Source organism: Streptomyces sp. NPDC037013, assembly GCF_055607265.1.
Genome location: NZ_JBVJRV010000011.1, coordinates 1 through 55,557, shown reverse-complemented (window position 1 = coordinate 55,557; position 55,557 = coordinate 1). Strand labels below are relative to the sequence as shown.

Below are 55,557 nucleotides of genomic sequence, written 5' to 3'. Positions count from 1 at the left end.
GTCCGTCGACGACGAGCTGCTGCACTTCGCGGACGGCAGCAGCGCCACGTACGAGCTGCTCGTCGGCGCGGATGGCGCCGATTCCCGGGTCCGGCCGCTGCTCACCGACGCCCGGCCGGCGCACACCGGTCAGAACGTCGTCGAACTCGGCATCCCCGACGTCGACCGCACCCACCCCGACATCGCGGCGATGGTCGGGCGCGGCAACTACTGGGTGCTCGGCGACGGACAGTCCCTGTCGGCGCAGCGCAACGGCGACGGCCGCGTACGCGTCTACCTCAGCTTCTACGACACCGCCGAGGACTGGCTCACGACGAGCGGGATCCCGTTCGGCGACCCGGTCGCGGCCAAGGTGCGGCTGGTCGAGCTGTTCCGGGGCTGGGACGCGCGGTTCACCGGCCTGATCGCCGCCTGCGACGACACGGTGCTGCCCCGCTCGATCTCCACGCTCCCGGTCGGCCTGACCTGGCCGTCGAGACCGGACGTCACCCTGCTCGGCGACGCCGCGCACCTGATGCCGCCGGTGGGGCAGGGCGCCAACATGGCGCTGCTGGACGGTGCCCTGCTCGGCCTCGCGCTGGCCGCGCACCCGGACGACTTCCCGGCCGCCGTGAAGGAGTACGAGACCGAGATGTTCGAACGCACCCGCGCGGCGGGCGAGCAGTCCGCGTACATCCAGGAAGTCCTGACGTCACCCGACGCCGGCCGGCGCATGCTTGCGTTCTTCCGTCCGGACTGAGCGGGCATGGCTTGCTCTGTTCCCACGGCGGGTTACGTCACTGCGGGCTATTTGCGCAGCAGCGCGCAGACGAAGTTCTCCTCCACTGTCCGGAGCCGGTCGAGCAGTTCGGGCTTGTTCGTCTTGTTGATCTGGGTGGTGAGGGAGACGGTCAGTGACCGGCTGCCGTCCGGGGTGGCCGCGACCAGCTGCGTGTAGCCGGGGAAGTTGCCGGTGTGGCCGTACACCACGCCGCAGCGCGTGGCGTACCGGAAGAGGGCCAGGCCTGCCTTGTTCCGTCCGGGGCCCGCGGGCTCGGATGCTCCCTTCACCCAGTGCCGTTGCTGACGGCGGGTCCGGTCGGAGAGCGACTTTCCGCTCGCGTGGCCGCGGATGAAGGCCGTCATGTCCTTGGGTGTCGAGATGATGCCGCCCGATGCCCAGACACCTGACGCGCTCAGCACCTCGCTGACGTCCTCGGGCGGGTTCGAGGGAGTCACGTCGTAGCCGTGCATGTACGGCTCGGGCACGCGGTAGCCCTGCGGCAGACTCGTGCTGCGCAGACCCCACGGGCGGTACACGAGCCGGGCGAGCAGATCCTCGTAACGGCGGTGTGTGACCGCCTCCGCCATCAGCGCCACAGCGATGTTGTCGGAGTTGGAGTAGCGATACCGGGTGCCCGGGCGGAACATCAACGGCTCCTCTGCCACGAAGTCAAGGAGACGGCGGGAGTCGAAGCGGCGGCGCGGGTTCTCCGTAAGGAGGGCGAGGAACCGAGGGTCCGTGCTGAAGTCGGGCAGGCCGCTGGTGTGGTGCAGGAGCTGACGCAGCGTGACCCGATGCCAGGCGCGCGGCAGCCGGGGAAGCACTTTGCCGATGGTGTCGTTCAGGCGCAGCTTCCCCTGGCCGACGAGCCGGAGGGAGACCGCCCCGCTGAACGCCTTCGCCGTACTGGCGACGCGCATGTGGTCGGTCGCCCTGATCGGGCGGCCGGTTTCGGTGTCGGCGACGCCGGCCCGGTAGATCTCGGCTTCGGCGCGAGGGTCGCGCTTGAGGACGGCGATGGCTCCGGGCGGCCCGCCGGGGGCCGTGGTCAGTTCGTGCAACTGCCGTCGCAGTGCGCGGGGGTCGTCGGCGGGGGCCTCCGCCGCGCGGACCGGGGCTTGCATCAGCCCGGCCATACAGGCGGCGGTCAGCAGGGTGACAAGGGGCAGGCGGAGCTGGTGGGGGCAGGTGGGGACCGGCACGGGAGGACTCCTGGAGGGTGAACGGGGTGGGACGCCCAGCTTCACCTGCCGGCCAGGAATCGGCGCGCGACTCTGCTCCAACCGGCTCAGGGGGGCGCGCGGGCGAGTACCGGGCCGTGTACCGCGCAGAACTTCTCGTCCCTGATGCCGGAGCACGCCTGTGGTGGGGAGACCTGGCCGGGAGCTGGGCCACCTGCAGGGTGCCGGCCGGTGTCAACCGGAGGCGTCGCGACGGCTGCTGCGGAGGAGAGGACACACCGGAACTGCTGGATGGTGCATCAGCAACACGAGCGGGGCGAGCGGGGCGAGCTGGGCGAGCTGGGCGAGGCCACCGCCCACGAAGTAGAGGCTGAACTCGCTGCACCATCGGTTACGGCGACGCGGCGCGACGGTGCCCGCGGTCAGCGCGGCGACCGCCGTCAGTGGCAGAGCCTGTCCCGGCACGCGGAAGACATCCGCGAGAGATCTCGCGGGAGAGACCGGCGACCGCCTCGGCTGTCCTGTTGCCCATGATGTACGCCGCTCCTGGTGTGGTGTACGTCGTCGTCGAACGGGCGGTCATTCGCCCCGCATCAGGACGACGGTGCCGAGGGGGTCGGCTCCCAATGGGACGAAGGGTGTCTCCAGCAGGCCGACGTTATCCAGGAGGTCGCTGATGCCGCCAGGTTCGACGGGGGCGGTCACCAAGGACGGTGCCGAGAGTTCGTGGTCAAGGTGGGCCGGGCGGGGCCGGCTCGGTTACCACCATCCGGCCGGATGCCGCCCGCGGCCGGGCCCAAGCCCTCACGCGTCCTCGACCTCCAGCGTCTTCGCCCGGTCCCACCCGCGCGCGTTCAGCCGCTCGCGCAGGCGAAGTTCGCTGGGTGCGCGTACGAGCAGGCGCTGGGGAGGGTTCAGGTATCCGGCGAAGGCGACCAGTGTTTCCAGGGCGCTGTTGGAGAGGTAGCGGACTCCGGTGAGTTCGAGGACGATCTGCTCTGTCTGTGAGCTCTGCTGTGTCAGGGCGAGGGCCAGCGGTCCGCGGTGCGTGCCGAGGACCTCGCCGCACAGACGCACGCCTTTGCTGTCGGGCGAGGGCAAAATGAGCAGGAGTTCGTCCGCGAAGTAGCTGTGCATGGCCAGTCCTGGAGTGCCGGCGCACCGCTCACAGGACGCCGTGGCAGGGAACGCCACGTGAGGCGTTTCGGTGGGGCGCTGCTGGGACGGGGCGCAGGGGCCCACCGGAGACAGCCGTTGGCGAAGGGGGCCCCGACCTGGGCCCGAGAGACCACCGAACGGCTCGTGCTGCGCTGACAGCCCGAGCCGAACACGGACTGTCAGTCAGCGTACTGCTACACGCCGTCCTTTGATAGAGCGAGAGCCGAGCCGGCCAGCCAGCCAGCCAGTACGTGCGCTGGTAAGCCCCCCCCCCGACTCTCCCATCAAGTCAGCGCGAGCCCGTGCGCCGGCAGCCGGTCGTCTCAGTGACCGGCTGCCGGGCCCGAGCGCTGCGTCAGAGTTTGCGCAGCTTGGTCGTGTAGACGTGATTGGCGATCTTGTCACCGAGGGTGAGTCCGTCCTCGGCGTCCCAGGGGAAGTGGACGCCCAGCCAGACCCGGCTCTGGGCGTCCTCCTTGGCGGCCTGGCTGAAGCTGGTGAACGAGCGGGACTTGACCGGCGACTGAGGTTCGTCGGTGGTCATGGTGAAGGCGATGTCGTCGCTGCCGAAGTAGCGCTTCATCACCCCCGCCCAGGAGGCGCCGAAGGTGGCATGGCCGGAGGCCCACGCCGGGAAGCAGGGCGTGACGTTCACCCCGGCCCGTGTCTTGAGCAGGGGCTTCCAGTCGGGGTCGAGACCGCCGTCGCGGATGGCGGAGACCGGCCGCCACAGGTCGATCGGGGTCAGGTACTTCACGTCCCGCACCGCGATGCCCGCGTCCGCCAGCGCGATCGAGACGAGGGCGAAGAGACGGGCGTTCTCGTACGTGGTGAGTTTGCGCTGCGTCGCGATCTCCCGGGTGGCCTGCAGCAGTTGGCCCGGCGGCTTGTACGTGCCGTCCTCGTCGTTCGCCCAGAACCAGGCCGCCGCCTCCTGCGCCGGAGTGCGGTTGACGTCGGGGGTCGCGGCGGTCGGCTTGTCGGCCCCGGCCTTGCGCGCCGCGTCGACCTGAGGCTTGTACTCGTCGCTGGCCAGCAGCTTCTCGTACGTCCCGTACAGGCCGGGAGTGGGCGGCCGGAACTGCGAGCCCGACGTCATGGCGAAGGGTTTGACCTGGCCCCAGAACGGGGTCACGGCCTGGCTGGCCTGGGTACAGCTCGGGTCGACCATGTCGGGGTAGCTGGTGGGCCGCCAGGCGCCGGGCTTGTTGTCCGCGACGTACACCTGGTCATTGTCGGACCCGTCGCCGTCGCGGGCGTCCCGCATCTGCTTGACCATCGGTCCGACGACCGTGGTGTCGAGCAGGTCGAAGCCGGTCGGCTCGGTGCCGAAGCGCTGCCGGAACCGGGCGTCCAGGTAGTTGGTCTGCCCCGGGTAGAGGCCTAGCAGGATGTTGTACGCCGTGCGTCCGACGACCCGCTCTTCCTCGTCTGGTCCCTCGACCCAGCCCGAGTATTTCGTGGCGCGGATGTACGGCTCGGAAGTGATCTTGCCCTTCCACTTGAGCTGGTACGAGGATTCCGCGTCGTAGATGGCGGCGTTCAGCATCGCGGCGGATCTGGCCATCGGGCCTGGGCCGCCGCTCTCTCTTCGGATGACCTCCATGAGCACGTCGTTCCAGTAGTGCACCGGGTCGGCGATGGTCTGCGGCGGAAGCGCCGCGTGGGCGGGCTGCGGCACCGCGGTCAGCGCCGTGCTCGCGGCGGTCAGGACCACCGCGGCCGCCAAGGCGCGGCGCCAGCGCGCCGTTCGCCTGCCGTCGGTGGTCCGGGTGTTCATGGTCATGCGTACCCCCCTGATCACAATCCTGATCGAGCGAGCTACCAGCGGTAACGGCGAGATCCTCGCCGCCGCACGCAACCGGCAGAAACCGCTTCCGGCGGAATGACCGGCCCCGGCCAGATGCTTGGCCGAAACCCGGCCACGGCAGGTCGGCGACAGTCCGCTGAGCGGCCACCTGTGTCCGACATGCCCCCGTCTGGGATCCGTCATCGAGGCAGGATGGGGACCACGTTCCGCTGGAGGATGATGGCGAGCATGGTCGTGGGTGTGCAGCGGGTGTTGACGTTCCCGAAGGAGGCGACGGCTCGCCAAGTCGCCCGGGAACTGGCGGATGAGGGATGCCGATCGGTGGTGGTCCGGAAACCCGGCGGCGAGGGCCGGGGATGGGACGTCGTCTCCTCAGCTAGCTATCCCGTGCCCGAGGACGACCCCGAGTTGCTGAGGCCGCTTCTTCGGCAGGAGAGGCGCCGTCTCGCGGCGCTGGCCCGGAGCCGGGGCGGAGCACTGCTCACCTACGTGTCGTACGCCTCGCACATGTCGTACGCGTCGTACGCGCGGGATGGCGTGCCCGCCTCCGCCGCCGACGACCTGGTCCACGAGGACGCCGCGAGCCTCATGGCGCTGCCCGTCCCCCTTCCGGTCGGGCCGGCGCAGCCCGACAAGGCACCGGCGTGGGAAGGGCTGCACTTCGGCGATCCGCTGACGGAGATTGCCGAGGCAGTGGCCGTCGCGCGCCGGATGTACGGCACTTCTGCCGCGCCGCCCCCGGCCCTGGCGCACCTCACGGATGACGACCAGGTCCAGGAACTTGTCGAGGAATTCGTCGAGAAGTCCGATGAGGGTCTCGATGGGCCCGACGGCACCCGGCTGTTCCTCGCGGACCTCGTGACCACGGCCCTCCACCTGCCGGCCCAGGAGGACGGCATGGCGTCGATCGTCCCGTTCGTCGCCGAACTGGCCCGATCCCGGGCCCTGTCGCCGGCCGCACGCGCGAGTCTGCTGCTCCTGCTCCTCGGTCTCGCCGCCGAGCCCGACACCACCGCTGCCGGCACCGCCGACCTGGCCGCCATGCGCGGGGACCATGTCACCGTCGCCCCTTTCACTCCGGGGAGAGATGCGGTCGTCGCCCAGCTCCCGGACCTCCTCCAGCAGTGGGATCTGGAGACCGATGCCGCACGCTGTGTGCTCGCCGCGCTGGCCGTCTTCTGCCCCGCGCGGACTACCGAGTTCGTACGTCCCCGGCTGCCGGGCATCCCCGCCCCGCCGGGCACCGGCCGTGCCGACCTCCTGGCTCTGGCGGACGCGCTCCTTGCCGAGGAACCGGCCGCACTCCATGCGGCGCTTCACCGGATGGCGGCCTGGGACGAAGACCTCGCGGAGCAGCTCGACAGCCCCGGCGTTCCCCTGCCGCTGACCGCCCGCGCCGCGTTGGCCGCAGCGGTCGCACGCGAGTTGCCCGCGGCCCTGCACCTGCCCTGACGGCACCGGCATCCCCCTCATACGTCTCCCCCGGCAAGCGTTTCGCCCCGATTCGTGCGCAGCGCGGCCCCATACACGAGCACCCGTGATCCAAGACCCCGCAATCGCCGTACGTCATACGGTCCGGAGTAGTTAAGGTGACTTCGCGCCAGGGCCGCACGGAGGTGCGCGTGGAGAGGGGTAGATGGTGAGTGGGAGACAGCACCCGTCGGATGTGTCGGGCAGGCTGAACACGGGGATCGCACACAACGCACGGGTGTGGAACTACTGGATCGGCGGGAAGGACAACTACGAGGTCGACCAGCAGGTCGGTGACCAGGTCGCCTCGATGTTCCCGGTGATCCGGGACGTCGCCCGCGCCGACCGCGAATTCCTCGGCCGCGCGGTCGGGACCCTGACCGCCGAGTGCGGAGTACGGCAGTTCCTGGACATCGGCACCGGACTGCCGACCCTGGACAACACCCACGAGATCGCCCAGCGGATCGCTCCCGAGTCCCGCATCGTCTACGTCGACAACGATCCCATCGTGCTCGTCCACGCCCGCAGCCTCCTGGTCGGCACCACGCAGGGAGCCACCGACTACATCGACGCCGACGTGCACGACCCGGACAGCGTGATCGAGGGTGCTTCGGAGACCCTCGACTTCGAGCGGCCCGTCGCGGTCATGATGCTGGGCATCCTCAACTTCATCCTCGACACGGAACGAGCTCTGGACATCGTGCGCCGCATCATGGCCGCGGTGCCCTCCGGCAGCTATCTCGCCGTGACCCACCCGACCACCGACACCGACCTCGGTGGTGAGGGCAACATCGAGGCCATGAAGTTCTGGAACGAGAACGCCACGCCGCCGATCACCGCCCGGAGCCGCGCGGAGATCAGCGCCTTCTTTGACGGACTGGACCTGCTCTCCCCCGGCCTCGTGTCGTGCTCGCACTGGCTCGCCGCATCGGAATCCGCGCCCGTACTCCCCCAGTTCGGAGCGGTGGCCGTCAAACCCTGAGCACCGCTCCGTCGTGACCTCCGCGTCGGATTCCGCGGGACGCACTCGCAGTTCTCTCGCGGAATCCGGCCCAACGGCGTGACAATGAAGGGTGTCGGCGGGCCGGCCCTGGGTCCGGTCGCGGCACGGCGGAGGGGGACGATGAACGGTAACGAGACGCTCGGGGACGAGTTCTACGCCGCGCTGCGTGATGTCGTGAGCCCTGATGAGGCGTTCCTGCTCCTGAGCGGGCTCGGTCTCCCCGATGAGCTGCTTCCCGTCCCGTCGGCCTTGCAGTCGCCCCGCTTGTGGTGGCAGCGAGCGCGGCGGTTCATCGAAGGTCTCGCGGAGCGGGAGGACGTGGAACTCGCCTTGGTGCGAGCGGTCGCGCGGCGGTATCCCCACCACGGTGTATTCGGGGCGGCCTTGAGCGCCCTGGAACACGAGGCGGCCGAGCGGTACGAAGGGGCCGGGCCGCGGCACGCATCCACGGACGACCCTCTGGTGACGCTTCCGACGCTGACCCTCACCTCGGACACCGAAGCCCCTGAGCAAGCTTTCCTGGAGGCCGTCCATCGGGAGGACCCCGAGGCACGACTGAACTACATCTTCGCCGCTGCGGATTCCTCGTACACCCAGATCTCGTTCACCTTGACGGAGCGGATGGCCGACTCCGCCATCGAGCGGATCATGGGGACACTCGGCGCACGGGGTCTGAGCGGCGTTGCCGTCCTTCAGCAGGACTGGCGTCACCGCCCCCGATTACTGGAACGTCTCCGCGTGACCGGTCCGGACCGAGTCCCGTACGAGATACGAGGAGTGCCGTCCACGACGGGCGTGAGAGAAATCGCCGAGCTGGTCCTGCGGTCCGGCTCCCACTGGGCCGGGGATCGCCTGCTCCCCGTGGTCGTCATCGACCGCATCGACCGGCGCCAGGGCCCGGTACGACTCGACCCTGAAGCGGCTCTCTACGAGGCGGGGGTCCGAGAGGGTGATGAAATCAGCATCGCCACCGCGTCACGTGCGGGCGGCGGCGAACAGGTGCTGAGCGATCTCCGGCGGCCGGCGGTACAGGATCGCGAGTACGTCGGTCTCGGAAGCGGGCCGGGGGTCGCCGCGGCCTTCCGCCGTGAGTCCAAGCGCCGGCGGAGCCCGCAGCAGGACATGGGAGAGCACCCGCCCAGCGTGTCGGAGGACACGCACCGCTACTTCCAACGCCAATCCCAGGCCCTCCTTCGCATGGCGCAGGACGAGCGGACACCGGCAGCCGTGGAGGGACTCCTCTCCGGGCTGACCGACCTCTTCCTCGCCCTCGGCCCTCCACCGAGTGCCGCGCCGGAACCTGTTCTTCAGCCGCAGGGCAGTGACGGAGACGCCCACCGCGGAGACGGAGGCGCCCCGTGAGCGACCCGGATGGCGCGGAACGGCAGGTGAACGCACTGGACTTGGCGAGTCAGTGGGCGACTCTTCCTCCCGAGCATCTCCGCCTCGCCCTGAAGGCACTCGAACCCCAGCTCGTACGAGATCACGAACTCAGGCTCCGCAAGACGATGGCGGAGGAGCGGCTCCAGATCGCCCGGGCCGAGAGCTTGGCGCGCGAAGCAGCCGATCGCCGTGCTCACATCCGCTACATGTCGGGCCTCGCGGCCGGCCTGGTGATCGCCCTCGCCATGTTGACCGGTGCCGTATACGTCGGGCTGGAGGGGCAGGTGTGGCTCGCGGTCGCGCTGTCCGGCCCCAGCGTGCTCGCTCTGGCCAAGCTCTTCGTGCTCCACCGCTCCGATCCGGGTGATCTGCGGCAGATGGGCCGGTCGGTCTCACAGGCCCTCGCCGTGGCACCGCCCGCCGACCCCGCCGCACCGACTTCCCGGACCGGCGGCCCCGCCGTTTAGGGCGCGCCCAGGACACGCCTGGGACACGTCTTCACGACAGGGCCGTGATCATGCGTCAGGACGTCTTCCAGGTGAGGGGCTCGGCGCCCTTGGCGGTGGGCGTGAAGGTCACCGTGACGGGCTTGTCGCCCTTGTCGACGAGGTAGACACCGCACTGCCGGACGCTCTTGCCGGCCTGGACCATGCCGTCGGGGACGGAGGACTCGCACCCCTCGGGGCCGTTGCTGCCGATGGCGATCAGGGTCATCTTCCGCACGGTCTGGCCGGCTTCGGTGCGCAGGACCACGGCCTCGTCCATGCCCGGGTACAGCTTCTTCGTCCCGTCGTTGCGGTACTCGAGGGTGACGAAGTACGGGTCGGCCTTCTTCTGCTCCTCGCCGAGGTCGTAGCCGGCGAGTGCGTCGGGGCCGGCCTTGCGCACGCTCTTCGGCGTGACGGTGAGCGGGAAGTCCTTGTCGTACGAGTCCCTCCACGTCGTCTTGGCGCGCCGGTCGGCGGGCAGGACGCCGCTGTCCCCGCTGTCGCCGCCCTCGACCTTCCAGGTCCGGGTGCCGGAGTCGTCCTGGTAGGAGACGGTGGAGGGCTTGGCGCCCTTGGGGAGCATGACGACCTGGCACGCGGTGGCGGTCTGGCCCGCCGACAGCTCGCCCGGCGCCTTCGTACCGTTGCACTGCTCCAGAGGGCCCGTGCCCGGTGAGGCCAGCGGGTTGCTGTTGTAGAACGCCATGCTCCGGCCGCGCGTGCCGTCGGCGAGCGAGAGGGCGAAGCGGTCGGCGGCCTGGCCCCCATCGGCGCCGGGGGCACCGGTGTTGGTGACGGACACCGTCAGGTAGTACGGCACCATGCCCTTCACGTCGCCGTCGAGGCGGACGTTCGCGACGTCCGCGGTGGTGCCACGCTTGAGGGAGGTGGGCGCGACCTTCAGGTCGAACGCCTCCTTGCTGCTGTCGGTGTACTTCACCTGACGCGTGGCGGTGTCGAGCTTCAGCGGCGTGGCGGCGGACGCGGATCTGTCCGTCTTCGGCTTGTCGCCGCTCTTGTCACTGCTGGTGGTGTCCGAATCTCCGCAGCCGGCCAGCAGCAGGGCGATGATCCCCGCTCCGGCGATGGACATGATCCGGCGTTCGGCGCGCTGCACTGCGACCCCCGTGGTTCCTGTGATTCCTGGCAACTCTCGTTGCGTCAGGTCATTCTCGCAGCGGCCAGCACCGGGATCACACTCACCCGGGCCCCCTCGCCGTCTCGCCGCCCTCGCCGTCTCCGACACCCGGTCATGGACCCCGCGAAAACCATTTGGGGGACCACGGCGACCGCTGCTACGTTCCCGGAGGCCGTGCGAGAGATCGAGGAGGTGGTACCCGTGGACACAGTTTCGACGTGGGTGCTCTCCTCCGGAGTCACGGTCGGGCGGTAGGTCGTCCGGGAGCGCCGTCCAGTGCACTCCCGAAAGGCACGACCATGCGTTTCACTTCTGAGCGGCGTCTCGACGACGGGGTCGTCGAGCGCGCATTCACCCTCGGCGAGATCCCCGGCATCCTGTGGACGCCGGCATCCGCATCCGCGTCCGCACCGGTGCCGCTGATCCTGCTCGGCCACCCCACGCTCGGACTGGGCACGATGTATCCCCGACTGGTGGGACGGGCCCGGCACGCGGCGGCCGACGGTTTCGCCTCGGCCACCATCGAGCTCCCGGGCTGCGGCGACCGGCCCCGCTGGGACGCCGCCGAGCAGGCCCGCGCCGACCTGCGCCGCGCCATGGAGGCCGGTGGACCGCTCGACGACGAGATCGTCGACGCCGTCGTCCTCCCGCTCGTCGACAAGTCGGTCCCGGAATGGCGGTCCGCGCTGGATGCCCTCCTGTCGCTGCCCGAGGTCGGCGGTCCTGTCGGGTACTCGGGTGGGGTGATCTCCATCGGCGTACGCCTGGCGGTGGCCGAGCCGCGCATCGTGGCCGCCACCCTGTTCGCCGGGAGCCTCGTGCCGCGCGCCACGTTCGAGGAGGCCCGCCGGGTCACCATCCCGCTCCACGTCCTGTTGCAGTGGGACGACGAAGGCAACGACCGTCAGGCGGCCCTGGATCTGTTCGACGCCTTCGGCTCCGAGGAGAAGACCCTGCACGCCAACATGGGCGGGCACCGGGGTGTCCCGCGGTTCGCGGGGGACGCCGCGGCTCAGTTCTTCACCCGCCACCTGAAGTGACGCCGGGCAGGCGAAGGGCCGCCGGTCGGCGGTAGCCCGCAGAGGAAGGCAGGCACGCAGACAGGTAGAGAGAGGTCCGAAAGACTCAGGAGTCCGCCCGGGCCGGGTTCGTCCCCGGCCCGGGCGGCTGCTCCGGTTCGAGTACGAAGACCGGGATCACGCGGCGGGCCTTCTCCTTGTACTCGGCGTACGGCGGGTACGCGGCGACCGCGCGCCGCCACCACTGGTCCTTCTCGTCCCCGGTGACCTCACGGGCCACCATGCTCCGGCGCTCGGCGCCGTCCTGGAGTTCCACCTGCGGGTTGGCCTTGAGGTTGAAGTACCAGACGGGGTGGCGCGGGAAGCCGCCCTTCGAGGCCACCGCCGCGTACCGGCCCTCGTGCTCCACGCGCATCAGTGGAACCTTGCGGATCCTGCCGCTCTTCGCGCCGCGCATCGTGACGATGACGACCGGCAGGCCCGTGTCCCAGAGCGTGTTGCCCCGGGCGCCACCCGAACTCTCGTACAGCTCGACCTGTTCACGTACCCACTGCGCCGGACTCGGGTCGTACTCGCCCTCAAGAGGCACCGCATTCACCCCTGTTGTCGCGGACGGACTGTGTCGGGCCAGTCCAGCACAAGCCTCACGTGAAGGGGAGAGCCTCGTTCCCGCGATGCGGAGCACGAGCCCGCGCATCAGCCTCCGTGCGCCGTCAGCACGTAACCCTCCGGGCCCTCGAAGGAGAACTTCGGGCCGAAAGGGCTGTCCGTCACGGGTTCGACGATCTTGACTCCGGCGGCGACCAACTGGTCGTGGAGGCGACGTGCGTCCGAGGTCGGGAACCAGAGCACCACCCCGAGGCCCGGGCGTGAGGTCTCGGAGAGGTCGACTCCGGGGAGGAGCGCGCGGATGGCGAACGCCGTCGGCTTCGTGTCGAACACGACGGCGTGCGGGGGCGAGACGGCAGCTCGTCGCAGACCCAGGTGCTGCTCGCAGAAGGCCGCCGCGGCTTCCACGTCGTGGACCTGCAGGGCGACGAAGTCGGGACCGTCGATGGCAACAGACATGGGGGCTTCCCTCGCTCTGGATGTCAGTACTTTGACATGTGAGAGATTAGGGCGCCGCTCTTCCCCATGTCAAAATGTTGACATGGAGAAGAGCGCAGAGACGGGGCCGGTCCGGCCCGCGGACGACGTCACCCACCACGTGGGGTACCTGCTCAAACGCGCCCAGGCCGCCCTGCGCGGCGCGATGGACAAGGCGCTGCGGGAGCACGGGCTGACCGTGCCGCAGTACGCGACCCTCGAACTCCTCGCCCAGCAACCCGGCATGTCGAACGCCGAGCTCGCCCGCGCCACGTTCGTCACCCGGCAGTCCGCGAACGTCGTCCTCCGCGGCTTGCAGGAAGCAGGCCTGATCGCCCGCCCCACCACCGTCGATCACGGCCGCGCCCGGCCCGCCCGCCTCACCGAGGAGGGCCGGAGCCGTCTCGCCGCGGTCCAGGCCGCCGTGTACGCCGTCGAAGAGCGCATGGTCGAGGCGGTCCCGCCGCAGCGCCTCTCGGCGCTCCTCACCGACCTGGAGCACATGGCGGCGGCTCTGGAGGACTGAACCCCTCAGGGTGACCTGCGGGATGGGGTCAGCCCCCGTATCGGCCGGGTGTCAGCAGGATGGGCGGCCGGTGTGGCGGCCCGGCACGCTGAGGAGGGAACAGCGCAGGCCAAAGGAGCAGGAGCAACCGGTGAAGGCACGTGTTCGGACCGCCGCACTGTGGGCGGGTGTGTGTGCGGTGGCGATATCAGCCGTATCAGGGGTATCAGGGGTGGGTCCGGCAACTGCCGCTGGGCGAACGGCGGCCCCACGGCCCGCTCCCCCTGCCCTTCGGGAGGCCGTCGAGCAGACAGTCGCGGACGGCTTTCCGGGGGTCGTGGTGTACGCCAGGCACGGGGAGCGGGAGTCACGGCTGGCGGCCGGGCTCGCGGACACGGCGAGCGGCGAAGGGGCCCGGCCTGACCAGCGCTTCCGGATCGCCAGCAACACCAAGGCCTTTGTGTCGACCGTCCTTCTCCAGCTGGAAGGCGAAGGGCGGCTCTCGCTCGACGACAGCGTGGAGAAATGGCTGCCCGGCGTGGTCCGGGGAAACGGAAACGTCGGAAGCGCCATCACGATCCGGCAATTGCTCAACCACACCTCGGGCATCTACGACCCCACCAATGAACCGGAGTTCTTCGCCCCGTACCTGGAGCGCCACGACTGGGGTTACGTCTACACCCCCCGCGAGGTGATCGCCCGCGCCGTCCGACACGAGCCGGACTTCGCGCCCGGCAGCGGCTGGAAGTACTCGAACACCAATTACCTCCTCGCCGGTCTGGTGATCGAGGCGGTCACCCACCGCAGCGCGCCCTCCGAGATCCATCGGCGGATCCTCGCCCCGCTCGGTCTGCGGCACACTTCCTTCCCGCTGACCGACCCCGCCATTCACGGTCCTCATCTGCACGGTTACGACCTCGCGGGGCGTGACGTGACCCGGTTCAGCCCGTCGTACGACTGGACCGCAGGCGCCATGATCTCCACCGTCGACGACCTGGCCCGTTTCCACCGGGCCCTGTTCGGCGGCACGTTGCTGCGCCCCGCGCAGCAGCGCGAACTCCTGACCACGGTGCGGTTCCCCGACGCACCGGCGTACGGACTCGGCGTGCAGCGCATGGACGTGCGGTGCGGCACGGGACGGGAGACCGAGCCGATCGGTGTCTGGGAGACCGACGGCAGCGGGCCCGGCTTCACCAGCGTCTCCTTCACCACCACCGACGGTGGGCGACAGCTGGTCCTCGTCGGCAATGTCTACGACCTCGGCGCGGAACTGAAGGACGAGCCGCCCATGCCGGTCAGCGCGGGGATGAGGAAGGTGCAGATGGCAGCGCTGTGCGACTGACGTCACCTCTTGGTGGTGTCGTGCCTTGGTGGTGTCGTGTCTTGGTGGTGGCGCCGTTGTCAGCCGGTGAGGGCCTGGGTGATCTGCCTCGTGGTCTGCGCGGCGACCCGGGGGTTGACGGCGGCGTACGTCGTGTAGGCGTTGAGGCCGGTCGCCAGGGCCCAGCCCCGTCCGCGCAGCCAGGTGGCGTCGTCCACACCGAGGGCATCGCGGAACGCGGTGCGGCTGTCCGGCGTCATCAGGGTGAAGGCGATCATCAGGTCGCGGGCCGGGTCGCCGATGCCGAGTTCGCCGAAGTCGATGACCGCGCTGAGGTGACCGTCGACGGTCAGCAGGTTGCCGGTGTGGAAGTCGCCGTGGAACCAGACCGGCGGGCGGTCCCATGCGGGAGCGTTCAGCGCCGCCTCCCACAAGTCGGTCATCGCCCTGACGTCGAACATCCCGTCGACTTCGGTGATGGCGAGCCGCGTCGCACGGTCCCGGTCGGACAGCGGCCGGCCGGTGAGGCCTTCCCCGGCCCTCTCGTCGGAGAGGTCCTCGGGGGTGGCGGGGAACCGCTGCAAGGCCGACAGGAACCCGGCCAGCTCCACGGCGGCCTCAGCCGAGTCGGCCAGCGCCTCGACGGTCGCCGTCTCACCCACGAGCCAGCGGGACACCGCCCACGGCCACGGGTAGCCGAAGGCGGGTTCCCCCACCGCCACCGGCGCGGGGATCGCGAGGGGAAGGTGCGGGGCGAGCCGGGGCAGCCAGGTCGACTCCTTGCCGGCCTGCCCGACGGCGTCGCCGTGCCGGGGCAGCCGGACGGACAGCTCGTCGCCCAGCCGGTAGATCACGTGGTCGGAACCGGCCGGGTCGAGCAGCTTCAAGGGGAGCCCCGACCAGTGCGGGAACTGCGTGTCGACCAGACGTCTCACCAGTGCGTCATCGATCCGGGTACCGGTGTCCGCGATGCGCGCGGTCGTCACGAGTGGCTCCTGTGGTCGGTCTGGTGTTTACGGCGGTCGGACGGGAGCCATCACAGCGGTTCGCGGCACTGCCTGTCGACCAGATTTCCCGCTTCGCGGGAGGGAGATCCCCAGACGCACCGATCCGCGGACGCCCCGGTCCGCGGACGCGCCGATCCGCGGACGCGCCGGTCCACGAGCGATCAGTCCCTCGTAACGCCGTTCCGCCAGACGAAGACCTCCGTGCTCGGCACCCGTTCGGAGAAGCGGCCGGACGGGGAGGTCTCGTGCAGCAGTTCGCGCAGCTCTGCCTCGAAGCGGGCTCTGCGGGGTCCGAAGAGGTGCGGGGCCGAGCTCGACAGGGAGAAGACGGCCGCGACGACGTCGTCGGCGGAGCGTTCCAGCACCTGCCCTCCGGGGACCACATGGCGCTGCCGGCCGGTGAAACCCGCCCGCGCGTAGACCGCTGCCTCGCCGCCCGCCGTGCCCTGCGGCAGTACGCCCCGGCCGGCGCGGCGCACCGGGCCCAGGTACCGCCGGATCAGCTCTCGCATCGCCGCCTGGGGCGGCGCGGGATGCGGGAGTTCTGCGGCGGGAAGGGACTCCTCCGTCTTGAGGTCCGAGATGTGCAGCAGAGCCCCGCCCGGGCTGAGCATGTCCTTGATGGTCGCCGCCACCAGATCGCGGTCCATCCAGTGGAAGGACTGGGCGAAGACCGCGACAGTGAACGTGCCGAGTCCCGTGGGCAGGTCCTCCGCCCGCGCCCGCACCCACCGCGCGCGTTCGGCCACGCCCCGCTCGACGGCCGCACGGCGGGCCTCCGCGATCATCTCGCCGTCGGGGTCCACACCCACCACTTCACGGAACAGGTGGGCCAGGCTCAGCGCGAGAGTTCCCGGGCCGCAGCCCACGTCGATGAGCCGTCCCCGCCCGTCCAGGTGCAGGGCCTCGGCGAGTACGTCCGCCAGCCCGGGCGCGTAAGGCAGCCTGCCGCGCGTGTAGTAGGGCGCGGCCCCCGCGAACAACGTGTCGTCCCACTCCCAGTCGGCCGCCATGTCCGCTCGCCGTCCCTCTCTCCCTCGTCCTGCGGGGCGTCCGGCCTGCCCTGCCCCCGGGACCCTGGTCACCGCCAGACCGTACTCGGTCACACCGTCCCCCTCCGGTAATCTGGATCTTTTCCCGCAGGAGGAGTTGCATCAGTGGAGTTCCGGCTGCTTGGAGCGGTGTCCGTCGCCACTGAGGTGGGTGTGCTGCCGCTCGGCCCCGCCAAGCGGCGCAGCCTGCTCGCCGCCCTGCTGCTCAGGCCCAACCACCCGGTCACCGTCGACCAGTTGACCGGCGCGCTCTGGGACGACGAGCCTCCGGCGCGGGCCCGCGGCGTCATCCAGGGCCATGTGTCGCAGCTGCGGGTCCTGCTCAACAGCGCGGAAGCCGAGATGTTCGGCGTCGAACTCATCACCCAGGGCACGGCGTACGTCCTGCGCATGCCGGAATCACTGCTCGACGCCCACCGCTTCGAGGAGCTGGTGACGCTGGCCCGCAGTCAGCGCACCCCCTCCGACGCCGTGGCGATGTATCTGGAGGCGCTCTCCCTGTGGCAGGGACCCGCGCTGACCGGGGCCCATCCGAGTCAGCCCCTCCAGGCGGCGGCGCAGGCCCTCGAAGAGCTCCGCCTCGCCTCCGTGGAGTCGCTGGCCACCGCGTACTCACGGATGGGCGAGCATGCCCGGGCCGCGGCGGTGCTGCGCGCGGAGGCCAGCGTTCACCCGCTGCGCGAATCGCTGTCCGCAGCCCTCATACGTGAGCTCCAGCGGGCCGGGCGGCGCTCGGAGGCGCTCGACTGGTTCCACCGCACGCGGCGGCTGCTCGCGGACGAGCTGGGCGTCGACCCGGGCCGGGAGCTCGCCGACGCGTACACGGTCGTGCTGCGCGGGGAGTACGACGGGGGTGACGCGGCGGAGGGGCGCGGTTCGGCTACCACCTCGGGGACGGGACCGGGCACGGGATCGCTCTCCGGCTCAGCTGCACCGGCGCGCTCCGCCTCCCCCTCCCCGTCGACGTCGGCTCCGCGGTCGGCTTCAGCCGCTCCTACGGCCTCGGCAAGCCCCACCCCCGCCCCGCTTCCCGCCACTCTCCCCTCCCCCGCTCCCGTCGCCGCCGCCGCTCCCCCGCCGGTGCACGGGCTGCCCGCCTCACCCCCGCCCGGCATGATCGACCTCCTGCCGCGCATGCCGCGCGGCTTCCACGGGCGGGCCGGGGAACTCACCGCACTGTCCCGGGCCGCCGCCGGTGAGGCGCCCGTCTGTCTGGTCACCGGGCCCGCGGGCGTCGGCAAGACCGCCCTCGTGACGCACTGGGCCCACCGCAACCGCGACCAGTTCCCCGGCGGACTCCTCTACGCCGACCTCCGCGGGTTCAGCGACACGGGCGAGCCGACCCTCCTAGAGGTGCTCAGGGAGTTCCTGCTGGCGCTCGGGGTGGCCCCGCGCCGGATCCCGGAGTCGGGCAGTGCCGCGTCCGCGCTGTTCCGCTCGCTGTGCGCCGAGCGCCAGCTTCTCGTCGTACTCGACAACGCGCGCGCGTCCGAGCAGGTCAGAGAGTTGCTGCCGGGCGGCGCGCAGTGCGTCACCGTGGTCACGAGCCGGTACCGGCTGCGCGGCCTCATCGCGTCCGACGCCGCGCGGCCCGTACCCCTGGACGTACTCGAACCGGAGGACAGCACCGCCCTGCTCGCCGCGGTGCTCGGCAAGGAGCGTGTCCTCGCCGAGGAAGTGGCCGCCCGGCGGCTCGCCTCGCTCTGCGGTGGGCTGCCGCTCGCGCTGCGCGTGGCCGCCGCGCGCCTCGCGGACCAGCCCGACTGGTCCCTGAGCTCCATGAATGCCGAACTGTCCGACGAGTCACGCCGGTTGAGCCTCCTGGACGTGGAGGACACAGGCGTCCGGGCGGCGCTGCGACTGACGGTTCGGCGACTGCCCGAAGGCGCCGCGCGGCACTTCGCGCACCTCGGCCGGCATCCGGGCACGCACGTCGACCGGTACACCGCCGCGGCCCTCGCCGGCACCGCGGCGGAGGCCGCCGAGGCCGCGCTGGACAAGCTGGCGGCGGCACACCTGGTGATCCGGACCGGGCCGGACCGCTGGACGCTGCACGATCTCGTACGGCTGTACGCGCGCGGGCTGGACGCAGCGCCCGACACCCTGGTGCGGGGGCTCGACCACAGCGTCGCCACGGCGCTGGCCGCCGCGGACGCGGCCGAGCCCGGCGACGAGTCCTGCTTCGGCCTGCCCGCCGACTTCCATCAGCCGCAGGCGGTACGGGAGTTCACCGACCGCGAGCAGGCGATGGACTGGTACGCGGCCGAGCGCGACGATCTGGCGCTGGCCGCGGCCGCCGCACACGCGGCAGGACTGCACGCCAGGACGTGGCGGCTCGTGCTCGCGCAGTGGCCGCAGATCGTGTGGCGGGTGCGGGACGGCTGGACTCCCCTCCTGCAGACGGCACTTGAGGCGGCCCGCGCCGACGGTGACGCCCGCGCCGAGTCACGGGTGCTCGCCCTGCTCGGGTGGGTGCTGACGGAGGAGGGCCGTATCGGTGAGGCGCTTGTCCATCTGGAAGCCGCGCCCGTGCTTGCCGCCCGCGCCGGCGATCCGCGCGGTGAGGCGACGGCACTGATCAACCTCTCGCTGGCGCAGTCCGAGCTCGGCAGCCCCGAGGAGGCCGCCGAGGGGTGCGCGCTCGCGGCGGAGCTCGCGCACAGCGTGGGCGACCGCACCACCGAACGCCTCGCGCTCTACCACCTCGCCCGGCACCGCCTCGACGCGGGCGAGTGGCGGCCGGCCTTCGAGACGGCGGTCGCCGCGCTCGACCTCGACAGCCCGTCGGAGGCCTCCGCCGCGGCCCGGGTGCTGCTGCGCACGGTGATCGGGGAGGCACTGCTGGGCATGGGCGACGAGGCCGAGGGCATCCGCCGGCTCGAGGCCGCGGCGCGCGACGCGGAGTCGTGCGGCTACGACGACGGCGCGGTGCGTGCGCTCGGCGCGCTGCTGCGGGTGTCGTCGGACGCGGGGCTCCAGGCACGCCACGACATGGCGATGGTGCGGCTGATGGCGCGTACGTGAGGGCGGCCGGCCGGGCCCGTGTCTGCCGAGGTGCTGTGGCCCGTGCCCGTCGAGGTGCCGTCGGCCGTGTCTGCCGTGGTGCTCTGGCCGGTGCGCGCGGAGGTGCTTACGGCCCGTGCCGGCTGAGGTGACGTACGGCCGTATCTGGCCCGTGGTCGCGCCCGCTCCGTGCCGGTGGTGATTCTCACGTCATTCGGGCGCCTCGGGTCACCTCACGGCGTGGTGCCGCCGGGTGTCGGCTCATCCGATGCGCGGGTGGCGTGCTCGGTGAGCTGCTGGTTCACCTCGCGGGCCTGCTCCGCCAGCCGGCGGGCCCGTGCCTCGGCGCGGTCGGCCCGGGCGTTGATGCGGGCGATGTCGTCCTCGATGACCTTCAGGGCCAGCTCGGTCGCGGCTTCCGCGTCCTTGGCCGGGAGGTCACCGGGAAGGTCCTCCAGCGCGCTCTTGACCGCGGGGATGCCTCCGCGGGCGTGGATCTCTTTCCAGAACTCGTAATCCATTGCGCCATCCTGGCCGATCGGGCCCCCGCGATGCGAGGCGGTGCGGACGGGACCGGGCAGCGAGGCGGGTCGGCTGGGCCGGGGCGGGCCGGGTTCCCCGGGCTGTGCGCCGTCCGGGGAACCCGGTGACGATCTCGCCGTCGTCCCGGATCGCTGCGACACCCATGCCGCGCCGCGGCCGCTAGGACGCGGGGCCCGCGGGCGCGCTCGCGCCGCCCGGCGAGCTGAAGTCGAGGAGGTCCTCGGCCGTCTGCTGGGTCTCCTCCGCGGCCTTGCGGGCCGTGGCGACGACATCGCCGTGCTCCTGGACGAGGGTGTGATAGATCGGCGCCTGGGTGGCGTCATTGGCCGACATGACCTGCGGCTCCTTGTTCGGTGACTGCGTTTCTCGGGCGGCCGTGTGCGGCCGACCCGCGACCTTACGCGAACTCGGTGCCCCCGTGGCACCCGACCCCGATCATGAGACGGCCGCTTGTGACGACCTTCACACGCGGCCGCCGTCTCAGGAGCAGTACGTGTCGTGGGCGGGCCGCTTCCCCGTGGCGAGGAAGCGCGAGACCGTCCGGTCCCCGCATGCGTTTCCGTTGGCGAGGTAGGCGTCGTGGCCGGTGGCGTCGACCGTCACCATGGTGGCGCGCTGGCCGAGGGCCTTGCGCAGCTTCAGCGCGCCGCTCAGCGGAGAGCCGGGGTCCCGCTCGTTCTGGACGAGCAGGATGTTGGACGGGCCGCGGTCGGTGACGCGTACCGGCTTCTCCTTCGGCTCGAAGGGCCAGGCGGCGCACGGCATCGCGTTCCTGGGCATGCCCGCGGTCAGCGGGAACGCGGTACGGCTCTGGGTGACATCCCGCTGGTACACGGCGGTGGACGTGGGCCACGCGATGTCGTTGCAGAGGGTGGCGGAGCCGACGGCGATGACGTTCTGGAGGGCCTCGTCGGGCGGTGACTGGGGTGCGGGCGGGAGAGTGCCCTTCTCCGCCGCCCGGATCAGCCGGGCAAGGTCCGGGAAGTCGTCGGGGTCGTACATCGTGTCCAGCATGGTCTGGCGCAGTACGTTGCCGTTCAGTTCCCCGGGGTTGGCGCCGGGCCAGGGGATCGGCTCCCGGTCGAGGCGGGCGGCGAGGCGCAGGAAGAGCGGGCGCACCTCGGCGGCGGTGTCGGCCAGGCGGTCCGGATTGCCGGGCGCCGAGGCCCACTTGGCGAACTCGGGGAAGGTGTCCTCCACGCCGGCCTCGTGCGCGGCGACCCAGCCCCGGCCGACCCGGGTGGGGTCCGGGTTGTCGTTGCTGTCCAGTACGACGCGGTCGGTGCGGTGCGGGAACAGCTGGCTGTAGACGGCGCCGACGTACGTGCCGTAGGAGACGGCCCAGGCCGACACCTTCCGCTCCCCCAGCGCGGCACGGATGCGGTCGATGTCCCGAGCGTTGTTTGCGGTGCTGATGTTGCCGATGAGGTCGCCGCCGTTGCGGGCGCACGCCTGCGCCATGCGTGCGGCGGCGGTCATGTTCTCGGTGACGGAGCCGTCCGGGGCGGGCCAGGGGCGCAGTCTGGTGGTGGCGAGGTCGGCGTGTTCGAAGCCGCAGGTCACGGGGGTCGAGCGGCCGAGTCCCCGGGGCTCGAAACCGATGAGGTCGTATTTGTCCCGGATATCCCGGGGCAGTCTCTGTCCCTTGCCGGAGGGGTCGTCGATGCTGGAGCCCCCGGGGCCGCCGGGGATGAGCAGGAGGGCGCCGCGGCGGGCGGCCGGCTTCTCGCTCGGTATGCGGGAGACGGCGATCTGGATCTTCTTGCCCTCGGGGTGGGCGTAGTCCATCGGCACGTCGAGGGTCGCGCACCGCTGCCGCGACTCGGGGCCGTGGCCCTCGCACGTGGTCCAGTCGAGCGGCTGGGGCGCCGTCTTCGTCGTGGCCGTCGCCGGCGAGGCCGACGCGGTCGCGGCCAGTGGCGCGGTGAGGGTGAGTACGGCGGCGGAGGCGGCCAGCAGTGTGGCGTTGCGCCTGGTCTTCGGCATGGCGCTGTGCCTGATCTTCGTCATGGGGAGAGCTTCGCGGAGCCGACCGGGTAGCCACATCATCCCAACTGGCCGCCGTGGGTGAGGGTTTCCCCCTATCGATCACCCTCGATCACCTAGGGGACGCCGGTGCGGGCGTGCGCACGTGACGGACGGCCCTGCCCGGGTACTCGCGGAAGGACGCTAGGAGGAGTCCATGCCACTCACGTTCCGCAAGAGTTTCCGGATACTTCCCGGGGTGCGGTTGAACATCAACAAGCGCTCGTGGTCCCTCACGACGGGCGGCCGTCACGGACCCCGGCGCACGCACAGCAGCACCGGCCGGCGTACGACGTCGATGGATCTGCCGGGTCCCTTCGGCTGGCGCCGCACGACGAAGCGACGCTAGGAGCCGCGCCTTTCCCCGCTGCCGCCACGGCCGGAAAAGGCGGAGCCGGGACAGGTCGCGTCCTGTTACCGTCGCGGCATGCAGAAGCGCGCCGCAGTGACGACGACGCCGGAGAGTGTCCCGGCGCGCTGACCGATGTCCGAGTCCGAAGCCCCGGGGCGAGTGCCCCGGGGCTTCGGCTTGTGGTCACTCGCCCGATGTCCGCGAGGAGACCCCATGAACGACGTGATGCGCATGCGTTCGCACGACGACGACGCCGACCGCCGGCACGAACACCGTGAAGCCCGGTACGAACAACGCGAGGCCCGGCACGATCACCGCGGACTCGGCCGCGAGCTGGGCCTGTTCGGCACCGACCCGCTGATCGGCGCGGGTCTGCCGTACTGGCTGCCGGACGGGGCGGCCGTGCGGCACGCCCTGGAGGAGTACATCCGCGACGCCGAGCGGCGGGCGGGCTACCGGCACGTGTACTCGCCGGTGCTCGGCAAGCGTGAGCTGTACGAGATCTCCGGGCACTGGTCGCATTACGGCGACGACATGTTCCCGCCGATGGACGTGGGCGGCGAGCAGGTCGTGCTGCGGCCGAGCCTGTGTCCGCACCACGCGGTGATCTACCGCTCCCGGTCCCACAGCTACCGCGAACTTCCGCTGCGCATGACCGAGCTCGGCGGCATGTACCGCGCCGAACTCTCCGGCGTGCTCGGCGGGTTGAGCAGGGTCCGGGCCATCCATCTCAACGACGCGCACATCTTCTGCACCCTGGACCAGGTCGCCGACGAGGCAGCCGCGGCGCTGGCGATGATCCGCTCGGCGTACGACGCCCTCGGCATCCGCGCGGCCAGGTTCCGGCTCTCCCTGCCGGGGCCCGGCGGCAAGTACGTCGCCGACCCCGAGAAGTGGCGGCGGTCCACCGCGCTCCTGACCGAGGTGCTCGACCGTTCCGGGCTGCCCTATGAAGCGGAGGAGGGCGAGGCCGCGTTCTACGGCCCGAAGATCGACGTGCAGGTGGCCGACGCGGCCGGCCGCGAGTCGACCCTCTCCACCGTCCAGGTCGACTTCCACCAGCCCGAGCGGTTCGATCTGCACTACATCGGCGCGGACGGCGCCAAGCACCGTCCGGTGATGGTCCACCGCAGTGTCGTCGGCAGTGTGGAGAGAGCCGTGGCCCATCTCATCGAGCGGCACGGCGGGGCCTTTCCGGCCTGGCTCTCCCCCACCCAGCTGGTGATCCTGCCGGTTTCCGGGGCCCAGATGCCCGGCGCCGAGCGTCTGCTGCGCCGGAGCGCCGAGCTCGGGCTGCGGGCCGAGCTCGCCGGGCCGGAGCGCGCAAGTCTGGGCGCGCGGATCCGTGCCGCCCGTCTCGTGCCGTACCAGGCCGTCATCGGCGCGCGGGAGCACGACGACGAGCTGGTCGCCCTGCGGCTGCGCGACGGCCGGCGCCCCGCTCCGCTGCCCGCCGCCGAGGCGGTGGCCCGCATCGCCGCGCTGGTCGGCGCGTACCGCGCCGAGCTGTGGGAGGACGCTCGCGCGTGACAGTGCGGTTCAGAGCACCCCGAGGACGAGCGTCGCACCCATGAAGGCCATCGTCGCCGCGATCAGGGCGTCCAGGGCCCGCCAGGAAGCGGGCCGTTCGAAGAAGCCGCTGAGCAGGCGGGCGCCGTAGCCGAGCGCGGTGAACCAGCAGACGCTGCCGAGCATCGCGCCGATCCCGAAGGCCCACCGCAGCCCGTCGTGGCCCGCGGCGACCGAGCCGAGCAGGAGGACCGTGTCAAGGTAGACGTGCGGATTGAGCCAGGTCATGGCGAGGCAGGCGAGCAGTGCGCCGCGCCGTGACCCGGCCGCCGCGCCGGTGGCCGTCATCGACGTGGGGCGCAGCGCCCTGCGTGCGGCGAGCACGGCGTACGACAGGAGGAAGCCTCCTCCTATGAGGCCGACGAGGGTGAGGGCCGGGGGCCAGGCCGTGACCAGGGTGCCGACCCCGGCGACGCCCGCGGCGATGAGCACCATGTCGGAGACGGCGCAGATGGCAACCACACTGAGCACCGCGTGACGCCGGATTCCCTGGCGCAGGACGAAGGCGTTCTGTGAGCCGATGGCGACGATGAGCGAGAGTCCGGTGCCGAACCCGGCGGCTGTCGCGGTGAGTGCTGTTCCCATGGGCATCGACGTTAAGGATCATCGGGCCTATAAGTACAGGTACAGATTCTCAGGTAGCTTAAGCAATCCTCATGATTCCTCGTTTACGGGAGTACGCCGGGTGTCCGATGTGGGAGAAGCAGCGGGTCTCTGGTCGGGAGCGGTATCGGAGCTGCCGCTCGAACACGTGCGGACGCTGCTCGCCGTCGTCGACGAGGGCACGTTCGACGCCGCGGCGGCCGTGCTGCACGTCACGCCGTCCGCGGTGAGCCAGCGCGTCAAGACCCTGGAGCGCCGGACCGGCCGGGTCCTCTTGATGCGGACGAAGCCGGTGCGGCCCACCGGGTCGGGGCAGGTCGTGGTGCGGTTCGCCCGGCAGCTGGCGCGCCTGGAGCGGGACGCGCGCGCCGAGCTCGGCATCAGCGGGACGGGCGAGTCCGCCGTCCTGCCGGTCGCGGTCAACGCCGACTCGCTCGCGACGTGGTTCCTGTCCGCGCTGGCACGCATCCCCGACGAGATGCGGATCTGTTTCGAGCTGCGCCGCGAGGACGAGGAGCACACGACGTCGCTGCTGCGCGAGGGTTCGGTGATGGCCGCGGTGACGTCGTCGCCGGACGCGGTGGCGGGGTGCACGGTGCGCAGGCTCGGCCGGATGCGGTATCTGCCGGTCGCCTCGCCGGAGTTCGCGGCGCGGCGGCTGGGCGACTGGCCGCGGGTGCCGCTGGGAGAGGTCCTCGCGGACGCGCCCGTGCTGTTCTTCGACCGCCGCGACTGCCTGCAGGACGACTTCGCGCGCAAGGTGACGGGCGGCCGCGGGGCAGCCCGGCTGCGCCACTACGTTCCCTCCTCGCGGGGCTTCGTCGAGGCGATCGAGGCGGGTCTCGGCTGGGGTGTGGTGCCGCAGGCACAGGCCGAGCCGTTGTTGCGCGCCGGCACGCTGACCCTGCTCGACCCCGAACGGGTCGTGGACGTACCGCTGTTCTGGCAGCAGTGGAAGCTGGACTCCCCCGCGCTCGCGGCACTGGCGGACGCGGTGGTGGCGGCGGCCGCCCGCGCTCTGGACCGGTGAGCGGCCCCGCCGCGGGCGGTGCCGTTCGGAGCATCGGCGGAGTGCACGCGGCGCGTGGGCGTGCGGCGCGGGCGACTCCTGTCTAGCGTCACCGGCATGAAGACTGATCCGCAGAGTTACGAGCTGCTGCTGGTGCCCGAGTTCACCGAGAGCGGCGAGAGCACGAGCGGCGGGGCCGGCGCCCTGCGTTCGGCGGTGGTGGTGGCCACCGGGGACACGGGCGCCTCCGGCTATCCGCGGTACGTGGGGGACGGCATGGAGGCCGACATCGACCCGGCGACCCGGTCCGTGGAGGCGCTGCTCGTCGACGGGGCCGAACTCGACTACGGGCTGTCGGTGCGGGTCGCCGACCGGGGGGACGGCTAAGCGCCTGAAACCGCCGCGCCACGCGTGACAGAAAGAAGCGATCCGTCAAAAACAATTTCGCAACATTTCCGCTGGCTTGAATGCGTCGCTTTCCTTGGTGCCCACAGGGTGACCGGGTAGGCTTCCGTCTTCAATAAAGGCCGAAGACCGAAGTGAGCAAACCTCCTGCCGACGACGTTGGGAGCTGGTCATGCGACCGGACGAGCGGATCGGGGGCCTCGTTCAGTCCCTCTCGGAACACCTGGTCAGGAATGTCGACGAACACCTGCTGGAGAGCGCACGCCGTGATTTCCTCCAGCGGGGATTCACCACATTGCCGTTCCTGGCCCCGGACGACGTGAAATCTGCGGTTGCCGACGAAATCGAAAGACTCGTCGAGGAACACGGTGTCCGCCGCGGAATGACTTTCAAGGAGACCGGGGACACTCCCCGGCAGATGCGCAATGTGCGCCACAGGGAAATCAGCGATCACGGATCCGTCATACCGGCGGTGTACGCGTCGGCGGATCTCCTGGACGCTCTGGGGAAGGTCGCGGGCGAGCCGGTGCTCACCTGCCCCTACGAGCCGGAGCGGTATGTGATCACCGAACTCGAACAGTCCGGTGACACCCACGGATGGCACTGGGACGACTACAGCTTCGCGCTGGTCTGGGTGGTCGCCTGCCCGCCCGCCGAGCACGGCGGATTCGTGCAGTGCGTGCCCCGCACGTACTGGAACAAGCAGGATCCGCAGCTGCACCGCCAGTTCATCGCACAGCCCATCCACTCCTTCGAACTGCGGCCCGGCGACCTCTATTTGATGCGCACCGACACCACCCTGCACCGGGTCTATCCGCTGAGCCGCGGCCGCCGCCTCATCATCAATATGGGTTACGCGTCCCGTGCCGACCTGCACAAGCGGATCAGTCACGAGACGATGGACGGGCTCTGGCAGGGTTCGCGCGAAGAACAGGCGGGTCAGACCGTATGACGTCCCTCGAGGGGGCTCCCACCCAAGCGTCCGGGTCCCCTCAACTGCCGCGGCAGCTGGGCACCTCGGGACTGGTCGCACACTACGTCACCTCCGTGATGGGCGCGGGCGTGCTGCTCATCCCCTCGCTCGCCTGGGCCGAGGCCGGGCCGTTGTCCCTGCTCGCATGGGGGCTGCTGATCGTCTACAGCTATCCCTTCGCCCTGATCTTCGCGAAGATGTCCGTACGGCACCCCACGAGCAAGGGCGTCGCCCAGTTCGTGGAGGCGGCCTTCGGCGCCCGGGCGGGCCGTGTCGCCGCCGTCTTCCTCCTCCTCACGCTGCTCGCCGGCAATCCGGTGCTGGGGCTCGCGGCCGGCCGCTATCTGCTCTCCGCGGTCGACCCCACGGCATCGAACCGGGCGGCGCTCCTCGCGGGCGCCGCCGTCATCGTCTTCTGCGTGGCGCTCAACCTCTGGGGCATCAAGGTGAGTACGCGCGCCCAGATGGTGGTCCTCGGCGCCGTGGTGCTGCTCCTGGCCGTCGTGATCTGCCTGGCGCTGCCCGAGGGTCAGTACGACCGCCTCACGCCGTTCGCGCCGCACGGCTGGGGCGCGCTCGGCAGTACGCTGCTCATCTGCTTCTTCGGATTCATCGGCTGGGAGAACGCGGCGCCGGTGGCCGAAGAGGTGCGGGATCCCGGGCACACCTTTCCCAAGGGGATTCTCTACGCGGTCAGTTGTGTGGGGCTGCTCTACTTCGCCATGGCGTTCACCGTCGCCGTGGCGCTGCCCGAGACGAGCGCCGGGCAGTCGGACCTCACGGCCTTCGTGCGCCTCCTTCAGGTGGCCACCGGGACCGGGCTGCAGAGCAGCGGGTTCCTGGTGGCCGGGATCCTGCTGCTGCTCACCACCAACGCCTGGTGCCTGGGTACTTCGCGCGTCGTCTTCGCGCTCGCCCGCGACGGCATCCTGCCGACCGGGCTCAGCAGGCTCTCCTCTCGCGGCCGTGTCCCGGCACGGGCGGTCCTCGCCCTCCTGCCCGGCTACGCGGTGTCGGTCGTCCTCCTGCTGATCACCGATTCCAGCGAGACGACCCTGATCAAGGCGTCATCGGCGACGTACCTGCTCATCTTCCTGATGGCCTTCCTGTCCGCCGCCCGGCTCCTCCCCCGGGGCGCCACCGCCCGCCTGAACCTGGCCGTCATCGCGGCCACCGTCGCCATGCTGCCGTTCTTCGGCATCAGCCTCGTCATCGCGCTCGCGATGCTGCTCCTCTCCGTCATCGCCGAGCGGTGGCTGCGCAAGCGCGTCACCCCACCCACCGAGACAGGAGTCCTCACGTGACGGCGCGACACATCCTGCGAATACAGGACCTATCGGCCAAGGAAATGTGCGCCCTGCTCGACCTCGCCGAAGCGATGAAGCGCGGCGACGACACGCGGGCCCATCTGGCGGGCCGCTGCATCGGCCTGCTCTTCAACGTGCCCTCCACCAGGACCCGGGTCTCCTTCCAGGTCGCCGCCTCCCAGCTCGGCGCCGACAGCTACCCGTACGGCGTCGACGAACTGCGGCTCGCCAACCGCGAGTCGATCGAGGACACCATCGGCGTGCTCAACCGCTACCTCGACGCGCTCGTGGTGCGCTGGTACGACATGAACGAGTACGGTGCCGGGCACCGCCGCCTGCGGACGATGGCGGAGCGGGCGACGATCCCCGTCATCAACGCGCTCGACGACGAGGAGCACCCCTGTCAGGTGCTCGCCGACCTCATGACGCTGCGTGAGCTGTTCGGTGCGCGGGTGCCGAACGAACGGGTCGTGTACGTCTGGTCGTACTCGCCGCGGCAGAAGACCCCCGGGGTGCTGCACTCCTCGATGATGGCCGCCGCCGCGCTCGGCCACCGCATCACCGTCGCGCATCCGCCCGGTTTCGCGCCGGAGGAGCGGGTGACCCGCGCCGCCCGGGCCGTCGCCGCGCGCACCGGCGCGAGCGTCGAGCTGACCCACGACCTCGAGGACGCCGTCGCGGAGTGCGCCGCGGTGTACACGCTGAGCTGGAAGTCCCCCACCCTCGACGGGCAGGAGGAGATCCAGGCGCGGACGCGGCTCGCGGACCGGTGGCGGGTCACCGCGCCGCTGATGCGGCGGGCCGGTGACGGCGCGGTGTACCTCGACTGCATGCCCACCAACCGGGGCGAGGAGGTCGACGCCGAGGTGAAGGACGGGCCGTGGTCGAAGATCTTCCAGCAGGCCGAGAACCGGCTGCACACCCAGAAGGCCCTGCTCACCCAGTTGTTCGACGGAACCCTCTCGGGCGGCCAGCGGTGACGGGGCCCCGGCACGACCCACGGGTGGCGCTGGTGACCGGCGGCGGCGGTGGGATCGGCGGTGCCGTCGCGCGGCAGCTCGCGGACGAGGGCGCCGCCGTGGCGGTGGTCGACCGGGACGACGCGGCGCGGACCGTGGCGGGACGCATCCGCGACGCCGGCGGGCGGGCCGAGCCGTTCCTCTGCGACGTGTCCGACGAGAACGACGTGGCGGCCATGGTCAAGGAGGTCGTCGGCAGATTCGGCGTCATCACGGACGTGTGCTGTGTCGCGGGCAGCATCCGGCGCGGCACGGTCCCGGAGCTGTCGCTCGAGGACTGGCACAGGTCGTTCGCGGACAACGTGGACTCCGTCTTCCTCGTCTGCCGGGCGGTGCTGCCCATGATGGAACGGGCGGGGCACGGCCGCATCGTCACCGTGGCCTCCGGGTGGGGCCTGCGCGCGGGAGAGAAGGCCGTCGCGTACTGCACGGCCAAGGCCGGCGTGGTGATGCTGACCCGGGCCCTGGCGCTGGACCACGGCCCGGCGGGCATCCGGGTCAACTGCGTCGCGCCGGGCGACACGCGCACCCCCATGCTCGCGCACGAGGCGCGCCAACTCGGCCAGTCCGAGGCGGAGTTCCTCGCCGAGGCCGCCGACCGGCCGCTGGGCAGGATCGGCACGCCCGAGAACATCGCGGCCGCGGTGGCGTTCCTCGCCGGTCCAGACGCCGACTACATCACCGGCACCGTGCTCAGCGTCGACGGCGGCGGCAGCATCTGAACGCGGGGGCGTGAACCGCGCCGGCCAGGTCAGCCGGAGAGGGGCAGCGGCGACACCGGACGCTCGAAGAACGTCTCCAGGGAGACGGTGGCGTGGGTGCCGCTGACCCCTTCGATCGCGTACAACCGGCGCAGCACGTCCTGGAGTTGCGTGGTCGTCGCCGTGCGGACCTTGACCAGGACCGAGGCGCTGCCCGCGATGACGTGCGCCTCCTGTATCTCGGGGATCGCCGCGAACTCCGCGGCGGAATCGCCCATCCACGACGTCGAGTCGACCATCACGAAGGCCAGTACCCCGCGGTCGAGCACCGTGGGGTCCACGTCGACGGTCGTTCGCCGGATGACCCCGCGCTCGCGGAGCTTGCGCACCCGTTCATGGGCGGCGCCCGCGGAGAGACCGGCGCCCTTGCCGAGCGCGGCGTACGAGATGGTCGCGTCCTCCTGGAGGAGGGCGATCAGCCGGCGGTCCACGTCATCCACAGTCACCATGGCGCAACCATACAACGTTCTGACATAGTCATGATCGACCGAACGACATTTGCTCGATGGCCGCCAAGGGGTATCCATGTCCGACAATGACAGCACCTCCCCGTACGAGATCCTGGACGAGCGGTTCCGCACCGGACGGTGTGCGAACGGCGACGACCGGCTGGAGAAGCTGTACGGGGGCTGCCGGTGGGCCGAGGGGCCCCTCTACCTGCCCGCCTGGCGCCAGTTGATCTGGAGCGACATCCCCAACGACCGGTTGCTGCGCTGGGACGAGACGACCGGTGCCGTCTCCGTCTTCCGCTCGCCCGCCGGGCACGTCAACGGCAACACCCTCGACCGCGAGGGCCGGCTGATCAGCTGCGAGCAGGGCAATCGCCGGGTCACCCGCACCGAGCCGGACGGCAGCATCACGGTGCTCGCCGACCGTTACCAGGGCAAGCGGCTGAACAGCCCGAACGACGCGGTGGTCCGCTCGGACGGCTCGGTGTGGTTCTCGGACCCGGACTTCGGGATCACCAGCGACTACGAGGGGTTCCGCGCCGAGCCCGAGATCGACGGCCTCAACGTGTACCGGATCGACCCGGCGACGGGCGAGGTGCGGCTGGTCGCGGACGGGTTCGGGGCGCCGAACGGTCTCGTCTTCTCGCCCGACGAGCGGCAGTTGTACGTGTCCGACACGCGGGGCGGCTGCCTGTGGGTCTTCGACGTGCGGGAGGACGGCACGCTGTCGAAGGGGAAGGTCTTCGCGGAGGCGAAGGACGACGTCAGCCGGTTCGACAACCTCCGCTTCGACGACGGCGGCCGGTTGTGGGCCGCCGCCATCGAGGGAGGGGTGCACTGCTACGACCCGGACGGCACCCTCATCGGGCGCCTGCGGGTGCCGGAGCCGGTGTCCAACATCGCCTTCGGCGGACCGAAGAACAACCGGCTCTTCATCACGGCCACCAGCTCGCTCTACTCACTGGTGATGTCCGTGACGGGGTTGCCGCGCGTGCGGCTCTGAGCGGCGCGCCGCGCTCACGGGGTGGCTTCCGCCTCCACCGGCTTGGGGATGAGGAAGGACGTCGCGAAGGCGGCCCCGATGAGGACGACTCCGGCGATCATGCCCGCGGTGTAACCGGCCGGCGAGGTCTTGTCGGCCGGTGCCGCGGCGGTCTGCACGGCGTAGAGGACGGCGAAGCTGAGCCCCGCGCCCAGGTTGAAGGCGCCGGCGTTCAGGCCCGGCAGGAAACCGGGGTTCTCCTTCGGCGAGAGCACGATGCCCAGGCCGTTGAGGACGATGTTGCCGACGCCCGCGTAGGTGACGCCGATGAGGATCGACGTGACCAGGAGCAGGAGCCGCGAGTCGGCGTGCAGGGTGAACAGCATCAGGGCGACCGTGACGGCCGAGCCGATCAGGCCGAGGCGCAGGATGCGGCCGTAGCCGTACGTGGCGGCGAGGCGGCCTGCGAGGGGGCCCATGGCCAGGCCCGCGAGGGCGTACGGCGTCAGGGTCCACCAGGCGGACTGCTCGGCGCCCATCCCGAAGCCCGCCTGCGCGTCCTGGGCGAAGGCCGGGATCATGCCGTTCATCACGGCGAAGACGCCGGTCATGGTGAGGACCGTGGTGAGGAGCAGCGCCCACGTGGAGCGCCGGCGCAGGTGCCGGGTGGCGACCAGGGGGTGGCTGCTGCGGTCCTCGGTGCGCCAGAACAGGGCGAAGGCGAGGGCCGCGACGACGACCAGGATCGCGACGAGCACCCAGTTCGCGGCGCCGAGCTTGCCCGCCTCGTTCAGTGCGATGAGGGCCGCGCCGACCGAGATGACCAGGAGGGTGACCCCGGGCCAGTCCATGCGGGTGTCGGCGGTGTCGGCGGCCCGCGACTCGGGGGTGAGCGTGGCGACGAGGAGCGCGGCGATGGCGGCGACGGCGGCCATGGCCCAGAACACCGACTGGAAGCCGTAGTGGTCGGCGAGGAAGCCGCCGCCGAGGGAGTCGACGCCGGCGATGCCGCCGTTGACGGCGGTGATGACGCCGAGCAGGGTGCCGTACTTCTTCGGCTCGTGGACCTCGTTGCGCAGCATGATGAGGCAGAGCGGCACGGTCGGTCCCGAGATGCCCTGGATGACGCGGCCCGCGAAGAGCATCGGCACGCTCTCGGCGAGCGCGGCGACCACGCAGCCGACGACCATGAGCGCCAGCATTCCGGCGAGCACCTTGCGGCGTCCGACGAGGTCGCCGAGGCGCGGCAGGAAGAGCGAGAAGAGCGCGGCCGAGGTGAAGAACGCGGTCTGGGTCAGGCCGATCTCGGCCGAGGTGGCCCCGAGGGAGTCCTCGATGTTCTTCAGGGCGGGGCTGAGCATGCTCGCGTTGAGCTGGAAGGCGAAGCAGGCCGCGAGGAGCGCGGCGACCAGGACCCCGATGCGCACGGGCCGTGAGCCGTGGGTGCCGCCGGGGGCCGCGGCGGGTTCGGTGAAGGAGGCGTTCATGCGCGCACGTCGCCGATCCGCTCGAGGGCGTCCACGATCAGGTCCCAGAAGCGCCGGTGGTCGAGGTCGACGGCGACCTGGGTGTGGCAGTCGTCGGGGGCGATGGCGCGCAGGTCCGTCACGGTCATGCCGAGCGTGAGCGTGCCGGTGAGCTCGATGTCGACGGGGGCCTTGCGGACGCTCATGACGTCCGGGTCGATGACGTAGGCGACGGCGCACGGGTCGTGGACCGGCGGCGCGTCGAAGCCCTGGGCCTCCAGGTACATGGCGCCGAAGAAGTCGAGGAGCTCGTTGACGAAGAGGGCGGGGGCGGTGCCGACCTCGCCGATGCGCTCGATGACCTCGGGGGTGGCGAGGGCCTGGTGGGTGAGGTCGAGACCGACCATGGTGACCGGCCACGGCTCGTTGAAGACGATGTGGGCGGCCTCGGGGTCGATCTTGATGTTGAACTCGGCGACGGGGCTCCAGTTGCCCGTGTGGTAGCCGCCGCCCATGAGGACGACCTCGCGGACGCGCTCGACGATGCGGGGTTCCTTGCGGGCCGCCATGGCGATGTTGGTCAGGCCGGCGGTCGGGACGATGGTGATCTCGCCGGGCTCGTGCGCCATGACGGTGTCGATGATGAGGTCGACGGCGTGCCGCTCGTCCAGGGCCAGAGTGGGCTCGGGCATCACGGGGCCGTCGATGCCGCTCTCGCCGTGGATCTCCGGGGCCGTCTCGACGGTGCGCACCAGCGGGCGTGAGCAGCCGGCGGCGAAGGGGACGCCGGTGATGTTCGCGATGCGGGCCACCGAGAGGGCGTTGCGGGTGACCTTCTCCAGGGTCTGGTTGCCCACCACGGTGGTGACGGCGACCAGCTCGACATCCGGGTTGCCGTGGGCCAGGAGCATGGCGATCGCGTCGTCATGTCCGGGGTCGCAATCCAGGATGATCTTTCGGGGCATCGCGGAACCTCTTTGTTCGGCTGAGCTGACGACGCTGTGCGGCGCAGGCTCGGGAAAACGTTCTCCCAAGACTTTGTGCACCGGCGCGAATTATGTCAATGGCCGACGACACACCCCAGCAAACTCGCCCGGAACGGACATGATCCCGGGATCATCCAGAGCCACCTAAAACGGCATAGATCCGGCACGGGCCTGCCCCAACAAGGAGAATCCGCCCTGAAAATGGGGCCTGGTGAGCTCTGAGACCCGCTGATAACGTTTGCCGAAACGCATCGAAGGGTGGGCGCGGCGTGGCCGACGTAACGCTGAGAGACGTGGCCCGGGCCTCCGGCTGCTCCGTCGCCACGGTCTCCCGGGTCCTTGCCGGTACGCGCCCCGTCGGCGCCGAGACCGCCCGGCGCGTGCGCGAGACCGCCGAGGCGCTCGGCTACCGGCCCAACCACGCGGCGCGGGCCCTGCGCAGCCGCTCGACCGGCACCGTCGGCCTGGTCCTGCCGCAGATCACGAACCCCTTCTACCCCACGCTGGTACGGGAGTTGACGCACGCGCTGCACGCCGAGGGGCGGGCCGTGCTGCTGGCCGACTGTGACGACGACCCGGTCGCCGAGGCCGAGTACATCGCCGACCTGCTCGGCCGGCAGGTCGACGCGCTCCTGGTGATCCCGGCGCACGAGGAGCGCAGCAGAGAAGCGGTGACCGCGGCGGCCGGGCGGGTGCCGCTCGTCCTGATGGACCGGGGCTGCGGTCCCGCCGTCGCCGACTCCGTGGCGGTCGACAACGCCGCGGGCATGGCTCTCGTCCTCGATCATCTGGCCGCCACGGGCCGCCGCCGGGTCTGTTTCCTCGGTGCCACGGGGACGGCCTCGACCGCCGCCGAGCGGCGCGCCGCCTATGCCGCCGGGGCCGGGGCCCTGGATGCGGGGGCGCCGGACCGGGTGGTCCTCGGCGACTTCTCCGTGGAGTGGGGGCGGGCCGCCGTCGACGAGGTGTGGCCCTCCCGCCCCGACGCGCTGGTCTGCGCCAACGACCTGATCGCCATCGGGGCGCTGCAGCGCCTGCAGCAGCTCGGTGCGGACGTGCCCGGCGAGGTCGCCGTCACCGGGTTCGACGACATCCCGATGGCGGCGCTCTCGGCGCCGGGCGTCACCACGGTCCGCCAGCCGGTGGCCGAGCTGGCCGCCGAGGCGGCGCGTCTCCTCGGCCGCCGCCTCGTGGATGGCGAAGGCGGACCGCGGCGCGCGATACGGCTCGCACCGGAGCTCGTCGTGCGCGAGTCGAGCGTGCCGGTCGCCGCGACCGCCGTCCGCGGGGACGTGGGACGGCAGCGCGCCCCCACCCCGTGAGCGGTTCTGGACACGGGCCGGCCGGCACGCGTCGTGGACCCGAACCGGTCAGCGCCGCACCCGCCAGGTGAGGGAGTCGGTCAGCAGGCCGCGCAGCTCCGGGTCGCGGACCGCGTCGGTCGGGTCGGTGGCGCGCACCGAGAGCGTGTGCGCCCGCCCGTCGGCGGGGACCCCGAGGGCGCGGGGCGTCACGGCGTGCTCGTCCCTGGACCGTTTGACCTCGCGGCCGTCGACGCTCCAGCGCAGCCGGACACCGTCCGCCACCCGCACGCGGACCGTGTCGCCGCGCCGGACCGGGCTGTCCGTGGAGGTCTGCGCGGTGACGACGGACGCGTGCCGGTGGAAGCCCGCGATCATCGCCTCACGACCCGGCAGGTTGAACTGGCGGCCGAGCGTACGCATGATCGAGTCGGCGGTCGGGCGGTAGAGCCCGCGCGGGTAGTAGCCGCCGCCCTGGTACGCGCCGACGGTGCCGCCGTCCGGTGAGGTCTGACCGATCCACCGGTACCACTTCTTCCGCTGCGCGGTGAGCCGGTCGGCGGTCAGCTTGCTGATGTTGCTTTCCCAGGGCTCGGCGCCCTGGTAGGTCCCGTACTCGTCGTACCAGTACTCGTCGGCCAGCTTGCCCAGCGAGTGGCCGGTCTCGTGGACGGCGACCTGGTCGGACTGGGCGTTGTCCGATGAGGCGGTCGCGATGCCGTCGTAACCGGACGGCGAGGTGATGTCGTTGTAGCCCGCGCCGCCGTACTTGGTGGAGTTGGCGAGGACGATGACGAGGTCGGGGTCGGCGGCCTTCTTCGCGTACGACTCGACCTTGTTGGTGTCGACGCACAGGAGGCGTTCGATGCCGTCGCAGAAGAAGCCCGAGCCGAGCGCGGTGTCCTTGACGGTGCCCTGGGTCGGATCGCCGGAGACGCCGGACTGCCGGGAGACGGCGTCGACGGCCCACACATTGAAGAGGCTCTTGTACGAGGCGTACGGCTCGACGGCGGACATCTTCGCCCACTTGGCCCGCACGTCGGCGTGGAAGTCCTCCTGCTGGGCCGCGGTGTAGCCGTCGCCGATGAAGACGACGTCGAGTTTGGTCCCGGTCGGGCCGGCCTCCACGATCGGGACGACGTCCCCGTCACCCTTGATCCTGGCGCGTTCCCCCGGGGAGAGCGCCGGTGGCGCGGAGACCTCGGTGTGCCGGGGGTGTGTGCCGGGTCCGGTGAAGTACTCGACGTGCTGGGTGCCCCGGGCGGCCGGTTCGGGGTTGGCGGCGGTGGCGGTCCCCGCGGGGCCAGTGGCGACGGCAGCCGCCGTGAGGGCGGTGCCCGCGGCGAGGGCGATGCGCAGCGGTGTGCGTCTGGGGCGGCCGGGTGCTCCGGGTATTCGGTGCGTGGGGGGCATGGGCGTCCTTCCGAAGTCCGCGATATAAATGGCGGGTTAAGCGTGGTTAATGCGCGGATCAACGTAGGGCCTTCTTGTGCGCCGGGCAATGGGTGTGCGCCAAGTCGCTTGCGGGGTAGTCAGGTTCTCGCCGATCCGTCCCGCGGTCGGCGGTAGTCTCGCGCGGTGCTGTTCGACGCATCCCGTGGACGGCGGCGCGATGTGACCTACGGAGAGGCAGCGGTGGCGCAGAACGTTTCCCCCGGGGGCCCACCCCCCGACGACCCGGCCGAGATCGGACGGCGCGTCCAGCGGCTGCGCCGCGAACGCGGCCTGACCCAGCGGCAGTTGGCCGAGCCCGCCTACACCCCCGCCTACGTCTCCACGCTGGAGGCGGGCAAAGTGCGCCCGTCGGAGACGGCGCTGCGCCACCTCGCCGAACGTCTGGGCGTCAGCCTCGACGAACTGGCCACGGGCCGCCCGGCCCACCTGGCCGCCGGGCTCCGGCTGCGCCTGTCCGACGCCCGGCGCGCCCTGGCGACCGGTGCGCCCGAGGACGCCGCGGAGCTGTTCCGCGTACTCCACGAAGAAGCCGTCGAGCACGCACTCGTCCAGGAGCAGGCCGACGCGCTCATGGGGCTCGGCGACTGCCTCCTGGAGGCCGGTGAACTCACCCACGCCCGGGACCGTTTCGAGGCCGCCGAACGGCTGCTCGCCGACGAGCCGCTGCCGCGCCGGGTGCCTGCCGTCCGGGGCCGCGCCACCGCCCACCTGCTCACCGGCGAACTCCGCTACGCCTGCTACCTCCTGGAGAGCACCCTCGACGAGCTGAACGCCGCCGGCCTGCACGACCCCGACGCCCTGCTGCTCCTGTACACGGCGTCCATCGCGCCCTACATGGACATGGGCGCGCACGCCCGCGCCGCCCACGCCGCGGAGCTGGCGCTCGCGCTCGCCCCACGCGTCGACGACCCGGCGCTGGTCGCGGGCATGCACCGAGGGGTGGCGCGGACGCTCATCGCGGAGGGCCGCATCGCCGAGGCCGACGCGTCGCTCGCCAAGGCCCAGGAGCTCTACCGCGGGTTGCACATCCGCACCGAACTCGCCCACTGCCACTGGATGCGCGGCTACGTCCACGCGCAGGACGGTGACCTGGAGCATGCAGAGAGCGAGCTGCGCACCGCCCGGTCCATCCTCGCCTCGAAGCGGGCCGCGCTCTTCACCGAGCAGGTGGAGGTCGAGCTCGCCGACGTGCTGCGCCGACGCGGCAAGCCCGACGAGGCGGAGGCCCTGCTGCGGCCGCTGCTCACCACGGGCGACGAGGCGGGGGACGGCGCCGGGACGCTGGGGGCCGGGCGCGGGGCGGTCCACGCGGGCGGTGCGCACCGGCTGCTCGGACTGATCGCCGAGGAACGCGGCGACACGGAACGCGCCGAGGAGCACTACTGCGCCGCGCTCTCCCTCCTCGAACGCTCCAGCGCGGTCGGTGACTTGGCCGACCTCTGCCGGCTCCTCGGCGACCTGCTGCGCCGCAGCGGACGGGTGGAGGCCGCGATGGACGCGTACCGCACGGGTCTGGGCCACCGGGCCGCGCCGGGCACGACCACTCTGGGTCCCGCCCCCGCCCCTCCCCCGATGTGAGGTCCCGTCCGGGTCCGGCGCTTCGGCGCGTCAGTCGTCCAGCAGCCGCCACGCGGTCAGGGCGAGCCTGGCCCGGATCAGGCCGCCGGGCTCGGTGAGGTCGAAGCCGAGGTTCCTGCCCAGCTGTTCCAGCCGGCGGGCGACGCTGCTGTGGTGCAGGTGGAGACAGTCCGCGGCCCGGCGCAGCGAGCCGGTGGCGCAGTAGGCGTCCAGGGTCGCCAGCTCCTCTGGGGTGGCGGCCACGCGGGCGATCGACGCCACGTCGGGGTTGTCGCGCACGACCTCCTGGGGGACCTGTGCGAGCAGCGCCAGCGCGCCCAGTTCGGCATGGGGGACGACCGGCCGGCCCGGTGTGGTGAAGCGCAGGGCGGTGCGGGCCTCCCGCCAGGAGAGGTCGGGGGCCCCGCAGGAGCCGATGCCCGCGCGCACGCCCGCCGGGAACCGGGCCGGGTCGACGGTGGTGGCCAGGATGACGCCCACGTCGGCGAGGGGGGCGGCCTTCACCGGGCGGGTCGGGCAGATCAGTGCGCCGACCCGGTCGAGCGGGAGCCGCCCTCGTACGGCGACGACGCGGACCGGCACGTCGGCGGCGAAGCCGAGAAGCCGCAACGCGCGTGCCCTGGCCGCCTCTTCGCTGTCGGCGCTGATGGCGAGTTCGACCAGGGCGGGGTCGGCCATGGTGGTACGGGCCGGGCCGTACCGCTCGACGGCCGCCGCCGCGGCGATGGCGAACCGGTCAAGGAGCACGTCGTCGAGCGGCCCGGGGCCGTCGGCCCGTTCCAGCCACACCGAGCCGATCTCCTCGTCGTCGAGGGTGACCGGCGCCGTGGTGGAGGCGGGTCCCGGCGGGCCGGGGGCGTCCGTCCCCTCGGGCGTGAGGCGGATGGACCGTCCGGTGCCCGACAGGCGTATGCCTGCCACGCATTCGGCGAGGCCCGCCGAGGACCGGGCGAGCGCGGGGATGTCCACCCGGCGGCGCATCAGGGTGTCGTAGAACGCGACGACGCGTATCGCGCCCTGGACGTGGGAATCCAGGTGCGACAGCCGTTGGGCGAGAGCCTCCATGGCGCAAGGATAGGGGCTGGCCGTGCGCCGAACGGCGCGTGATCCGGCGGCGATGCGCGACAGTCGGCGCTCCCTTGGGCGGGCCGGTTCCGGGAGGATGGCCGTCATGGATCCCGAACTCGAGGCGTTCGTCCCGCTGCTGCCCCGGCAGGACCTCCGTGACCCGTCGGCCGCCCGCAGGATGTACGCCGAGCATGCCGCATCGAAACCGGCGGCGGACCCGTCGGGCCTGGAGATCGAGGACCGCACGGTCCCCGCCGAGCACGACGTGCCGGTGCGGATCTACCGGCCGCACGAGGCCCGGGGAGCCATCGTGTGGATGCACGGCGGCGGGCACGTCACCGGGGACCTGGACACCGAGCACCCGTGGGCCGGCCGCCTCGCGGCCGCCTCCGGAGCCGTGGTGATCTCCGTGGGGTACCGGCTCTCGCCCGAACACCGGTACCCGGCCGCGCTGCAGGACGCGTACTCCGTGCTGACCTGGGCCTTCGAGCATGCGGAGGAACTCGGTCTGGACCCGGTGCGGATCGCGGTCGGCGGTCACAGCGCGGGCGGGAATCTCGCCGCCGGACTCGCTTTGTGGGCGCGCGACCACCAGGGCCCGCCGATCCACTTCCAGCTGCTCAACGAGGCCGCACTCGACGACCGCCAAGAGACCTGGTCGCAGCGGAACTTCACCGATACCCCCTGGTCGACGCGGGCCATCGTGGGCGAGTCGTGGCAGCACTACCTCGGCGCCGGGCCCGCCACACAGTACGCCGCCCCGGCACGCGCCACCGATCTCTCCGGCCTGCCACCCGCCTACGTCGCCACCGCCGAGTTCGACCCCAACCGGGACGAGGACATCGCCTACGCCCTGCGTCTGCTCCAAGCCGGTGTCTCCGTCGAACTGCACCAGTGGCCCGGCACGTTCCACGGCTCACAGGCAATCCTCTCCGCCGAGGTGTCCCAGCGGCAGATCGCCGCGCTCGGTGCCGCCCTGCGACGCGGGCTGGCCGCCTGATCCGGTCACCTCCGGGGCAGGTGCGGGGGGCGTCATGGACGCGCGGCGGCGGCGTGCTGCACCATGGCGGGCAGAGAGCTGTTCAGCGTTCCCCGTCACGCCACGACAGCCCGGGCCGACGCCCGGAAGGGAGCGGCCCCTTGGCCTGTGCCCACCGCGCCGTCCCCTCCGCCGCCGAGGTCGTGATCGTCGGCGGCGGGGTGATAGGGGCGAGCATCGCGTTCCACCTCGCCGAGGCGGGCGTCCGCGACATCGTCGTCGTCGAGCGGGGCGAGCCGGGCGGCGGCAGCTCCGGCAAACCGATCGGCGGGGTGCGGGCGCAGTTCTCCGATCCGCTCAACATCCGGCTGGGGCAGCGCAGTCTGCGGGCGTTCCGGAACTTCGCCCGCCGGCCGGGCGCGGACATCGGGTTCGACGCGGTCGGCTATCTCTTCCTGCTGACCGGTTCGGCGCAGGTGGCGGAGTTCGAGGAGAGCGTGCGGACCCAGAACGGGCTCGGCGTGCCCAGCCGCATGATCAGCCCCCACGAGGCCCGCGCCCTCTGCCCCTATCTCACCACCGAAGGCCTGGTGGCCGCGGTCCACTCCCCCGACGACGGCCACGCCCGGCCCCCGTCGGTCGTACGCGGATACGCGCGCGCGGCGGAGCGCGGCGGTGCCGTGTTCGCCGCGCACACCGAAGTCACCGACATGGAGACGACCGGGGACCGCGTCACCGTGGTCCACACCGACCGCGGTCCGGTGAGCTGCTCCACGGTCATCTGCGCCGCCGGGGCCTGGTCCGCGCGGATCGGGGCCATGGCCGGTGTCCGCCTGCCGGTACGGCCGGTGCGCCGCCAGCTAGCGTTCACCGTGCCGCTGACGCCTCCCGCGCCGCGCATCCCCTTCACGATCGACTTCTCGTCCTCGGCGTACTTCCACAACAGCGACGACGGGCTGCTCCTCGGCCTCGCCGACCCCGGTCAGGCCGAGGGCTTCGACACCACGTGGACACCCGGGTGGCTGGAGCTGTTCCGCGAGGTGGCCCGGCAACGCGCCCCCACCCTCGCGGAGTTGAAAACGTGCGACGGCTGGGCGGGCCTCTACGAGGTCACGCCGGACCACAACGCGCTCATCGGACGCGCGGCGACACCGGTCAACTTCCTTTACGCGACCGGGTTCTCCGGGCACGGCTTCCTCCAGGCACCCGCGGTGGGCGAGATCGTCCGCGATCTGTACCTGGGGCGGCGCCCGTTCGTCGACGTCGCACCCCTGGGCGCGGAGCGCTTCGAGGCGGGGGCGCGCAGCCGTCCGGAGGCCCACGTGGTGTGAGTTCTCCGCGCGCGTCCCCGCCGCACGGCACCCCTCTCATGGAAAGGAGCACTGGCGATGATCGGGCAGTGGCAGCTGCGCGCCGCGTTCGCCGAGCGGCTCTCGCGGATGTACGGGCGCGAGGTCCCCGCGTACACGACGCTGGTGGACGTCTCCCGCGAGGTCAACGAGGACGTCCTGCGGGCGCACGGCGCCGATGCCGAGCGCCTGGGGGCCATCGGCCGCGTCACCGCCGAACGGCACGGCGCCATCCGGGTCGGCACCCCACGGGAACTGGAGCAGGTCGCCCGGGTGTTCGGCGCCCTCGGCATGCGCCCGGTGGGCTTCTACGACCTGCGCTACACCCCCGTCGGCGCGCTCCCCGTCGTGTCGACCGCCTTCCGGCCGGTCGCCGAGGACGAGCTGGCCCGTAACCCCTTCCGGGTCTTCACCTCTATGCTGACCGTCTCCGACGCCCGCTTCTTCGACGCGGACCTGCGCTCGCGCCTCACCGCCTTCCTCACCGACCGCGAGTTGTTCGGGCCCGAGCTCCTGTCCCTGGCCGACCGTGCCGAGGCGGAGCACGGCCTGCCCGAACCGGACGCCGGACGCTTCCTGGAACTCGCCGTGCAGGCCTTCGAGTTGTCGGCCGAGCCCATCGACCGGGACTGGTACGCGGCTCTGGAGCGGGTCTCCGCCGTCGCCGCCGACATCGGCGGCGTGCGCAGCACCCACATCAACCACCTCACCCCGCGCGTGCTGGACATCGACGAGCTGTACCGGCGCATGACCGGGCGCGGCATCGAGATGATCGACACCATTCAGGGGCCGCCGCGCTGGCCGGGGCCCGACGTCCTGCTCCGCCAGACCTCCTTCCGGGCGCTCGCCGAGCCGAGGAGCCTGCGTGCCGCGGACGGCAGCGTGACCCAGGGGGCGCTGCGGGTGCGGTTCGGCGAGGTGGAGGCCCGCGGCATCGCCCTGACCCGCGAGGGCCGCGCTCTCTACGACCGCCTGCTCACCCTCGTCGACGAGCGGGCGGCGCACCGGCCGGCGGCCGCGCGCGAGGACGTCGCCCGTGCCGTGTGGACCGAGCACCTGCCCGCGACCGAACACGAACTGGCCGCGCAGGGACTCGGGTTCTTCACCTACCACGCCGTACCCGACCGGCCCGCGGACGGCCGGCGCCCGCCGCCGGACCTCCGCGGCCTCCTGGAGGAGGGCTGGCTGCGGGCCGAACCGATCGTGTACGAGGACTTCCTGCCCCGGTCGGCCGCGGGCATCTTCCGGTCGAACCTCACCGAGGCAGGGTCCAGGAACAGCGGCCTGGAAGGCAGTGCGTACGACGCCGACCGGCTCTCCGCGGCCATGGGCCGCGACGTCCTCGACCCGTTCGCCCTGTACGAGCGGCAACGGGACCTGTCCCTCGCCCGGATCCCCAGCGCACTACGGCCCCAGGGAGCCCCATGACCATCGTCCTGCCCACCACCGACGAGCTGCGCGCCCGCGCCCGCGCCGCACTCGGCCGCATGGGCGTCACCGTCCCCGAGGGTGACGCGCTGCGGGCCGGCACGCCCATCACCGGCGAGGACCTCTTCGGCCTGGCCGCGACGGACGCGGCGGCGGCCGATGAGGCACTGACCGCGGCCCGCGCGGCGTTCCTGACCTGGCGCAGCACACCGGCGCCACGCAGGGGTGAACTGGTGCGGCGTCTGGGCGAGTTGCTCCGCCGCCACCACGAGGACCTGGCCGATCTGATCACCGTCGAGGCGGGCAAGATCCGCTCCGAGGCGCTCGGCGAGGTCCAGGAGATGATCGACATCTGCGACTTCGCCGTCGGCCTGTCCCGGCAGCTCTACGGCCGCACCATCGCCTCGGAGCGCCCGGGCCACCGTCTGGCGGAGACGTGGCATCCCCTCGGGGTCGTCGGGGTCATCTCCGCGTTCAACTTCCCGGCCGCCGTGTGGTCGTGGAACACCGCGGTCGCGCTGGTCTGCGGCGACACCGTGGTGTGGAAGCCCTCGGAGCTCACCCCGCTCGTCTCCCTGGCCTGTGACCGGCTGCTGGCCGGGGCAGCCGACGACGTCGGGGCGCCCCGTGACGTGCACCGGCTGCTGCTCGGCGACCGCGCCGTCGGGGAACGGCTCGTGGACGACCCCCGGGTGGCGCTGGTCAGTGCCACCGGGTCGACCCGGATGGGGCGCGAGGTCGGTCCGCGCGTCGCCGCCCGCTTCGGCCGCTGCCTGCTCGAACTCGGCGGCAACAACGCGGCGGTCGTCGCGCCCTCCGCCGACCTGGAGCTGACGGTGCGGGCCGTCGTGTTCGCCGCGGTGGGCACGGCGGGGCAGCGCTGTACGACGCTGCGGCGCCTCATCGTGCACCGGGACATCGCGGAGACGCTCGTCGGACGGCTGACCGCCGCCTATCAGAAGCTGCCCATCGGCGACCCGTTCGACCCCGCCACCTTGGTCGGTCCGCTCATCTCCATGCAGGCGCTCGCGGGCCTGCGCACCGCGCTCGACCGGGTGCGCGGCGAGGGCGGCGAGCTCCTCGCGGGCGGCACCCGGCGCACGGTCGCCGCGGCGCCGAACGCCGCGTACGTCGAGCCGGCCGTGGTACGCGTGGGCCGGCAGACCGACACCGTCCGCGAGGAGACGTTCGCGCCCCTGCTGTACGTCATGACGTACGACACGTTCGACGAGGCGATCGCCCTGCACAACGACGTTCCCCAGGGCCTCTCTTCGAGCATCTTCACCCGCGACCAGCAGGAGGCCGAGCGCTTCCTGTCGGCGGAGGGCTCAGACTGCGGCATCGCCAACGTGAACATCGGTACGTCGGGCGCGGAGATCGGTGGCGCGTTCGGCGGCGAGAAGGAGACCGGTGGCGGCCGGGAGTCGGGCTCCGACGCGTGGCGCGCCTACATGCGCCCGGCCACCAACACGGTCAACTACTCAGGCCGGCTCTCCCTCGCCCAGAACGTCGACTTCCTCTGAGGAACCCGGGAGTGGCGCCGGTCACGGCGCCATCTCGTACGTCCCCGCGAGCGCCTCGACACGCTCCCAGACACGCCCCGAACGGGCCTCGTCCACGACCGGCCGGCGGACCGCGCCCAGCGCCCAGCTCTGCTGCTCCGGCGTGGCGGAGTCCTTGCCGTGCAGCTCGACGGCGTGCGCGGAGAAGTCGCGCACGAGGACGGCGAAGAGCTCGTCGAGGACGTCCTCGTCAAGGCCGGTGAGCCGCGCCTGCTCCAGGATCAGCTGGCCGTGCACGACCAGCGCGAACAGCTGGCCGACGGCGAGGAGCAGGTCCAGGTCGCGGCTCTGCTTCTCGTCGGGCGCGGCGGTGGTGACGAACTCGCAGAGCGCGTCCGCCTGTTCGCGGAAGCGGCCGACGTTGGGCAGCTCGGCGTAGGCGTCGAAGGCGGTGCGCCAGTCGTGGAAGCGGATGGCGCCCAGGCCACGGGCCGGGCCCTGCTCGAACAGGAAGGTGTCGTCGGCCGCGTCCAGGCGGGTCGGCACGTTCTCGTAATCGGCGGGCTTCAGCAGGTGGTTGCCCATGAACTTCAGGATCAGCGCGAGGTTGACGTGGACCGTCCCCTCCAGCTTCGGCAGGCCGCGGATCTCGACGGCCGCCTGCGCGAAGTAGTTGTCCTTCTCGAAGCCCTTGGCGGCGATGACGTCCCACATCAGGTCGATGACCTTCTCGCCCTCCGTGGTCACCTTCATCTTCGTCATCGGGTTGAAGAGGAGGTAACGGCGGTCGTCGGGTCCGGCGGAGCGGAAGTAGTCGACGGCGCGGTCGCTGAACAGCTTCATCCCGACGAGGCGCACGTAGGCGTCGGTGAGTTCGCGGCGCACGTGCGGGAAGGCGGTGACGGGGCGGCCGTAGAGGATACGGCCGGTGGCGTGGGTGACGGCCTCGTACATCGCGTGCTCGCAGATGCCGATGGAGGCGGTGCAGAGGTTGAACTTGCCGACGTTGACGGTGTTGAGCGCGGCGTCGAAGGCGGCGCGGCCGGTGTGCAGGACGTCGTCGGGGCCGACCGGGTAGTTGTCCAGACGGAATTCACTGACGTACTTCGACGAGTCCACGACGTTCTTGACCAGGTGGTACGCCTCGTGGCGGCTGTCGGCGGCGAAGAAGACGTAGCCGTCGGGGCCTTCGACGTCGGTGCGGCGGCCGAAGACGGAGACGAGCCCGGCGGCATTGCCGTTGCCGATGTAGTACTTGGAGCCGGTCGCCCGGAACCCCCCGTTGCCGTCCGGCTCAAGGAGCATGTCGGTGGAGTAGATGTCCGCGCCGTGGGTCTTCTCGGAGAGGCCGAAGGCGAACACCTCGCCCTGGGAAAGGAGTTCGGCGGCGCGGGCGCGGGCCGCGGCGTTGTCGCTCTGCCAGACGGGGCCGAGCCCGAGGATGGTGACCTGCCACGCGTACCAGTAGTCGAGCCCGTAGAAGCCGAAGATCTCGTTGAGCGCGGCGATCCGGGCGGTGTCCCAGCGCTTGTCCCGCTCCTCCTCACCGGCGGCGGAAGAGGGCGTGAGGAACGTCGCGAAGAGCCCCTCCTCGGCGGAGAAGGCGAGGAAGTCCGCGAGCCAGGCGCGGGAACGGTAGTCCTCGATCAGCCGGCGCTTGCCGCGCGCCTCGAACCAGTCGACGGTCGCACGCAGCAGCCTGCGGGTCTCCGGGTCGAAGTGGGTCGGGTCGTACGTGTGCGGGTTGAACAGCAGCGGGTCGGCCATGGTCGGTCGCCTTTCCGGCTCGGGAGGTCGGTGAGGGGGGTGAGGAAGGTGGGAAGGACGGTGGGATGAGGGTGCGGGCAGGTGAAGGAGGGCGAAGATCGTAGGAGATGTGGCGGTGCGCGCCGGGGAGCCGGGTCAGCCTTCTGGGCCGAGCCGGCGCAGGGTGGCGATCACGTCGTCGAGCCAGGCGAGCGTCATGCGTTCGTACGCGATGCCGCCGCGCAGCACGACGTGCTGGAGCTCCCGGCCGGCGTCGGGCTCGGCGGGGACCACGGCCTCGGGCCCGGTGAAGTCCCGCCGCTCGCCCGCGAGATAGTGCGCCAGCCGGTCGGCGTGTGCCTGGCGGTGCCGCTCCACCTCGCGGATGAGGGAGGCCGGGTCGTCGAAGGCCGCGCCGCGGATCTTCACGGCGAGCTCGTGCCGGACGCTCTCGGGTTCGATGGGTTCCTGCAGCCACCGGGAGAGCACCTCCCGCCCGAGGGCGGTCACGGAGTGCTCCTTCTTGTCCGGCCGGTCCTGCTGTGCCACGTCGCGGGCGCCGATCCAGCCGTCGCCCTCCATGCGCTTGAGCACGCGGTAGATCTGCTGGTGCGTGGCGGCCCAGAAGTAGCCGATGGACCGGTCGAAACGCCGGGCCAGTTCATAACCGGACCCGGGCTTCTCCAGCAGGGAGACGAGGATCGCGTGCTCGAGCGCCATACCCGAATCCTTCTATGCAACTCGTTGCATAGACAAGCCGCGCCGGGCAGGTGAGACACGGCTCACCTGCTGGATGTGGTGCCGAGCCACCTGGATGTGGTGCCGAGTCACCTGGATGTGGTGCCGGCTTCCCCGTGGACGCCGCCGACGGCGGCCGGGTCCGCTCCGGCCGGGACTTCCTGGATCCGGCCGTCGACTCCGGCCCGGTAGAGCCTGCCCGCCGAAAAGCCCTCGGTGCCGCGCCCATAAGTGATCTGCGTGGAGAGGTGCAGGCCCGACTCGACGGCGCACAGACGTCCTTCCTCCGCCCGCCAGATCTGTCCGGCCGCGTGGGTGGCGATCAGCGGGCGGCCGCGGCTGTCGAGCGTGATGCCGTCGGGGAGGCCGAGCGTGTCGGACGGGGGCGGGGAGATCCAGCGCTCCGGGCGCGCCGGGACGTCGGCCGGGATCCGGTACAGGCCCGGCGCGACCGTGGTCTGGATGACGTAGACGTAGGTGCCGTCGGGCGACACGGCGATGCCGTTGGGCTGCGGCACCCGGGCCCAGGCGTGGTCGACCCGCCCGTCCGGCGTGACGCGGCCGATGGTCCGGCCGCCCAGGGTCGTGGTGTACACGGTCCCGTCGGGGGCCAGGGCGACGCCGTCGATGCCGCCGAGCCCCGATGCGTAGGTGGAGACCTCGCCGGTATCCGGGTCCACGAGCAGCAGCTTCGACGTCGGCAGGAAGTCGCCGGTGAGCGAGTGGGCGAGGTCGTTGCCGGTACCGACCAGGAGCCGGCCGTCCGGACGGACGACGATCCCGCCGTTGGCGCCCACGTCACCGGTGAGCGGCACGGGCGTGCGGCCCGGCGCGTCGATGCGGTAGACGCGGCCCGTGAAGTACGCGGTGGCGAACATCCGGCCCCGCTCGTCGACGGCGATCGACTCGACCCAGTCGGGGATGCGGGCCACCTGGGTGGGCGGCGCGGAGTCGCGGGTCTCGCAGGCCGGTGCCGCGTGGGCGGGGGCGGGCGCGAGCATTCCCGCGGTGCCGACTAGTACGGCGGCCAGTGCGGCCGTGGCTGCGGCTGCCGATACGACGCCCCTCCCCCGCGCGTGCCCGTGTCCACGCCCGCGCCAAGCACCGCCACGCCGTCGGTTCGCCTTCGACCGCATCGTTTCCCCCACCTCGTCGGGCCGCTGTGACCGGCGAAGTATCGGTGCGTGGGACGGCGCGCGCCACCCCGCCCCCGCGAGTCTCGGCCACCTCGAACGCCTCGTGCGCCTCAAATACGCCTCAGCGGCCTCAGCTCCCTCAGTCGTCGGAGGGGGGCGACGAGTTGAGCCAGGCGCCGATGCGGGGCAGGGCTTCGGGCCCGCTGTCCTGCCGTACCGATCCGACCAGGTCGGCGATGGAGACGCCCCGGAGCGAGGCGCGCCAGGCCGCGTCGGCGGCGCCCATCGCGCGGGCGATGGGGCAGGCCTTCGTGCACTCCTCGGGGGGCGTCCCGAACGGCCCTCGCCGGCGGATCTCGGTACAGGTGAACGCCGGACTCGCCCCGTCGACCGCCTGGACCACGTCCAGGACCGTGATCTCGGTGGCCTCTCTCGTCAGGACGTATCCGCCGGTCTTGCCCTGGACGGACTTCACCAGGCCGGCCCGGGAGAGCGCCTGCATCTGTTTGGCCAGATAGCTGGGAGAGACGTCGTGCAGCTGGGCCAGGCGCGCGGCGGGGACCGGTTCGGTCGCCGCGGTCAGCACCACGCAGCAGTGCAGCGCCCACTCGACGCCGCCGGACAGTTTCATGCGCCCTCCCATTTGACTCGGACACAGGATATCCGAGTATTATCTCGGATAACTGATATCCGAGTTTGTCCCGCACACAGAAGGGCTCGGTCATGAAGATCACGGTCATCGGCGGCACCGGACTGATCGGTTCGCAGCTCGTCACCCGGCTCCGCGCGGCCGGTCACGAGGTGGTCCCCGCCTCCCTGTCGACGGGCGTCGACCTCCTCACCGGCGCGGGGCTCGACCAGGCGCTCGACGGTGCGGACACCGTCGTCAACGTGACGAACTCCCCCACGTTCGACGAAGCCTCCCCGGAGTTCTTCCGCACCACTATGGGGCACCTGCTGGCCGCGGGAGACCGCGCCGGCGTCCGCCACCAGGTCATCCTGTCCATCGTCGGCGTCGACCAGGTGCCGCAGTTGGACTACTACCGCGCGAAGACGCTCCAGGAAGAGCTGCTGCGACAGGGGCCCACCGCGTACTCGATCGTGCGCGCCACGCAGTTCTTCGAGTTCATGGACGCGGTCATGTCCTGGACCTCCGACGACAGCGCGGTCCGGCTGCCCTCTACCCGCGTCCAGCCCATGGCGACGGCGGACGTGGTCGAGGCCCTCGCCGACATCACCACCGGCACGCCGCTGGACGGCACGCTCGATGTCGCGGGCCCCGACGTGTTCCCGCTGGACGAACTGGGCCGCATCACGCTCGCGGCCCGTAAGGACGGCCGGCCCGTCGTCACCGACGAGCAGGCGGGCATGTTCGCCGCCGTCGAGGGGGATGTCCTCATCGCGGGCCCGGACGCGCGCCTGGCCCCCACCCACTACGAGGAGTGGCTCGGCGCCCGCGCCTGAGCAGCGCCCACGCCTGAGCACTGCCCCGTAAAGCTCTCGGGCTCCTCAGCCCCAACTACCTCCGCTGCCCCCACTACCCCTACTGCCTCCGAGACGACGCACGGCCGCCAGAGCGCGGTCCGCGTGGGCGCTCATGCGGAGTTCGCTGCGGACCACTTCGGCGACGACGCGGTCCTTGCCGATGACGAACGTGACCCGCTTCGTGGGTGCCAGCGAGAAACCGCGCGTCACGCCGAACCGGCCGCGCACGACACCCTCCGCGTCCGAGAGCAGCGGGAACCCGAGGGTGTGCCGCTCCGTGAACTCCCGCTGCCGCTCCACCTCGTCACCGCTGACCCCCACCGGCCGCGCCCCCGCGGCACCGAACTCGGCGGCCAGATCCCGGAAGTGGCAGGCCTCCGCCGTGCAGCCGGGCGTGAGGGCGGCAGGATAGAAGAACAGCACCACCGGGCCGTCCACGAGCAGTTCGGAGAGCTGGAGCGGGGTGCCGGTCTCGTCCGGCAGCGTGAAGTCCTCGACGGTGTCACCGACCGTGACGCGCGCCGTCATGCCGGGCTCCCGTGTGACGTACGGTCCATCGGCGACACGCTGCCTCCTCAAGTGACGGGAGCGAAACCCTACTCGATGGGCGGCGGCCCCCGACGCCTGCCCTCCCCACCGGCCTTGACCTCGCGAAACGCCGTCATGCGATGCTGGGGCACGCCGGGAGGCACCGAGAGAGCGACGGGGAGTACGGCATCACGATGGCAGTGGCACGACGGACAGCGAAGGGCGTCTGGGACCGTTTTTCGGCATCCGACCCGGGACTCCTGCGGCTCATGGCGGGGCTGCGCACGGTCGGGGCGATCCTGCTCGCGCTCGCCGTGCTCGCCCCGCTCGGCACGCCGGTGACCCACCTGGTGGCGGGCGCGATGACGGCGATGGTCGCCACGTTCGCCATCCAGGAGAAGGAGGTACGGGGGCAGGCGATCACGCTGGCGCTCGGCCTGCCGGTGGCGCTCGCGGCGATATCGCTGGGCGCGGTGCTCAACCACCGCGTGGTGGCGGGTGACGCCTTCTTCATCCTGTTGATCTTCAGTGCCGTCTACTGCCGCCGGTTCGGCGACCGGGGCACCACACTCGGCCTGATCGGCTTCCAGGTCTACTTCGTCTCCCTCTTCGTGAGCGCGTCCCCCTCCGCGCTGCCCGGGCTCTATCTCACGCTGACCATCGCGTTCGCGTGCAGCGCGGTCGTCCGGTTCGCCGTCGTGCCGGAGACACCGGAACGCACGCTGGCGCGGCTGCGCGAGGCGTTCCGGGCGCGGCTCGCCCAGCTCATCGCCCACCAGATCGAGCTCCTCGACGCCGACTCCGCGTCCGCCGACGGCCCCGAGAAGGTCCTGGACGACCTGCGGCGCAGCACCGCCCGGCTGCACGAGGCCGCCCTGATGATCCAGGGCCGCCTGGAGGAAGGCACCAGCGACGCGGCCGCCGCGGCACTCCTGCAACGCCGCGTCGCCGACGCCGAGATCGCCGCCGAACGCCTGGGCGTCCTCCTCCTCAACGCCCGCAGCGCGGAACGCGTGGAGACCCTCACCCTCCACCTGCCGAGCGCCCCCGTCTCCATGCCCCGGCGCAACCGCATCGGCCAGGACGCGGGCACCGCCCTGCGACGGGACCTGCGGGCCCTGCACCTGCTGGTGGTACGCCTGGTCCCCGACGACCGAGGCACCGCGCTCCCGTACGTACGCAACCGGCTGCTCGGCTACCGCGAGGAGCAGGGACTCCCCCAGGGCTCGCCCGCGATCCAGGACTGCTTCCGCGCGATCGGCGAGGCGACGCGCGCCGTGCTCGGCCTGCGGCTCGCGGTCGACGGGGCGCGGGACGAGGAGTACGACAGCCCGGAAGTGGCTCGGTCCCGCGAGGAGTTCGACGCGGAGGAGATCTCGATCTCCGGAGAGGCCGCGCAGGCCGAGGAGGACGAGCCGAGCGGGCTGCGGCGGCCCACGACCCGGGCGGCCGTGCAGGTCGCGGTGGGTTCGGCGCTGGCCATCGTCGGCGGCGAGTTCCTCTCCAGCCAACGGTGGTACTGGGCGGTCCTGACCTGCTGGGTGGTCTTCCTCAACACCGCGTCCACCGGCGAGATCATGGTGAAGGGCTACCGTCGTCTCGTCGGCACCGTGCTCGGCGTGGTGGCGGGGGTGGCGCTGGCCGGCGCCGTCGGGAACCACACGTGGGCCGCGTTCGCCCTCGTCGTGCTCTGCGTCTTCGGCATGTTCTTCACGGCCCCCCTCTCGTACGCCCTGATGTCGTTCTTCGTCACGGCGATGCTGGGCCTGCTCTACACCCTGCTCAACACCTACAGCCTCGACGTCCTCGTCCTGCGGATCGAGGAGACGGCGCTCGGCGCGGCCTGCGGGATCATCGCGGCGGTCGTGGTGCTCCCGGTGCGCACGTCACACCGCACCGACGAGGAACTCGGCACCGTCCTGGCCAAGCTGCGGGACGTCGTGTCGGCGGCGGTGGCCCAGCTGAGCGGCGGCCCCGCCCTCGACCTCGTGGACCTGGCGCGGGACCTGGACACCGCCCTGGACGACCTGCGCAAGTCGACGAAGCCGTTGACGCATCCGATCGCACCGCTGCGGGCGCGCCGGCAGACCGCCCGCTACATCGTGGCGCTCCTGGAGACGTGCGCCTATCACGCGCGTTCACTGGCGGCGACGGCCGAGTTGGTGCCCTCGAGCAAGAGCGTCGCGGCCGACGCCCGCCTCGCGCTCGCGGGCCGGCGGATCACGCACAACATCGACCTGATCGCGGCACAGGTACGCGACGAGGAGCCCGACGGCACCATCGAGTCCGGGTCCAGCATCGCCTCGATGCTGGACAGCGGCAGGCACGAGGTACTGCGCACCGGTTCGGTGGCGTTCCGGGTGCTGAGGCACCTGCAACGTCTCGACGAAGGCATCGTCGGCCTAGCCCGCCCACTCGGCGTCCCGCTCGCACCGCCGGAGGAGAGCGGGGGCGCGGCGGGGGCGCGGGGGGCCTGAGGGGGCGTGTGTGTGGGGGGCAGGGTGGACGGAAGGACGGGCGAGTTGGCGGGTGGGCGGAGTGAGGTGGGGACGCCGGGTCACTCCGCGCGCAGCTCCTCGACCACCTCGCGCAGCACCGCAGGCGGAACGTCCGGCAGCAGCATCGCGAAGGCCAGCACGAATTTCCCCAGCAGGAACGTGGTGTCCGGCGTCCGGCGCACGACCTCCTGGACGACCGTGACGTTCTCGGCCGCGACGGCTTCCAGGAGCTCCGCCACGTCCGGCCCCGCACCCTCCTCCGTGAGGACGAACCGGTTGCCGAAGTCGGCCCGGCGCACCATGTGCCGTAGCACCCTGTCGCCTGCCTCGGGCAGATAGGCCTTGCGGACGCCCTCGTTGGCGATCCAGCACAGCGCCGAGATCAAATCCGCGGTCCGCTCGTCGGCACCGAACTCCGCGACCAGTGCGTCGTACGCCACTTGGTTGCCGTGCCGGAACGCCAGGAGCAGTCTCGCCGCGCGGGCCTTGGCTTCGGCCACTTGGGTCTCGGTCGGCTGGGTCTCGGTCAGTTGCTTCTCGGACCGTTGCCTTTCTGACCGTTGTCTCTCGGATGACCGCTTGTCAGACGACTGCTTGTCAGACAAGTGATCCTCTGACGTCTGCTTGTCGGACGTCTGCTTGTCGGACGTCTGCTTGTCGGACGTCTGCTTCTCAGGCAACCGCTCCTCAGACAACCGGCCCTCAGGCGACCGCTTGTCTGACGAGTACTCCTCAGACAAGCGCCCCTCAGACAACCACCCCTCAGACACCTGCCCCTCAGACAACCCCTCGGCCGAGACCCGCGCCTCAGGCACCTGTGCCGCGACTTCGACGCGATCGCCCGATTCCTGCTCGTTTACGCCCATCTGGCATATGTTAACGATCAACGTGCCCGGATCTTCAAGACCCCACGCCCCAAGAAGCCGAGGTCAACGCACCCAAGCGCTGTACGACATGACGTCACCCGCCCTCAGACCGTAGGCGCGGTCGCCCTTGGTGACCATGTCCTCCAGGCCGAGCACGGCGCCGTCAGCCGGGTCCAGGATCAGCATCCGGCGCAAGCCCCCTCCCTCGTGGACGTACGCCTGGCCGGTGCGGCCGAGCCGGTCGGTGACCGCCCCGACCGGACGCAGATCGCCGGCATCGCCGGCGTCGCCGGCGTCGGCCAAGACGCGGGTGAGAGCGGCGCTCTCGCGGATGCCCGGGGTCCAGTGGCGGAGGAACGTGGCGACGGCGTCCAGGAGTTCGCCGGTGTCATTGAACGGGGCGGTGTCGGCCGGGTGGTTCAGTTCCGCCAGGTAGGCGCGGAGTGCTGCGGGCGTGTGCGGGGGACGGGACTGCGGCGGGGCCGTGCCCCAACTCGGGGGGTAGCTGCGGTTGCTGAGGACCTTTCCGTCGTGGACGGTGCGCGGCCCGTCGTCGCCGTCCGTGATGACCGGTTTTCCGGGGTGGCGGGGGTCGGTCGCCACGACCAGTTCGGTGTGGCTACCGCCCGCCCGCCAGCGGATGACGCGTTCCTCGGGCAGGGTGATCGGGGCATGGGTGGCTCCGGCGTCCGACTTCATGGCCAGGCTCCAAGTCTGGACGTGCGTGCCTCTGCGCAATTGCGGCACGCCCCCAACCGACGTCGACGTACGCGCCGCTGCCCGGTCGGCGACGCGGTCGGCGAGCCGGTCCAGCGGCAGCGGCTTGGTACCCGCCCGGAGCGTGAGGGGCCGAGGGGCGGCGGCCGCGGGCGCGCTGCTCGACCCCGCCAGGACGAGGGCCAGCGCGGCGGCCACGGCGAGTGAAACCATCTCGATGCCCCAGACCAGCCGGCGGACTTGGCGCGGGGGCCGCCGACGGTCGTGAGCGCCAGACCTACCGGCCCAGCCAACCCAGCCAACCCAGCCGCGCCAGCCGCGCATGCCCCGCACGCCAACCGCCTCGTCCCCGCCATATGCGCCGCGCAGCAGCCCGTTCAACTGCCGCTGCGCGTGCGCAGGCAGCGGCCCGTCGCGGAATCGCGGATCGTCGCCCGGCACGGGGTCAGCGCCGCGCAGGAGGGCGAGTTCGTCGTCATGAGCCATGGCCGTGGTCCTCCGGAACGGTGGCGCGGGTCGCTTCAGGGGCGGGCCGTGCGGCCGGCGCGGGCCGCATGCGGTCGATCTCGGCTCTCAGCCGGCGGCGGGCCCGGTGCAGCCGCATCGCCGCCGCCCGGGAGCCGCAGCCGAGCGCGATCGCGAGCTCCTCGGTGTCCAGTTCCTCCCAGGCCGTCAGGCGCAGCACCTCCTGATCGGAGGCGGAGAGCCGGTTCAGGGCCTCGTGCACCCAGTCCCCCGGGCGTTCCGCTTCCGGGCCGGCCACGACGTTCCTGCGGTGGCGGGTCTCGTCGTTGCCGAGCCGTTCGACGAGGCGTCGGCGGCGCCCGTAGCCGCGGACGGCGTTGGCCAGACAGCGCCGCGCTATCCCGTACAACCAGGGCAGCGGGGACGGCGGCAGGTCGGCCCGGCGCCGCCAGGCGACGGCGAACACGTCGGCCACCACCTCCTCGGTGTCGTTCGTCGGGCCGCCGAGCCGCCGTGCCACGTAGCGGCTGACCGCCCAGTAGTGCTCGCGATAGGCAGCGGCGAAGGTTTCGTCGTCGCTCACGGTTACGAAGTGTCCGGCACCGCCGCGATCGTCACACCGGCGGGGTGTGATCCATGTCGCTCCGCGCACCTGTCACGGATCAGGGGCTGCCGGACACAGGCGGGGCATGGACAGCAACACCGTGGCGCCGCCGCCCGCGCGCGCCTCCGACTCCCCTTCCGTGCCCGCGCGTTCGGTGCCCCGGCCCCGTCGCCCCGGACATGCCGTCATCAAGTGGCTGACCACCACTGACCACAAGACGATCGGCACGCTGTATCTGGTCACGTCGTTCGCGTTCTTCTGCATCGGTGGCGTGATGG

At 71.6% G+C, this 55,557-nt stretch carries 52 protein-coding genes and 1 pseudogene (1 of these 53 only partly in view); 27 read left to right on the top strand and 26 right to left on the bottom strand.

Annotation, left to right across the window (positions count from 1 at the left end; all coding sequences use genetic code 11):
• Positions 1 to 739: the 3' portion of an FAD-dependent oxidoreductase gene (locus tag ACZ7DY_RS34515; protein ID WP_469255742.1), read on the top strand. The gene continues 377 nt to the left of window position 1, outside the view; the window shows 739 of its 1,116 coding nt (coding positions 378-1,116); its start codon lies beyond the left edge, outside the window; the stop codon is at positions 737 to 739.
• A 47-nt stretch (positions 740 to 786) separates the two neighbouring features.
• Here the strand turns inward: ACZ7DY_RS34515 and ACZ7DY_RS34510 are convergent, their stop codons facing one another.
• From ACZ7DY_RS34510 to ACZ7DY_RS34495, 4 genes are all read right to left on the bottom strand, one after another.
• On the bottom strand, positions 787 to 1,965 hold the full coding sequence (locus ACZ7DY_RS34510) for a serine hydrolase domain-containing protein (protein WP_471142677.1): 1,179 nt from the start codon (positions 1,963 to 1,965) through the stop codon (positions 787 to 789).
• Positions 1,966 to 2,178: 213 nt separating this feature from the next.
• Positions 2,179 to 2,409: a hypothetical protein gene (locus ACZ7DY_RS34505; protein WP_471142675.1), complete on the bottom strand. Its 231-nt coding sequence runs from the start codon at positions 2,407 to 2,409 to the stop codon at positions 2,179 to 2,181.
• 339 nt (positions 2,410 to 2,748) lie between these two features.
• Entirely contained in the window at positions 2,749 to 3,081 is a 333-nt protein-coding gene (locus tag ACZ7DY_RS34500; protein ID WP_471142672.1) for a hypothetical protein, read from the bottom strand.
• Positions 3,082 to 3,457: 376 nt separating this feature from the next.
• Positions 3,458 to 4,888, bottom strand: coding sequence for a vanadium-dependent haloperoxidase (locus tag ACZ7DY_RS34495; protein WP_471142670.1), 1,431 nt, complete (start codon positions 4,886 to 4,888; stop codon positions 3,458 to 3,460).
• A 345-nt stretch (positions 4,889 to 5,233) separates the two neighbouring features.
• On the opposite strand from ACZ7DY_RS34495, the gene ACZ7DY_RS34490 reads away from it, so the two are divergent.
• The 4 genes from ACZ7DY_RS34490 (at position 5,234) to ACZ7DY_RS34475 (ending at position 9,235) form a co-directional block, all read left to right on the top strand.
• Positions 5,234 to 6,364, top strand: coding sequence for a hypothetical protein (locus ACZ7DY_RS34490; RefSeq protein ID WP_471142669.1), 1,131 nt, complete (start codon positions 5,234 to 5,236; stop codon positions 6,362 to 6,364).
• A gap of 184 nt (positions 6,365 to 6,548) precedes the next feature.
• Entirely contained in the window at positions 6,549 to 7,364 is an 816-nt protein-coding gene (locus ACZ7DY_RS34485) for an SAM-dependent methyltransferase (protein ID WP_471142666.1), read from the top strand.
• A 141-nt stretch (positions 7,365 to 7,505) separates the two neighbouring features.
• Positions 7,506 to 8,747, top strand: a complete 1,242-nt coding sequence (locus ACZ7DY_RS34480) for a hypothetical protein (protein WP_471142664.1) — start codon at positions 7,506 to 7,508, stop codon at positions 8,745 to 8,747.
• Positions 8,744 to 9,235, top strand: a complete 492-nt coding sequence (locus tag ACZ7DY_RS34475) for a hypothetical protein (protein ID WP_471142663.1) — start codon at positions 8,744 to 8,746, stop codon at positions 9,233 to 9,235. The genes ACZ7DY_RS34480 and ACZ7DY_RS34475 overlap by 4 nt, the downstream gene beginning before the upstream one ends.
• Positions 9,236 to 9,290: 55 nt before the next feature.
• Here ACZ7DY_RS34475 and ACZ7DY_RS34470 read toward each other — a convergent pair whose 3' ends face one another.
• A complete protein-coding gene (locus ACZ7DY_RS34470) occupies positions 9,291 to 10,349 on the bottom strand; it encodes a hypothetical protein (protein WP_471142661.1) in 1,059 nt (352 codons plus the stop codon).
• A 344-nt stretch (positions 10,350 to 10,693) separates the two neighbouring features.
• Here ACZ7DY_RS34470 and ACZ7DY_RS34465 point away from each other — a divergent pair, with 344 nt between their 5' ends.
• Entirely contained in the window at positions 10,694 to 11,434 is a 741-nt protein-coding gene (locus ACZ7DY_RS34465) for an alpha/beta hydrolase (RefSeq protein ID WP_471142659.1), read from the top strand.
• A gap of 85 nt (positions 11,435 to 11,519) precedes the next feature.
• Here ACZ7DY_RS34465 and ACZ7DY_RS34460 read toward each other — a convergent pair whose 3' ends face one another.
• Together ACZ7DY_RS34460 and ACZ7DY_RS34455 are read right to left on the bottom strand one after the other, a co-directional pair.
• On the bottom strand, positions 11,520 to 12,002 hold the full coding sequence (locus ACZ7DY_RS34460; protein ID WP_471142656.1) for a nitroreductase family deazaflavin-dependent oxidoreductase: 483 nt from the start codon (positions 12,000 to 12,002) through the stop codon (positions 11,520 to 11,522).
• Between the two features lie 107 nt (positions 12,003 to 12,109).
• Entirely contained in the window at positions 12,110 to 12,481 is a 372-nt protein-coding gene (locus ACZ7DY_RS34455) for a VOC family protein (protein ID WP_471142653.1), read from the bottom strand.
• Positions 12,482 to 12,563: 82 nt separating this feature from the next.
• Between ACZ7DY_RS34455 and ACZ7DY_RS34450 the strand changes: the two genes are divergently transcribed.
• Together ACZ7DY_RS34450 and ACZ7DY_RS34445 are read left to right on the top strand one after the other, a co-directional pair.
• Positions 12,564 to 13,025 carry a MarR family winged helix-turn-helix transcriptional regulator gene (locus tag ACZ7DY_RS34450; RefSeq protein WP_471142650.1) on the top strand — a complete coding sequence of 154 codons (462 nt, stop codon included), beginning with the start codon at positions 12,564 to 12,566 and terminating at the stop codon, positions 13,023 to 13,025.
• 169 nt (positions 13,026 to 13,194) lie between these two features.
• Positions 13,195 to 14,346, top strand: coding sequence for a serine hydrolase domain-containing protein (locus tag ACZ7DY_RS34445; RefSeq protein WP_471142988.1), 1,152 nt, complete (start codon positions 13,195 to 13,197; stop codon positions 14,344 to 14,346).
• A gap of 59 nt (positions 14,347 to 14,405) precedes the next feature.
• Here ACZ7DY_RS34445 and ACZ7DY_RS34440 read toward each other — a convergent pair whose 3' ends face one another.
• Together ACZ7DY_RS34440 and ACZ7DY_RS34435 are read right to left on the bottom strand one after the other, a co-directional pair.
• Entirely contained in the window at positions 14,406 to 15,311 is a 906-nt protein-coding gene (locus ACZ7DY_RS34440; RefSeq protein WP_471142648.1) for an aminoglycoside phosphotransferase family protein, read from the bottom strand.
• A 182-nt stretch (positions 15,312 to 15,493) separates the two neighbouring features.
• Positions 15,494 to 16,345 carry a class I SAM-dependent methyltransferase gene (locus ACZ7DY_RS34435; RefSeq protein WP_471142646.1) on the bottom strand — a complete coding sequence of 284 codons (852 nt, stop codon included), beginning with the start codon at positions 16,343 to 16,345 and terminating at the stop codon, positions 15,494 to 15,496.
• Between the two features lie 144 nt (positions 16,346 to 16,489).
• Between ACZ7DY_RS34435 and ACZ7DY_RS34430 the strand changes: the two genes are divergently transcribed.
• Complete coding sequence (locus ACZ7DY_RS34430) at positions 16,490 to 19,408, top strand: AfsR/SARP family transcriptional regulator (RefSeq protein ID WP_471142644.1); 2,919 nt, start codon at positions 16,490 to 16,492, stop codon at positions 19,406 to 19,408.
• Between the two features lie 212 nt (positions 19,409 to 19,620).
• Here ACZ7DY_RS34430 and ACZ7DY_RS34425 read toward each other — a convergent pair whose 3' ends face one another.
• From ACZ7DY_RS34425 to ACZ7DY_RS34415, 3 genes are all read right to left on the bottom strand, one after another.
• Entirely contained in the window at positions 19,621 to 19,908 is a 288-nt protein-coding gene (locus ACZ7DY_RS34425; protein WP_471142642.1) for a hypothetical protein, read from the bottom strand.
• 181 nt (positions 19,909 to 20,089) lie between these two features.
• Positions 20,090 to 20,263: a hypothetical protein gene (locus ACZ7DY_RS34420; protein ID WP_471142639.1), complete on the bottom strand. Its 174-nt coding sequence runs from the start codon at positions 20,261 to 20,263 to the stop codon at positions 20,090 to 20,092.
• A gap of 147 nt (positions 20,264 to 20,410) precedes the next feature.
• Positions 20,411 to 21,940: an alpha/beta hydrolase gene (locus tag ACZ7DY_RS34415; RefSeq protein WP_471142637.1), complete on the bottom strand. Its 1,530-nt coding sequence runs from the start codon at positions 21,938 to 21,940 to the stop codon at positions 20,411 to 20,413.
• Between the two features lie 172 nt (positions 21,941 to 22,112).
• Between ACZ7DY_RS34415 and ACZ7DY_RS34410 the strand changes: the two genes are divergently transcribed.
• Positions 22,113 to 22,304, top strand: a complete 192-nt coding sequence (locus ACZ7DY_RS34410) for a DUF4236 domain-containing protein (RefSeq protein WP_160502320.1) — start codon at positions 22,113 to 22,115, stop codon at positions 22,302 to 22,304.
• Between the two features lie 216 nt (positions 22,305 to 22,520).
• Entirely contained in the window at positions 22,521 to 23,837 is a 1,317-nt protein-coding gene (thrS, locus tag ACZ7DY_RS34405) for a threonine--tRNA ligase (protein ID WP_471142635.1), read from the top strand.
• A 9-nt stretch (positions 23,838 to 23,846) separates the two neighbouring features.
• On the opposite strand, the gene ACZ7DY_RS34400 is transcribed toward thrS, so the two are convergent.
• Entirely contained in the window at positions 23,847 to 24,461 is a 615-nt protein-coding gene (locus tag ACZ7DY_RS34400; RefSeq protein WP_471142632.1) for a LysE/ArgO family amino acid transporter, read from the bottom strand.
• A 100-nt stretch (positions 24,462 to 24,561) separates the two neighbouring features.
• Here ACZ7DY_RS34400 and ACZ7DY_RS34395 point away from each other — a divergent pair, with 100 nt between their 5' ends.
• The 6 genes from ACZ7DY_RS34395 (at position 24,562) to ACZ7DY_RS34370 (ending at position 29,914) form a co-directional block, all read left to right on the top strand.
• A complete protein-coding gene (locus tag ACZ7DY_RS34395) occupies positions 24,562 to 25,509 on the top strand; it encodes a LysR family transcriptional regulator ArgP (RefSeq protein ID WP_471142629.1) in 948 nt (315 codons plus the stop codon).
• A 96-nt stretch (positions 25,510 to 25,605) separates the two neighbouring features.
• Positions 25,606 to 25,875: a hypothetical protein gene (locus ACZ7DY_RS34390; protein ID WP_471142626.1), complete on the top strand. Its 270-nt coding sequence runs from the start codon at positions 25,606 to 25,608 to the stop codon at positions 25,873 to 25,875.
• Positions 25,876 to 26,065: 190 nt separating this feature from the next.
• On the top strand, positions 26,066 to 26,845 hold the full coding sequence (locus ACZ7DY_RS34385) for a HalD/BesD family halogenase (RefSeq protein WP_471142624.1): 780 nt from the start codon (positions 26,066 to 26,068) through the stop codon (positions 26,843 to 26,845).
• Positions 26,842 to 28,170, top strand: coding sequence for an APC family permease (locus ACZ7DY_RS34380; RefSeq protein ID WP_471142622.1), 1,329 nt, complete (start codon positions 26,842 to 26,844; stop codon positions 28,168 to 28,170). The genes ACZ7DY_RS34385 and ACZ7DY_RS34380 overlap by 4 nt, the downstream gene beginning before the upstream one ends.
• On the top strand, positions 28,167 to 29,153 hold the full coding sequence (locus ACZ7DY_RS34375) for an ornithine carbamoyltransferase (protein WP_471142619.1): 987 nt from the start codon (positions 28,167 to 28,169) through the stop codon (positions 29,151 to 29,153). The genes ACZ7DY_RS34380 and ACZ7DY_RS34375 overlap by 4 nt, the downstream gene beginning before the upstream one ends.
• Before the next feature lie 23 nt (positions 29,154 to 29,176).
• A complete protein-coding gene (locus ACZ7DY_RS34370) occupies positions 29,177 to 29,914 on the top strand; it encodes an SDR family NAD(P)-dependent oxidoreductase (protein ID WP_471142616.1) in 738 nt (245 codons plus the stop codon).
• A 29-nt stretch (positions 29,915 to 29,943) separates the two neighbouring features.
• Here ACZ7DY_RS34370 and ACZ7DY_RS34365 read toward each other — a convergent pair whose 3' ends face one another.
• Positions 29,944 to 30,393 (bottom strand): Lrp/AsnC family transcriptional regulator, encoded by a 450-nt coding sequence (locus ACZ7DY_RS34365; protein ID WP_471142985.1) that lies wholly within the window; start codon positions 30,391 to 30,393, stop codon positions 29,944 to 29,946.
• 85 nt (positions 30,394 to 30,478) lie between these two features.
• Here ACZ7DY_RS34365 and ACZ7DY_RS34360 point away from each other — a divergent pair, with 85 nt between their 5' ends.
• The gene (locus ACZ7DY_RS34360; RefSeq protein WP_471142613.1) at positions 30,479 to 31,405 is read left to right on the top strand and encodes an SMP-30/gluconolactonase/LRE family protein; all 927 of its coding nucleotides are present in this window, start codon (positions 30,479 to 30,481) and stop codon (positions 31,403 to 31,405) included.
• A gap of 14 nt (positions 31,406 to 31,419) precedes the next feature.
• Here the strand turns inward: ACZ7DY_RS34360 and uriT are convergent, their stop codons facing one another.
• Both uriT and uriH read right to left on the bottom strand, forming a co-directional pair.
• Positions 31,420 to 32,871 (bottom strand): uridine transporter UriT, encoded by a 1,452-nt coding sequence (gene uriT / locus ACZ7DY_RS34355; RefSeq protein ID WP_471142612.1) that lies wholly within the window; start codon positions 32,869 to 32,871, stop codon positions 31,420 to 31,422.
• Entirely contained in the window at positions 32,868 to 33,815 is a 948-nt protein-coding gene (uriH, locus tag ACZ7DY_RS34350; protein ID WP_471142610.1) for a uridine-preferring nucleoside hydrolase UriH, read from the bottom strand. Before uriH ends, uriT begins: the two co-directional genes overlap by 4 nt.
• 290 nt (positions 33,816 to 34,105) lie before the next feature.
• On the opposite strand from uriH, the gene ACZ7DY_RS34345 reads away from it, so the two are divergent.
• Positions 34,106 to 35,158: a LacI family DNA-binding transcriptional regulator gene (locus ACZ7DY_RS34345; RefSeq protein ID WP_471142608.1), complete on the top strand. Its 1,053-nt coding sequence runs from the start codon at positions 34,106 to 34,108 to the stop codon at positions 35,156 to 35,158.
• A 48-nt stretch (positions 35,159 to 35,206) separates the two neighbouring features.
• Here the strand turns inward: ACZ7DY_RS34345 and ACZ7DY_RS34340 are convergent, their stop codons facing one another.
• The gene (locus tag ACZ7DY_RS34340; protein ID WP_471142606.1) at positions 35,207 to 36,550 is read right to left on the bottom strand and encodes a M64 family metallopeptidase; all 1,344 of its coding nucleotides are present in this window, start codon (positions 36,548 to 36,550) and stop codon (positions 35,207 to 35,209) included.
• Between the two features lie 222 nt (positions 36,551 to 36,772).
• On the opposite strand from ACZ7DY_RS34340, the gene ACZ7DY_RS34335 reads away from it, so the two are divergent.
• A complete protein-coding gene (locus tag ACZ7DY_RS34335; protein WP_471142604.1) occupies positions 36,773 to 38,170 on the top strand; it encodes a helix-turn-helix domain-containing protein in 1,398 nt (465 codons plus the stop codon).
• A gap of 30 nt (positions 38,171 to 38,200) precedes the next feature.
• Here the strand turns inward: ACZ7DY_RS34335 and ACZ7DY_RS34330 are convergent, their stop codons facing one another.
• Positions 38,201 to 39,235, bottom strand: coding sequence for a helix-turn-helix domain-containing protein (locus tag ACZ7DY_RS34330; protein WP_471142601.1), 1,035 nt, complete (start codon positions 39,233 to 39,235; stop codon positions 38,201 to 38,203).
• A 106-nt stretch (positions 39,236 to 39,341) separates the two neighbouring features.
• On the opposite strand from ACZ7DY_RS34330, the gene ACZ7DY_RS34325 reads away from it, so the two are divergent.
• The 4 genes from ACZ7DY_RS34325 to amaB all read left to right on the top strand — a co-directional run bounded on the left by ACZ7DY_RS34325 (position 39,342) and on the right by amaB (position 44,517).
• Entirely contained in the window at positions 39,342 to 40,238 is an 897-nt protein-coding gene (locus ACZ7DY_RS34325) for an alpha/beta hydrolase (RefSeq protein ID WP_471142599.1), read from the top strand.
• A 140-nt stretch (positions 40,239 to 40,378) separates the two neighbouring features.
• A complete protein-coding gene (locus tag ACZ7DY_RS34320) occupies positions 40,379 to 41,548 on the top strand; it encodes an NAD(P)/FAD-dependent oxidoreductase (protein ID WP_471142598.1) in 1,170 nt (389 codons plus the stop codon).
• A gap of 57 nt (positions 41,549 to 41,605) precedes the next feature.
• Positions 41,606 to 42,994: a 2-oxoadipate dioxygenase/decarboxylase gene (gene hglS, locus ACZ7DY_RS34315; RefSeq protein WP_471142597.1), complete on the top strand. Its 1,389-nt coding sequence runs from the start codon at positions 41,606 to 41,608 to the stop codon at positions 42,992 to 42,994.
• Positions 42,991 to 44,517, top strand: coding sequence for an L-piperidine-6-carboxylate dehydrogenase (gene amaB / locus ACZ7DY_RS34310; protein ID WP_471142594.1), 1,527 nt, complete (start codon positions 42,991 to 42,993; stop codon positions 44,515 to 44,517). The genes hglS and amaB overlap by 4 nt, the downstream gene beginning before the upstream one ends.
• A gap of 21 nt (positions 44,518 to 44,538) precedes the next feature.
• Here amaB and ACZ7DY_RS34305 read toward each other — a convergent pair whose 3' ends face one another.
• The 4 genes from ACZ7DY_RS34305 to ACZ7DY_RS34290 all read right to left on the bottom strand — a co-directional run bounded on the left by ACZ7DY_RS34305 (position 44,539) and on the right by ACZ7DY_RS34290 (position 48,747).
• Positions 44,539 to 46,263 carry an acyl-CoA dehydrogenase family protein gene (locus ACZ7DY_RS34305; protein ID WP_471142591.1) on the bottom strand — a complete coding sequence of 575 codons (1,725 nt, stop codon included), beginning with the start codon at positions 46,261 to 46,263 and terminating at the stop codon, positions 44,539 to 44,541.
• Positions 46,264 to 46,398: 135 nt separating this feature from the next.
• Positions 46,399 to 46,962 carry a PadR family transcriptional regulator gene (locus tag ACZ7DY_RS34300; RefSeq protein ID WP_471142589.1) on the bottom strand — a complete coding sequence of 188 codons (564 nt, stop codon included), beginning with the start codon at positions 46,960 to 46,962 and terminating at the stop codon, positions 46,399 to 46,401.
• A 107-nt stretch (positions 46,963 to 47,069) separates the two neighbouring features.
• A complete protein-coding gene (locus ACZ7DY_RS34295) occupies positions 47,070 to 47,981 on the bottom strand; it encodes an SMP-30/gluconolactonase/LRE family protein (RefSeq protein WP_471142588.1) in 912 nt (303 codons plus the stop codon).
• 274 nt (positions 47,982 to 48,255) lie between these two features.
• Positions 48,256 to 48,747 (bottom strand): RrF2 family transcriptional regulator, encoded by a 492-nt coding sequence (locus ACZ7DY_RS34290; protein WP_471142585.1) that lies wholly within the window; start codon positions 48,745 to 48,747, stop codon positions 48,256 to 48,258.
• A 92-nt stretch (positions 48,748 to 48,839) separates the two neighbouring features.
• Here ACZ7DY_RS34290 and ACZ7DY_RS34285 point away from each other — a divergent pair, with 92 nt between their 5' ends.
• On the top strand, positions 48,840 to 49,580 hold the full coding sequence (locus tag ACZ7DY_RS34285) for an SDR family oxidoreductase (protein ID WP_471142582.1): 741 nt from the start codon (positions 48,840 to 48,842) through the stop codon (positions 49,578 to 49,580).
• A gap of 45 nt (positions 49,581 to 49,625) precedes the next feature.
• On the opposite strand, the gene ACZ7DY_RS34280 is transcribed toward ACZ7DY_RS34285, so the two are convergent.
• Entirely contained in the window at positions 49,626 to 50,129 is a 504-nt protein-coding gene (locus tag ACZ7DY_RS34280) for a peroxiredoxin (protein ID WP_471142579.1), read from the bottom strand.
• Positions 50,130 to 50,323: 194 nt separating this feature from the next.
• Here ACZ7DY_RS34280 and ACZ7DY_RS34275 point away from each other — a divergent pair, with 194 nt between their 5' ends.
• A complete protein-coding gene (locus tag ACZ7DY_RS34275) occupies positions 50,324 to 52,606 on the top strand; it encodes an FUSC family protein (RefSeq protein ID WP_471142576.1) in 2,283 nt (760 codons plus the stop codon).
• An 80-nt stretch (positions 52,607 to 52,686) separates the two neighbouring features.
• On the opposite strand, the gene ACZ7DY_RS34270 is transcribed toward ACZ7DY_RS34275, so the two are convergent.
• From ACZ7DY_RS34270 to ACZ7DY_RS34260, 3 genes are all read right to left on the bottom strand, one after another.
• Entirely contained in the window at positions 52,687 to 53,493 is an 807-nt protein-coding gene (locus tag ACZ7DY_RS34270; RefSeq protein WP_471142573.1) for a hypothetical protein, read from the bottom strand.
• Between the two features lie 63 nt (positions 53,494 to 53,556).
• Positions 53,557 to 54,696 carry a CU044_5270 family protein gene (locus tag ACZ7DY_RS34265; protein WP_471142570.1) on the bottom strand — a complete coding sequence of 380 codons (1,140 nt, stop codon included), beginning with the start codon at positions 54,694 to 54,696 and terminating at the stop codon, positions 53,557 to 53,559.
• Positions 54,686 to 55,258, bottom strand: coding sequence for an RNA polymerase sigma factor (locus tag ACZ7DY_RS34260; protein WP_471142567.1), 573 nt, complete (start codon positions 55,256 to 55,258; stop codon positions 54,686 to 54,688). Before ACZ7DY_RS34260 ends, ACZ7DY_RS34265 begins: the two co-directional genes overlap by 11 nt.
• A 106-nt stretch (positions 55,259 to 55,364) precedes the next feature.
• On the opposite strand from ACZ7DY_RS34260, the pseudogene ACZ7DY_RS34255 reads away from it, so the two are divergent.
• Positions 55,365 to 55,557, top strand: a pseudogene (locus tag ACZ7DY_RS34255) (aa3-type cytochrome oxidase subunit I); the annotation flags it as partial.

Excerpts from the sequence above, each read along its gene's own strand:
- ACZ7DY_RS34265 (WP_471142570.1), bottom strand. The coding sequence starts at position 54,696 with ATGGCTCATGACGACGAACTCGCCCTCCTGCGCGGCGCTGACCCCGTG.
- ACZ7DY_RS34360 (WP_471142613.1), top strand. The coding sequence starts at position 30,479 with ATGTCCGACAATGACAGCACCTCCCCGTACGAGATCCTGGACGAGCGG.
- ACZ7DY_RS34385 (WP_471142624.1), top strand. The coding sequence starts at position 26,066 with ATGCGACCGGACGAGCGGATCGGGGGCCTCGTTCAGTCCCTCTCGGAA.
- ACZ7DY_RS34390 (WP_471142626.1), top strand. The coding sequence starts at position 25,606 with ATGAAGACTGATCCGCAGAGTTACGAGCTGCTGCTGGTGCCCGAGTTC.
- ACZ7DY_RS34410 (WP_160502320.1), top strand. The coding sequence starts at position 22,113 with ATGCCACTCACGTTCCGCAAGAGTTTCCGGATACTTCCCGGGGTGCGG.
- ACZ7DY_RS34340 (WP_471142606.1), bottom strand. The coding sequence starts at position 36,550 with ATGCCCCCCACGCACCGAATACCCGGAGCACCCGGCCGCCCCAGACGC.
- ACZ7DY_RS34325 (WP_471142599.1), top strand. The coding sequence starts at position 39,342 with ATGGATCCCGAACTCGAGGCGTTCGTCCCGCTGCTGCCCCGGCAGGAC.
- ACZ7DY_RS34415 (WP_471142637.1), bottom strand. The coding sequence starts at position 21,940 with ATGACGAAGATCAGGCACAGCGCCATGCCGAAGACCAGGCGCAACGCC.
- ACZ7DY_RS34420 (WP_471142639.1), bottom strand. The coding sequence starts at position 20,263 with ATGTCGGCCAATGACGCCACCCAGGCGCCGATCTATCACACCCTCGTC.
- uriT (WP_471142612.1), bottom strand. The coding sequence starts at position 32,871 with ATGAACGCCTCCTTCACCGAACCCGCCGCGGCCCCCGGCGGCACCCAC.
- ACZ7DY_RS34465 (WP_471142659.1), top strand. The coding sequence starts at position 10,694 with ATGCGTTTCACTTCTGAGCGGCGTCTCGACGACGGGGTCGTCGAGCGC.
- amaB (WP_471142594.1), top strand. The coding sequence starts at position 42,991 with ATGACCATCGTCCTGCCCACCACCGACGAGCTGCGCGCCCGCGCCCGC.
- ACZ7DY_RS34455 (WP_471142653.1), bottom strand. The coding sequence starts at position 12,481 with ATGTCTGTTGCCATCGACGGTCCCGACTTCGTCGCCCTGCAGGTCCAC.
- ACZ7DY_RS34380 (WP_471142622.1), top strand. The coding sequence starts at position 26,842 with ATGACGTCCCTCGAGGGGGCTCCCACCCAAGCGTCCGGGTCCCCTCAA.
- ACZ7DY_RS34450 (WP_471142650.1), top strand. The coding sequence starts at position 12,564 with ATGGAGAAGAGCGCAGAGACGGGGCCGGTCCGGCCCGCGGACGACGTC.
- ACZ7DY_RS34280 (WP_471142579.1), bottom strand. The coding sequence starts at position 50,129 with ATGACGGCGCGCGTCACGGTCGGTGACACCGTCGAGGACTTCACGCTG.
- ACZ7DY_RS34500 (WP_471142672.1), bottom strand. The coding sequence starts at position 3,081 with ATGCACAGCTACTTCGCGGACGAACTCCTGCTCATTTTGCCCTCGCCC.
- ACZ7DY_RS34290 (WP_471142585.1), bottom strand. The coding sequence starts at position 48,747 with ATGAAACTGTCCGGCGGCGTCGAGTGGGCGCTGCACTGCTGCGTGGTG.
- ACZ7DY_RS34300 (WP_471142589.1), bottom strand. The coding sequence starts at position 46,962 with ATGGCGCTCGAGCACGCGATCCTCGTCTCCCTGCTGGAGAAGCCCGGG.
- ACZ7DY_RS34480 (WP_471142664.1), top strand. The coding sequence starts at position 7,506 with ATGAACGGTAACGAGACGCTCGGGGACGAGTTCTACGCCGCGCTGCGT.
- ACZ7DY_RS34275 (WP_471142576.1), top strand. The coding sequence starts at position 50,324 with ATGGCAGTGGCACGACGGACAGCGAAGGGCGTCTGGGACCGTTTTTCG.
- ACZ7DY_RS34295 (WP_471142588.1), bottom strand. The coding sequence starts at position 47,981 with ATGCTCGCGCCCGCCCCCGCCCACGCGGCACCGGCCTGCGAGACCCGC.
- ACZ7DY_RS34495 (WP_471142670.1), bottom strand. The coding sequence starts at position 4,888 with ATGACCATGAACACCCGGACCACCGACGGCAGGCGAACGGCGCGCTGG.
- ACZ7DY_RS34485 (WP_471142666.1), top strand. The coding sequence starts at position 6,549 with ATGGTGAGTGGGAGACAGCACCCGTCGGATGTGTCGGGCAGGCTGAAC.
- ACZ7DY_RS34435 (WP_471142646.1), bottom strand. The coding sequence starts at position 16,345 with ATGGCGGCCGACTGGGAGTGGGACGACACGTTGTTCGCGGGGGCCGCG.
- uriH (WP_471142610.1), bottom strand. The coding sequence starts at position 33,815 with ATGCCCCGAAAGATCATCCTGGATTGCGACCCCGGACATGACGACGCG.
- ACZ7DY_RS34425 (WP_471142642.1), bottom strand. The coding sequence starts at position 19,908 with ATGGATTACGAGTTCTGGAAAGAGATCCACGCCCGCGGAGGCATCCCC.
- ACZ7DY_RS34470 (WP_471142661.1), bottom strand. The coding sequence starts at position 10,349 with ATGTCCATCGCCGGAGCGGGGATCATCGCCCTGCTGCTGGCCGGCTGC.
- ACZ7DY_RS34330 (WP_471142601.1), bottom strand. The coding sequence starts at position 39,235 with ATGGAGGCTCTCGCCCAACGGCTGTCGCACCTGGATTCCCACGTCCAG.
- ACZ7DY_RS34305 (WP_471142591.1), bottom strand. The coding sequence starts at position 46,263 with ATGGCCGACCCGCTGCTGTTCAACCCGCACACGTACGACCCGACCCAC.
- thrS (WP_471142635.1), top strand. The coding sequence starts at position 22,521 with ATGAACGACGTGATGCGCATGCGTTCGCACGACGACGACGCCGACCGC.
- hglS (WP_471142597.1), top strand. The coding sequence starts at position 41,606 with ATGATCGGGCAGTGGCAGCTGCGCGCCGCGTTCGCCGAGCGGCTCTCG.
- ACZ7DY_RS34285 (WP_471142582.1), top strand. The coding sequence starts at position 48,840 with ATGAAGATCACGGTCATCGGCGGCACCGGACTGATCGGTTCGCAGCTC.
- ACZ7DY_RS34270 (WP_471142573.1), bottom strand. The coding sequence starts at position 53,493 with ATGGGCGTAAACGAGCAGGAATCGGGCGATCGCGTCGAAGTCGCGGCA.
- ACZ7DY_RS34400 (WP_471142632.1), bottom strand. The coding sequence starts at position 24,461 with ATGGGAACAGCACTCACCGCGACAGCCGCCGGGTTCGGCACCGGACTC.